The sequence below is a fragment of the Seonamhaeicola sediminis genome, assembly GCF_004358095.2.
GTDB classification, from domain to species: domain Bacteria; phylum Bacteroidota; class Bacteroidia; order Flavobacteriales; family Flavobacteriaceae; genus Seonamhaeicola; species Seonamhaeicola sediminis.
Genome location: NZ_SMZJ02000002.1, coordinates 403,700 through 461,370, shown reverse-complemented (window position 1 = coordinate 461,370; position 57,671 = coordinate 403,700). Strand labels below are relative to the sequence as shown.

Below are 57,671 nucleotides of genomic sequence, written 5' to 3'. Positions count from 1 at the left end.
CCAGTCTTGTAGATGACTATAGGTTGCATGCACGAATTCTGAAACCTACCAACATGAAGCCCAGCAAGAAGTATCCGGTGCTTTTTGGGCCCGTGTATTCGAATACAGCGAGGAATCGCTGGGCAGGTAACTACAGCCTCGTTCAGCAACTGATGGTCAAGAAAGGGTATGTTGTTGTGCAGGTGGATTCACGAGGTAGTAACGGTTATGGACGAGCATTTCGAGAAGAGTTCCTGTTAGGCTTTGCCGACCAGGACATAGAGGATTATGCAAGTGCTGTTGCCTACATGGAGTCACTGGATTATGTTGACCCCAATCGCATCGGTGTCTGGGGTAGCAGTTACGGTGGGACTCTCTCCGTTTATTCGTTGTTGAAGAAGCCCGGCTTATTCCAGGTAGGTGTTGCTGCAGCTGCGGCTGTGGACCCAGTGTTCTTTGGCACAGACGATGTTGCCATTGTTCGTACCCCACAGACACACCCTGAGGTCTTTGAAAGAAAAGCACTCAAGTACGCAGCGAATCTGCAAGATAAACTCCTGTTCATCCACGGCATGCAGGATCATGTGGTCCCATTTAAAACTACGGCCGTATTAGCTGAAGAACTAATTAAACAGGGTAAGAACTTCGACTTTGCTTTTGCACCGGGTGCGACGCATGGATGGAGCCGTGAACGGCATTACGATTGCTACCTCTTTGGCAAACTAATCGAATACTTCGACCGATACCTAGCCGAGCCATCTGAGTAGATATTTGTTAGGTGTCTTGTTACTAGACGATGGGAAAACTAACTAAAGGTTTGTTGAAATACCCCTCTGTAATTTTTACAACAGAATTGTAGGTTTTGATGGTATTTGCACTATACCTTTAACCTCCATTATTTTTACAAAGTTAGGATACTTATAGTCAATGAATTTTCAACTAAATTAGTTTAAAATAATGAAAGATTTGAACAAAAAGTAGTTGAATAAAGAAATAACGAAAGGCTAACAATATATAACCGCAATTAACGCTTCGCTAAGGTTAGCTAATTAACAATCAATAATTAGAGAGTATATGGAAGTCCTTTCCTCTAATTATTAATACAGAATTTATTATCTTTTCATTCTCTAATCATATCTATGTTTAACCCTGAGTTTTAAAGTATTTACATTTAAAGTAAAAAATATGAAAAATTCTATTGTTGTTTTCTGTTTTCTGTTTTTAATATCATATTCTGTAAATGCTCAATGGACTAACAGGTATCCAAAAGTGAAAGGATATGGTCATCATGTCTATTTAGAAGGATATGAATTGCCTGTTTTAAATTCAGGGCCTACAGACCCCGCTCCATCACCAACAAATGATTTTGTTGTTTTTTCAGCTAAAGGGTGGCTGTGGATGTTTAACCCTGAAACTTCTGAGGCCAAAAGGCTAACTTTTTCTTCTGATATGGATTCCAGACCAAATTGGTCACCAGACGGAACTAAAATAGTTTTTGTCAGAGATAACTCCATAGACACACACTTGGTTATTTTAGATTTAAATTCAAAAAAAGAAACCGTACTTGTCAACTCTAACGCCTTAGACTTAGACCCCATTTTTTCAGCAGACGGAAACTTTGTCTATTACTCATCTGCAAAAAATGGGTCGTTTGATCTTTGGAAAACAAATCTCACAACGTTAGAAAGTAGCATATTAACTCAAGAAAATAGCCTTGAGCGTCTTCCGGTTCCAACACTTGATGGTAAGCAAATCATTTATCTCCATAAAAAGGGGTTTTCTTATGACTCCATTGAATTGTTAGATATAGAAAATAATATTAGTACTCCGTTGATAGAAGAGAATTTTGCTTCTCAAGCTGCTTTTTCATTGTCAAATGACAACACCACATTAGTTTATACATGGCCAAATGGAGATGATTATGAACTTCGTTTATTAAATATAACAATTCCTAAAAGTAAAATGCTTCTTACTAAAAGTAAAGGATTACCATTATCACCAAAATTTAGTGCTGACGGTCAATGGGTTTATTTCTCAGAAAACAACAAAATGGAGTCTTCTGAAATTAAAAGAATCCCCATAAATGGAGGTTCACCTGAATTACTATCCATAAGCAAATGGAATTGGGGTACTACCATTGGAAAACTAAAAATTACCTGTCGATTGGATGGAAAAATAACTCCTGCTAGGATGAGCATTATTGACCAAGATGGACACCCTATAGTTCCTAATTCTGGCATAATTCATTCTGAAGGACAAAATGGAATTGTTTTTTTCTACTCCCCGGGAGAAATTGAAATTGAAGCTCCTGTTGGTAATATAACTATTAAAGTAGTACATGGTTTTTCTACAATTGCACACGTTCAAGAATTTAAATTAGAAGAAGGAACTTTGGAAACAGAGATTAATCTAAACCGAATTTGGAATGCGAATAAAGAAGGTTGGTATTCTGCTGATACTCATTTTCATCTTAATTATGGAGGAACTAACCGGTTAGACCCAGAGGATATACTTTTAGACCTTAAAGCAGAAGGCATAAACGTGGCTTTCCCATTAGTTGCTAATCTTGGAAATAGGTTTCTTGAACAGGACTTGTTTTATTGGCAAAACGAAAAACTACCAATTATATCTTTTGGGCAAGAAGTACGTTCACACTTTTTAGGTCATTTAAGCCTTATAGGCACTCAAGAATTATACTGGCCTTGGGTTTGGGGACCATTGTATGATATATATGGTGCAGACGATAGGCTTAATGCAGAGCCACTTCGGTTTGCTCGAGAACAAGGCGGGTTAGGCGGGTATGTTCATCCTGTACCAATAAAAGAGCCCTTTAAAGAAGGGGCAGAATGGTCTATACCTACAGGTTTTATAGCAGATGCCGTTATGGGAGAGGTGGATATTTTAGAATTAGGATGCCTCTGGACTGATGAAATTGGTACGGCCGCCTTATGGCACGAAATTCTTAACTTAGGAATCCCAATAGCTTTATCTGCTGGTAGTGATGTTATGAACGACCTTTACAGAACTATGGCTATAGGTGCAACACGTGTTTATGTAAAACCACAAGGAGAACCTAATTTAGAAAATTATTTAAAAGCACTAAAAGCAGGAAGGAGTTTTGTTAGCAATGGACCTCAGCTTGTATTCTCTGTAGAAGGTTATGAAGTGGGTGAAATTATCAAATCTAATAAAAAGAAAGCCAAGTGGAATTTAAAAGTTTATTCTCCAGTTCCTTATGAAAAAGTAGAACTATTTGTTAATGGCGTTGTAGTTGACATGAAAAAAGGTAAGAATGGAAATAGTGAAACTTATAGCGGTTCTATTGAAATTCCTGAAGGTGGATGGATAACCGCAAGAGTGTCAGGCAGCAATTCTGAATGGCCTATGATGGACAGTTATGCATTCGCAGAGAGTTCACCTATCTGGATTGATACAATTGGTAGCACAATGCCTCATGCTAAAATTGATTCAGCAAAAAAACTACTTAAAATATTAGAATTTTCAGAGAAGGAGATTAGACAAGGTTATGGAGATAATAAAATACCAGACTTACTTAATCACTTCTCTAAGGCAAGAAAGAAACTGCAAAAGATTATACCAGAAAACAAGAATTAAAAAAACACTTTACAATAACGTTTATAATTCAGCGTGGTTTATGTCCAATCTCAAAAAATATGGGTAACCTTCATGAAAACCTCAATTATTTGCCAAATACTATATCTAACCATGGTTTTATTAAGTTCTAAATTCTATGGTCAGGACTTGAGTGATCATAAATGGAAAGATAGAATACTTATTGTGAAGACATTAAATACAGATTCTAAAAAATATAATAATCAACTAACTGAATTTAAAAATTCAATTAAAGAACTAAAGGAAAGAAAACTTGTTCTCTATAAAATAAATAAAAATAAATTTTCATTTGTTAATTATACCGAAAGTGCATTGAATTATTCTGGAAATGTTTCGGATAATTTATCTAAAAATATTCTTGATGAAAATGAAAATTTTGAAATAATTCTCATTGGACTAGATGGGCAAATAAAAATCCAGCAGAACAAAATTCTTTTAAAAGAAGAGGTTTTCAAAATTATTGACTCGATGCCAATGCGAAAAAATGAAATGAGAAATTAACAATATATAACTGTAATTACAGTGGATAACTGACGGTTATAAGAACCGTTTCAAACTATTAAAAACAAATAAAATGAATATAAAACACGTTTTTACATTATTGTTGATTTCTTTAATTGCTTATTCATTTGGGTACTCACAAGAACAAGTATTGTACAAACAAATTGATACCACAAAATTATTGATGAAAATTCATTACCCTGAAATAACTGATAAGGTAAATAAAAACCCTGCAATGATTTTCTTTTTTGGTGGAGGTTGGATTAGTGGCTCAATTAAACAATTTGAACCTCATGCCAAATATTTTTCTAAAAGAGGTATGATTTGCTTTCTTGTTGATTACAGAGTACATAAAATGCATCAAACTACACCATTTGAGTCTGTAAAAGATGCTAAATCAGCTATTAGATTTATTAAAGAAAATGCAGAAAAGTTTCATGTTGATACTTTAAAGATTGTTGCTGCTGGTGGTTCTGCTGGTGGACATCTAGCCGCAGCAACAGCATTAATAAATAATTATAATGAACACACAGATAACATTTCAGTAAATTGTGTCCCCAATGCTTTGGTACTTTTTAATCCGGTTTTTGACAATGGTCCAGGTGGATACGGTTATGATAGAATAAAAGATGATTATAAGAATTTTTCTCCCCTTCATAACATTAAAAAAGGAGCACCTCCAACAATAGTTTTTTTAGGAACTAATGATAAATTAATACCTGTTGAAACTGCTAAGTATTATCAAAAAGTAATGGAGAAAGTTAAAAGCAAATGTGAGCTTCATTTATATGAAGGACAAAATCACGGATTCTTCAATTATAAAAATTTTGAGTACTACAAAAAAACGCTCTATGAAGCTGATGTTTTTTTACAGTCATTAGGATATTTAAAAAAGGAACCTCATATAATGCTAGAATAGAGACAGTTGCCAACTTTTAAAATCAATAATATTGGCGGTAATTAAATAACATCTAGAAATGAAAAATAATATTAAAATACATAAAAATAAAAAATAAGTTGTTGAGTGACTTTTAGGGAAGAGATATGTATTTGGGTGCTCATATATTATTACCTGAAGGATGGGAATTGCACCCCAACACAAAATATCCGCTAGCTATTATGCATGGACATTTCCCTGATGATTTTAGAGGTTTTCGAACAACTATCTTGAGCCTGATTATAATGAGCGATTTGATGTGAAAGGGTATAATCGTATGGTCCAGCAGGAAGTATACGATTTTTATAAAATTTGGACTGGTCCTGATTTTCCTAGAGTCATTGCCATTGAAATCCAACACCCCACGCCGTATTATGATGATTCTTATACCGTCAATAGTGCTGCTCAAGGCCCATATGGCGATGCGATCACCTTCGAGCTCATTCCGTATATTGAAAAACAATTTAGAGGAATAGGAGAAGGTTGGTCACGATTTGTTTACGGAGGAAGTACTGGAGGGTGGGAGTTTCTAGCAGTGCAAGTAAAATATCCTAAAGAGTATGGGATGTGTTTTGCTGCTTGTCCTGATCCAATTGATTTTAGAGCATACTTTTTAGTCAATATCTATGAAGACGAGAATGCGTATTATAAGGAAGGCGTATTCAGAAAAACGTTGGTTGCCGGTCACCGAGACTATTTGGGAAATGTGGATGCTACCTTAAAAGATATGAATTACCGAGAATTAGTGTTGGGTACAAAGGGGCTGTCAGGACAGCAATGGGATATTTGGGAGGCAACATATTCTCCAATAGATAATGAAGGTTACCCAAAAAGAATTTGGAATCGTATCACTGGTGAAATAAATAAAGAAGTAGCAGCTTACTGGAAAGAAAATTACGATCTTGCTTATATATTAAAACGAGACTGGGCAAAACACGGTAAAGATTGGGCTAATAAAATTCATTTGTATTGTGGCGATATGGATAATTATTATCTCAACAATGCCGTTTACCTTGCTGAGGAAATTCTATCAGAGACCACCGCTCCCTATTACAATGGTGAAGTAGATTACGGCGACAGAGCAGAACACTGTTGGAACGGTGATCACAATAATGGGAATCATATTAGTAGGTTAAGATACCACCGCATGTTTATCAAAAAATATGTAGAAAAGGTTCATAAAATTGCTCCTAAAGGTGCCGACTTGAAAAGTTGGAGATATGGTTGTATTCTAAGTTCTCTTAAAACTAAGAGTATAATTAATTACCTTTACTTAAACCTGATAAAAATATAACCATGAGGAACATTTTTTTTTCACTAATAATCTTAACTGTTGCCTGTAAAAATACTCAAACTAAAAATGTAAGTGACCTAGCTATAACTAAACAACTAGATTCTTTAACTGAAGTTCAAGACTATTTTAAATTAAGACAAAACCTTAATTCCAAAAAGAGTCTTCTCTCAAAGGAACACATCCTCTATTACGAAGCCATTGTTTTAAATCTATTTAACGATTTACCTAAATCAAACTCGAAAATAGAAGAACTACTAAGTTTAGAACCTCTAAGTTTAACAAACACCATGCTAAACAAACTTTACAATACTAAACTTTTAAATCATATAAATCTTTATGAATATAAAAAGGCTAAAGAAGTTAGTGAACTTATTTTAAAAAACTACAGTCAATTAAATGATTCTTCAAAAGTTCAACTGTTAGAAAACGAACTCAATATATGGAAGTCTTTAGAAAACATCCCTACTCAAGAAATTGTAAAAAATTCTGATGTTTCCTTTCCAATGACAAAAGATAAAGTGGGGCTTTTTAATATTGATGTATCAATCAATCAACAAACAAAGAATTACATTTTTGATACCGGGGCAAATATTTCTGTGATAAAGAGATCTCTTGTTGAAGCCTTAGGGTTAACATATATAGAATCTGATTTTTATGTTACTGCATTCACAGGAGAAAAAGTAGATAGCGATTTAGCTGTTGCTGATGAGTTGGTAATTGGGGGGCTAACCTTTAAAAATGTTGTGTTTTTAGTTTTAAATGATGAAGACATTTCCTTTCCTCAAATAGATTACTACATAAATGGTATTATTGGTTTTCCTGTAATTGAAGCTATGGATGAAGTGCGTATTTCAAAAAATAATACCATTTTCTCCCCAAAAAACCCAACAGATTACAAACAGCAAAACTTTGCTTTAGATGGTCTTACACCTATAATTGCGATTGAATACAAAAAAGAAACTCTAAGTTTTGGATTTGATACGGGCGCAAGAACAACTACTTTATACGCCCCTTTTTACAGAAAGTATCAAGATACTATTGAAAAGAACTATAGGTCACAAACATTAAAATCTGGAAGCGCTGGTGGTGTTATTGAATTTGAAGGGTTTTTGGTAGATAGTGTAGCGCTAACTGTTGGTAACTCTAGCGCTACTTTAAAAAGTTTACAACTTTATAAAAATGACATTAAAGCAGATGTTAGTAACTTTTACGGAAACTTAGGTCAAGACTTTATAAAACAGTTTGACGAGATGATAATAAGTTTTAAGTATAGTTCTGTAGTTTTTAAATAAAAAGGGTGTCAAAATAATCAACATATAATTGTCTTAAAAATTTGGCTTCAGGTTCTAAAATCATTACAAAAAAATCATCGCAAAATCTATCACCAATTTTATTTTGTAAATTACTAATTCAACCATTAGTGAAAATAAAAAGGGAAACTTGTACATACGCTTTTCTTTCAAAACTTTGGGGAATTACTTTATTAATAGCTTTTACATCGTTAATAGAGTTTAACCTTACAGGAGTTCCATTCAGTTTAGCTATAGTTATAGGCTTGATATCGCACACTGATAGAATTTTAATAACCCTGATTTACCAAAAGGGACTCACGACATACGGAGTGCTTATAACGCCTAATTAATAAGAAAAGGAATTGATTTCAAACGGAATAAAAATCTGAATGGATAAAAAATACTCCGCTATTTGTGAAAAGTATAATTTTTAAATTTGTTTGATTAAAACACAGTTCCCTACAATAGATTAAATAATTCTTTCAAAATTATTATCTCATAATATTCGCAAACAATAAATTGTTTTTAATTTCCTTATTTTTGACAAGAAAAATCCCTTAGGAAAACTTTTACCAAAAAAAGAAAAAGATGAATGAAAATTTCAATTCAAAATATCCAGATATTCCATATTTACGAGAACGTGCCAAAAAAAGAATCCCCAAATTTGCTTTTGAATATTTAGATGGCGGTTGTAATTCTGAAATCAATTTACACAGAAACACTAAAGAAATTAGAGATGTTCAGCTAAAACCATACTATTTAAGAGACTACAAAGGAGCATCATTAGAAACTACATTATTTGATAAAACATACAGTGCTCCGTTTGGAATTGCTCCCATTGGTTTACAAGGTTTAATGTGGCCAAAAGCTTCAGAGATTTTAGCTAAAGCTGCTTTTGAGCATAACATTCCTTTTATTCTAAGTACTGTAGGTACTGCTAGTATTGAAACTATTGCTGATATTACTGAAGGTAATGCTTGGTTTCAACTTTATTATCCTGTAGAAGCTGAACTAAGAAATAATATTATACAGAGAGCAGCAGATGCTAATTATCCCACTTTAGTATTATTATCTGACACACCTACCTTTGGCTACCGCTCTAAAGAAATTATAAATGGTCTTTCTATTCCTCCAAAAATGACGGTTCAAAATATGCTTCAAATTCTTTCTAGACCTACATGGGCGCTCAATACATTAATGGCTGGTCAACCTGAGTTTAAGACATTAAAACCCTACCTGCCAAAAGGCTTAAGTTTAAAACATTTAGGTTTGTTTATGAATAAAACCTTTAATGGGCGGTTAAATCCAGAACGTATTAAACCAATAAGAGATAAATGGAAAGGTAAATTAGTCATTAAAGGTGTAACCAACGATGAGGATGTAGAAAAAGCTATAGCCTTAGGTTTAGACGGAATTATAGTCTCTAATCATGGCGGAAGACAATTAGATAGAGGAGAATCTACCATAAAACCACTCACCCATATTGCCCAAAAATATAAAGATAAAATTACTGTAATGATGGATAGTGGTATTCGCACTGGTCCAGATATTGCAGCAACTATGGCTTCTGGTGCTGATTTCACCTTTTTAGGTCGATCTTTTATGTATGGCGTGGCCGCTTTAGGAAAACAAGGAGGAGACCATACCATTAACATTTTAAAAAGACAACTTGGTCAGGTTATGGAACAAGTAAGTTGCGAGAAGATAAAAAACTTCCCTGATTACAAATTATAAAAATGCTCTAACTAAAGTTAGTGATTATACTTTCTTCGCAATTCTTCCTGAAAATCATCGATGATTTTCATAAGGTTGCTTTTGTTTTTTTGTAAGTTGCTTGCTGTTTAATGCCAATCTTAAAGTGCTTATCGTTAGTACTCATCTAATAAATATAGATATGAAACAAAGAATTTTAGGAAATAATGGATTTCGAACTAGTGAAATAGGCCTTGGTTGCTGGCAATTAGGTGGGGACTGGGGAGATAAAATAAATAAAAGCCTAGCGAAGAAAATTCTTGAAGAAGCCCTTAATAATGGTGTTAATTTTTTTGATACTGCTGATGTTTACGGGAGTGGTAGAAGTGAAAAATTAATTGGTGAATTTATTAAACAATCAAAGGCAGATGTTAAAGTTGCTACAAAGTTTGGCCGTAGTGCTGATGTGTTTCCAACTAATTACAGTGAACAAGCACTAAGAAAATCGGTTGATAATTCTAGAAAACGCCTTAACAAAGACTGTATAGACCTATTGCAATTACATTGCATACCTATAGAAGAGTTAAAAAAAGGCGCTATTTTTGATTGGCTAAGAGCCCTAAAAAGCGAAGGCCAAATAGCTCATTTTGGCGCCAGTGTTGAGAGTGTTGAAGAAGGTTTATTATGCCTGGAACAAGAAGGACTACAATCGTTACAGGTCATTTACAATATTTTTAGACAAAAATTAACTCATGAATTACTCCCATTTGCCTACAAAAAGGGAATAGGAATTATTGTTCGTTTACCTCTAGCAAGCGGGTTACTGTCTGGTAAATTTACAACACAAACTCAGTTTCCTGAAAATGACCATAGAAATTTCAATAAAAATGGAGAAGCTTTTAATGTAGGTGAAACCTTTGCTGGTCTTCCTTTCAAAACTGGGGTAAAACTATCAAATGAATTAAAATCACTTTGTCCAGAAAATTTATCTATTGTTGAAATGTCTCTACGTTGGATATTAGATCATAAAGAAGTAACAACCGTTATTCCAGGAGCAAGTTCAATAAAACAAGTTATAGAAAATTCTAAAATCAGTAATTTACCCTCGCTTTCTACCCAACTCATGAAACAACTAGAAGACTTTTATCATATCAATATTCATAGTCATATTAGAGGTGTTTATTAATAAAAGATATTACTTATCTTTTTACACTTATTTGTCCATTCTAAATACTATATGATGCTTACAATCACTTCCCAGGAAATGAAAGATGTGCTTTATGCACTCTTTAAAAAGTATGAATTTACAGAAAGTAAAGCTAATCTCCTAGCAGATGTTTTTACACAAAATACGTTGTACGGGATAAACTCTCATGGAATTAACCGCGTACCCTATTTCATTGAAACTGTAAAAAAAGGCATCGTAAAAATTGATAAAGAAGCAAAAAAAGTAGAAGCATTTGGGAATATAGAAAGATGGGATGGAAATCAAGGGTCTGGAATTATTAATGCTGTAACATGTACTAATAGAGCTATAGCCTTAGCAAAAAAAGGAGGAATGGGACTTGTTGCGCTTAGAAATACCAATCATTGGATGAGGGGTGGTTATTATGGCTGGCAAGCTGCAAACGAAAACTGTATTGCTATTCTTTTTACAAATACAAAACCTAATATGCCAGCATGGGGAGGAAAGGAAAACCGCATAGGAAATAATCCTTTTGTAGTATCTATTCCAAGAAAAGAAGGGCATATTGTATTAGATATGGCCCTTTCTCAATTTTCTTTTGGTAAAATAAATGACTATAAATTAAAGGGAGAACAACTGCCTTATCTTGGAGGTTGGGACGAAGATCACAACCTATCACGTAACCCCGAAAAAATTCTTAAAACAGAAAAAGGGCTTCCTGTTGGATACTGGAAAGGATCGGCGTTTTCAATAGTTCTAGATATGATAGCCACGTTGTTATCAGCCGGTAATTCTACTTACAAAATTGGGTTAAGTGAGTATGAAACAGCCATTTCACAAATATACCTTTGTATTTATCCTGAGATATTTCCTGACAAAGCATTACAACAGACACTCTTAAATGAAATAATTAATTACACACATGATACTGCACCAAATAAAGATGGTAAAATGACTTATTACCCAGGAGAGCGATCATTAAATGCTATGAAACACAATATAAAAGATGGAATGAATGTCAATGCAGAAATTTGGCAAAAAGTACTTTCTATATTAAAAGAACAATAACTAATTAAAACTACAAAAGCAAAAGAAATGACAGATGCCTGGATAGAAAGATGGAATGATAGATATAAAAAAAAGAAATATGCTTATGGCACAGAGCCAAATATGTTTCTGAAAGAACAGATTCAAAAATTAAAATCTGGCACCATTCTGTTTGGAGCAGAAGGAGAAGGCAGAAATGCTGTTTATGCTGCAAAAAACGGATGGACTGTTAGTGCTTTTGATATAAGTGAAGAAGGTAAAAACAAAGCTATCAAACTTGCAAAAACAAACAATGTTTTAATTGATTATAAGGTTGGCGAATTACCTAAATTGAGTTTTGAAAATAAGCCTTTTGATGCTATTGCTCTCATTTATGCCCATTTTCCTGCTAATATTAAATCTGAATACCATAAATTACTTAATACAAGTTTGAAGAAAGGTGGAATATTAATTTTTGAAGCATTTGGGAAAAATCATATGAAATATAGAAAAGATAATCCAAAAGTTGGTGGCCCTCCAGACATAGATTTATTGTTTTCAATCGAAGAATTAAAATCAGACTTTGAAAACTACAAAATACTTAAACTTGAGGAGATAGAAATTGAATTAAATGAAGGGATTTACCATAATGGAAAAGGCTCAGTTATAAGGTTTATTGGACTAAAAAATTAACGCTATTAACCATGATTTCATACTTATATTTATAACAAACTATCTAAATTTAGATTATAAATAAATATGAAAAATTTTAATTTTATTAATGCTTTGGGTATTAGGTATAAATACACAACCTAAGTATCATATTTCAAAAGTTAATCTAGAAATCAGTTGAGTAAGTCTCAATAAATAAAGTGCTAATTCACAAAAGGTTAAAACAAATACGAGATAGTAACTGAAAAATGAATAAACAAAAAACATATTTTTACTGTGCTCTTGTTTTAACACTGATTGTTATTGTTCTTTTAGTTACTGGGTCACCTTTACTCACCATAGTCATTGATAAAGAAAAATCAATTCCTTTGGGGACTTTCATTACTTGAAGTGGAATGATATCTTTACCATTAACGGTTTACTGGGGTGTGAAAGAATTAAGAAAACCATCACATGGTCTATAAAGGATTCTCTACTTATTTCTGAAAATTATTATCATTTTAGGATTACTTTGGGTTCCTATATCATATATGTTTGCTGGTAACCTTTCTTTCTCGTTCTCAGAAAAAGAAACATTCCAGGGAGGACAAGACGCTATATGTTGGTTTTGGCGGTTAAGTTATGGTATTGCCTTAGGAACTATTTCAACAATATCTGTTTACTGGATATCACTCTTATTTAAAAAAGAAAAAACTATCGATAACAACTAATTAAAAAAACTTTAGAACTTTCTATACCATTTTTCTTTTTTATACATTACCGTTTTAGCCACTCGCTCTCTATTATTAAGCCTTAAATGTGTTTCGTCTGTATGTCTGCTTCGGTAACCTAACAAATGGAAAATGGCTTTGGCATAAAACTTTGTAACTTTTAAGTTTACTTTTAAAGTACCTTCTTTTCTATTTAACCATGAAATTCCGGGTAACAATACAAGCAAGTTATCTACTCTTATTCGTCTTAAAAATGCCGATAACCTTAAAAAAAATGGTTTAATAGTTCTTATGATAAAAAACCCTTCGCTACCTTGTTTTTGATATAATGGCATAAAAATAATTCCATTCCGTTTTGAAAACACATTAGTGCCATTGCTAACCGCTAAAGGAACTCCTTTTTTTATAGTCTGAAAACTTTTAAAACCATTTAACATTTTAAATTGTTCATCCTTTTCTATTTTGTGTAAATGAATAACCTCTAAAAAACTTTGATGATTCATGGATTGGGTTTTTAGTTGGTTAAAACAATTGTTAAAATCATTTACGTCATCCTTACTCAATACACCAGCAATAACCAAGGCCATTTTTAAAAAAGCAACACTATTAGTAACAGCTTGTGACTCGTCATGTTGACCAGATTCAAAACCTAAAGACACATAACCTAATTGATTCACATAACTCAATAAAGGACCCGTTAAATATTCTTCTATACCTAACACAATAGGTACTGGAAAATGCTTTGAAAACTTTCTATTTATCAAGGCATCATTAATGGTAATAAATGGTAGTGTTTTACTAGAAGTTGTATGCAGATCAATAAAATAAAAAGGAGGATTTCCTGTTTCTAAAATGTTGTTTAAAATATCTAACAAAACAACAAGTTCTTCTTCATCAGGGTTTAAATGAGTCTTTTGTTTTATAGATACTATATTTTCAGGTGTCCAAAGGCGATTTAAATCGTTGTAAATAAAACGTTGATTGTTTTTAAGTGCTTTTAAGTTTCCTGAGATGGCGTAAATTGTCCCTTTTACAATTTTTGAACTGATTGTTTTTAAAATAGATTCAGCAGCAAAAACACCCGCAGTTTCGTTTCCATGAATTCCTGCGAAAATCACAAATGTAGGTCCTGGGTTTTCACCTAGGACCTTACCTATAAATCTTTCAACTTGTATAGTTTCATTCAGCGCTTTGCTATAAACCTCTAACATTCCATTAAAAATCATTTAAAGTAATTAAACCTATTAGTTCTCCTTGATTAACAACTGGCAAACTACTTATCCCATGTTGTTCCATTAGATCTTTTGCCTCCTTTGCTGGCGTATATTCTTCAGTAGTAATAATATCTGTTTTCATAACACTACCAACACTACTGTTTAATTTTTTTGGTATATCTAAATAATTTTTAACATCATTCCAACTAATTAAGCCTATTAGTTTTCTATCACCGTCAATAACTGGCATATGATGAATATTCTTCCATTTCATAATATTTAAAACCAATTCTACGCTATCCTTTTTGCCAACTGAAAAAATATCGGCACTCATAATATGTTTAACAACGCGCTGGTCTTTAAATCGAGATTCTGTACTATGGTGTAACATACCCCATGTAGACACTGGATATCCTTTTTGTTGTTTTTCATACATACAAGCCGTTAATACTTGCATAGCTTCATAACGCTTGTGGTTTTTAAGTAAATTCCTATAATTTCTAGTTAACCATTCAGAGCCATTATTATTATGTACTCTATTTTTAATAATTTTTAGATAGTACTCTGCATCTTGAGGAGAAATACCAACTTTATACAAACCTTTATAAGCCATTGGCAATAGTTCATTTACAATTAAATCGAAACTAGAAACATATTTTCCGTCCCAATAAAACTGTGTAGCCATACCATATCGGGCGGCATTAAAGAAATTGGTTTTAACATCTTTAAAATCCCATTGTTCATGGATGTTTTCATATTTTTTAGGTTTTCCAAGCATAACACCAACCCAAAACATAAGATTTGCTATTTCGTCTTTTATAGTTGGTCCAGACGGAATATACCTATTCTCTATTCTCAAGTTTGGCTTGCCATCCATAACACCATAACAAACTCTATTCCATGGGTATACCGTGCTATTATGAATTCCTAAAGCTCTTAATTTAGGTATTTCACCTCTGTTAAGCATTTCAATACTGTCTTTAATAAAACCTGTAGTCATAAAGCTTCTAAATCTTGAAATGTTGTCCTTAAAAATATCTGTTATAGATCCTGTTTGCCAACGGTTACCAAAACTAACTCTAGATTGTTTTTCATTTAATAAAAAAGAATTAGCTCTGGTATCAACACTTTGCGTAAATAAGGCTATTCTTGTTTCGCTCCAAAGTTCCTGGCCAAATAACAATGGTGAATTGGTACAAGCACTTAATATAGGGCCTGAAATGGCTTGAGCCCAATTATAATTGTCTATAAAATTATTTGGCCCCATTTGTAAGTGCATTTGGAAACTGGTGTTACAACCTTCTAGCATAACAGAATCACTTAACAAATTGAGCTCATCTACCCCTTTAATATGAATATCAAAGTTTTGGCGTCGGTGACTCTTTAAGGCATTGTTTAAAACGGCATAACGCTCTACTTCGGTCATGTTTTGCTCATCGGCGTTTTTCACAGTTAATGAAGGTAAAATACCTGTTAAAATTATTCTAATTCCTTTTTTAGATGCTACCTCTCCAGCTTTTTCTAGTAATGACTTCAACTGACTATACATCTTTGAAAAACACGCGCCTTTTAAATCTTGAGCATCTAAGTTAATTTCTAGGTTATAGTTGCCTATTTCGGTAGTAAAATGCTCATCATTAATAGCTTCCAGAAGTTCTAAAGATTTATTCTCTGGTAAAAATTGCTCATTTACCAAACAAAATTCCTGTTCGGCTCCAACCCTAAGAGAACCTTCTTCTATTAAACCTCTTTCAATCATTAAATCCAGTGCCTTAATATCATTTAGTAAATGATAAATATAGTTGGCTCTGTCTTTTTTGTTCTTTAGTTGTATTATATTAAATTCTCCCATGATACTATGTTTTAAGACGCTTTAACCAAGCTAAGTTAGCTCTGAAACACCGCTTAAACTATGATTTATATCATAATTAAATGAGTTATAAGCAATCTTATAATGTAACATTAAAACTTATAAAAACTCTAAAAAATAACTTTATGTCTTAGTGATTTTTTTATTTTTCTACCTTTGAATACTAAAACGAACCCAACTTGAATTTCTCTTTCGGTAAAAAAGAAAAACTAAAAAGCAAAAAGCTCATAGACCAATTGTTTAAAGAGGGGCAATCGGTGTCTGCTTATCCTCTACGAATGGTGTTTTTAGAAACTTCTTTTGAAGATGATCTAATTGCTAAAACCGGTGTTTCGGTCAGCAAACGTTATTTTAAAAATGCTGTAGACAGAAACCGTATAAAACGTTTAATAAGAGAAGCTTATCGATTAAATAAACCTCACTTTTTTAACAAGATTACAACACAATATGCGTTAATGATTTTGTACATTGGTAAAGAAAAACCCTCTTTTAAACAAGTAGAAACTAAAATGAAAGTGTTGTTTGATAAGTTTTCAAACAAAATCTTATAATAAAAATTTACATTCCCAATGAAAAAAATTCTCAAAAATAAACTTGTGTTAATAACAATGGCAGCAACCATTTTTTTTAGCACTACCGCTTTTAAAAATGACTTCTTTGAAATAGCCAAACAAATTGAAATATTTACGACACTTTTCAAAGAGCTCAACATGAATTATGTTGACGAAACCAACCCCGGAGATTTAATGGATACAGCTATTAAAAGCATGTTGGCAGATTTAGACCCCTATACCAACTTTATGAATGAGCAAGACGTAGAAGCTGCCAGAATAAATAATACCGGAGATTATACTGGCATTGGTGCAAAAGTGAAAACTTTTAAAGATAAATTGGTAATAGTTGAGCCCTATAAAGATTATCCTGCAGATAAAGCTGGGCTAAAAGCTGGAGATGAGATAATAAAAGTGGGGAATACAAACATTGAAGATTATAAAGAAAATAGTGGAGATTTACTTAAAGGAACACCAGGCTCTAAGGTAGAAGTAACCTATAAACGTCAAGGTAAGATAGCAACTGCCACCATTGAAAGAGCTGAAGTTGAAATTAAAGCCGTTCCCCATTTTTCTATGGTTAATAATAAAACAGGGTATATTGTTTTAAGCAAATTTAATAATAAAGCATACAAAGAAACTAATTATGCCTTACGCGACTTAAAAGCTCAAGGAGCTGAACATATTATTTTAGATTTACGTGGAAACCCAGGTGGATTACTAAATGAGGCAATTAAAATAGTAAACTTATTTGTACCTAAAGGACAATTGGTGGTAACCACAAAATCTAAAGTTAAAAAGTATAATAAAACATATTATACGCAAGGCGAACCAATAGATACTGAAATTCCTTTGGTTGTTTTAATTGATGGTAATAGTGCCTCGGCTAGTGAAATTGTTTCAGGATCTTTGCAAGACTTAGATAGAGCTGTTATTGTAGGTTCTCGTAGCTTTGGAAAAGGTTTAGTACAGCGCCCAAAACCACTTACTTATGGTACGCAGGTTAAAATTACCATTTCAAGATATTATACCCCATCAGGACGTTGTATTCAGTCTCTAGATTATTGGAACAGAAATAACAAAGGTGAAGCAGTACGTGTGAAACAAGAAAATTATAATGAGTTTAAAACTAAAAACGGACGCAAGGTGTTTGATGGTGGTGGCGTATTTCCAGATGTGGTTTTTAACTCTTCTAAAAATTCAACCATTACCAATGCTATTTTAAACAACAATCTTATTTTTAATTTTGCTACAGAGTATTATTACAATAATAACATTGAAGATATTAATGGTTTAAAGTTAAATGATAACGATTTTTCTACTTTTAAAAATTTTTTAAAAACCAATAATTTTTCATTTGAAACTGAAACTGAAACTGCTCTTTATAAAGCTTTTGAAACTGCTACAAAAGAAGAGTTAAACGATAATATTGAAAACGATTTTAATACCTTAATTAAAAACTTAAATCGTTCTAAAGAAGATGTAATAACAGAAAACAAAACGTTTTTATTAGAACTTTTAACAGAAGAAATTATAAAAAGATACGTGTATAGAGAAGGGTTGTATGAGTATTATAAAATTCATGATCAAAAAATAAAAAAAGCCACAGAGATACTTAATAACCAATCTACATACAATAGCCATTTAAAATAATATAAAGGTAGAACACTTATAAATAGTGTTAATTATTTAAAAATAGTATCTTTATATACTTGTTTTTTTATCCTACTATGACTAAACGATTTGTTTTTGTTTTATTAATTGTTTCATTAACAAATATGTTGGTTTTTTCTCAAAAAAACCTAACTCATGAAGTTTATTTTGATACCGATAAATATGATATCCCACCAACAGAAGAAAGTAGACTTTTACTCTTTATTTCAAGCCTAAATGAAGTTGAAATAAAATCTATTGCCATTTTTGGTTTTTGCGACGATGTTGGAGCACCTTCTTACAACTTAAAATTATCTCAACAACGAGCTAATGCTATAAAAACTACTTTCTCGGAAAATGAAATTAGTGAAGATTTAATAACTCATGTTGATGGTAAAGGAGAGATTTTATTAAAAATTATTGAAGAAAAAAATATAAACAAAATTCGTGGTTTAAATCGTAAAGTTGAAATTATAGTAAATCCTAATCCTCCTATTTTACCTGAAAAAGTAGAAGAAATTCCAAAAGTTGTTGAGCAAAAGAAAGATGTTCCAAAACAAATAAAAGGAAAGTTAAAAGCTGGTGATAAGATAATTTTCGAAAATATTCTTTTTAAAACGGGGTATGCAACCGTTTCTCCAGAATCTAAAAAAAACTTAGAATCTATAGCTAAAGCGTTGGTAGAGCGAGATGATATTTATTTTACTATTCAAGGGCATGTGTGTTGTACACAATTTAGTAGAGATGCGGTTGATAGGAAAACTAAAAAACGTAATCTTTCTGAAGCTAGGGCAAAATATATTTACGAGTATTTTGCAAAAAAAGGTGTTAATAAAAAACGTATGCGTTATATGGGTATGCGGAGAAAATTCCCTTTAGGTGGCGACCCTAAATACGATAGACGTGTTGAAATATTAATAACTTATGTTGCTGATGAAAACTAGTTTTTTATCATAGCTATGTGCGGAATATCATCTTCAAGGTACTCCTCACCTACTTCCTTAAAACCTAAATAATTGTAAAACGTTTTAAGATAAACCTGAGCAGATATTTTAATTGTATTGACATTACAATAAACCTTAATAGCATTTATTGAAGCTTCCATAATCTGATAACCATAACTATTTTGTCGATGTTTTTTAGCTACCAATACCCTACCAATACTAGCTAAATCAAAATAATCTCCGGGCTTAAAAATACGAGTATAAGCAACCAAATCACCTTCTTTAAAACCTAAAACATGAATTGCTATTTTATCTTTACCATCAATATCTTGATAGATACAATCTTGTTCTACTACAAATACTTCACTTCTTAATTGAAGTAATTCATAAAGCTCTTGGGTAGTTAATTCTGAAAATAACTTAGTTTTAATTTCTAACATAAACATTTAAGTGAGATCCTTAAATAAGTTCAGGGTGACAAACTACTTTGTTAATCTTGAACAATTACATCTTTAGCATCTACCTTGCCAAATTCTGGTTGTATATTAACATGGTTAATTTGATATTTTTTAAAAACCAATACCTCTATCTCATTTAAAATCTCATCAAATTTAGATAAGGTAATATCTTTATTAAAATCTATATGTGCTTCAAAATGTATTTCATCTTCATTTAACTGCCAAATATGAACATGGTGTACGTTTTTTATAGAATCAAAATTATTTAATTCATTCACTATTTGTTTTACCGGAATATTATCTGGTGTAAAAAGCATAAGTACTTTTGTAGATTGCTTTAAAAGATCAAAACCCATCCATATTAAGTAAAGCGCTATTAATAAGGTAAGTACACTGTCTACCCAAAACATCTCATAATATTTCATTAATAAACCACCTATTAAAACTGCCACACTTGCCATCATATCAGTAAATAAATGAAGATAAGCACTTTTAATATTCATATTTACTTGAGAGTCCTTTTTTAATAACAGTACACTTAAACCATTACCAAGAATAGCTATAGCAGATAACCAAATAACTAGATTAGATTCTATTTTCTGAGGATTTGCAAAACGTTCTACTGCTTCTACTATCAATAAAATAGCAATAACAATTAAAGAAGCAGCATTTATAAATGCTGCTAAAATTTCAGCACGTTTATATCCAAATGTTTTTTGTAATGAGGCTTTTTTCCTAGCTAATTTATTAGCCCAATAACTTATAATAAGAGAAATTACATCACTAAAATTATGAAGTGCATCACTTAAAAGAGATAAACTACCAGATAATAAACCACCTATTACTTGAGCAGTGGTTATTATAATGTTTAAAAAAATAGATATAAGAAGGTTTCTACCTTTTAAACTGGTATGTGAATGATGATGATTATGGGTATGTGAATGACCCATTTAACAAGATAACGGTATTTTATCTATTCTCTTTTTATGACGCCCTCCTTCAAATTCCGTATTTAAAAAGGTTTCAACCATTTGAATAGCTTGAGGTATAGCAGTAAATCTAGCTGGTATACATAAAACATTAGCATTGTTATGCCCTCTAATCAATTCTACTATTTCTTTATTCCAACATAAACCAGCTCTTATTTTTTGGTGTTTATTAGCAGTCATAGCCACACCATTTGCACTACCACAAATTAAAATTCCATATGTAGAAGTTCCATTTTCAACATCATGAGCAACAGGGTGCACAAAATCTGCATAATCCACACTATTATCATCATTGGTACCATGGTTTATTACCGTAATACCTTTTGATTTTAAAAATTCTACAATAGCAAATTTATAATCTGTTCCGGCATGGTCATTTCCTATAGAAATAGTCATAATTAAATTTATGTTTTAAACTTTTAACAAAGGTAATAATATTAAATATTGTGGATGTTATTATTAATTACTTGTTAATAACTGTTCATTATTTTCTAAAAAATAAAATTGCAAAATTTATTAATTTTTACAAACCAAAATGTTCTCTTAACATCCAAATAAGTTTATGTAAATTTTTAGTTAAGTTATCAGCACTAAAAAGTATAATTATAAGCTATGTTAACTTAAATAGTTATTAAAAAATAACTGTTAAATTAGATTATAAACAATTGTTAATAGTAAAATATAAAGTACTTAAAAATTAATAAATTAACCTTATTAATAGCTGTTAATTAACTATCAATAAACAACCATAAAATATATTTCAAAATAAAAATAAAAAAAGTTATCAGCCTTATTAACACACTATAATAACCATTAATTTATTTTTAAATTTTTTAAAAGAAAAAGTATTATAATATATTATGTTCATAACCTTATTTATTTGAATTTAACTTTATATAAATATGTTTTAATATTAAAAGTGTAGCTTTGTATTAAATAAATAGCGCACCTTCTCCAGAAACAAAGCTATTTTGTAACAGAATTTCCAGTAACTTCGGAAATAGAAATGATTAAAAAAATAAATGAGTAGAAAAAGAAAAGGGAAACCCGGAAAAAAGGGTATTCAAAACTTAACAAATTCAATATTAAGTATATTAAAAAAAGATAGAAACCAAAGCTTTAATTATAAACAAATAGCTGCTAAGTTAGGTGTTAATGATGCTAGTAGTAGAAATCAAATTATAAAAACATTAGCTAAACTTGCTATTAAAGAGGAAATACAGCAAGTAGAGAGAGGTAAGTTTAAAGCTGTTATCAATACAGAATACCATACAGGTGTTTTAGATTTATCTTCAAGAGGATCTGGATATGTTATTTGTGATGCTTTTGATGAAGATGTTTTTATTGCTTCTAATAATATAAACAGAGCTTTACATGGTGATGAAGTTGAATTTTATCTATACAAAAGAAGAAAACGTGGTAAACTAGAAGGAGAGATTGTTAATATTATTAAAAGAGAAAAAAATGAGTATGTTGGTGTGATTCAAATACATGAAAAGTATGCATTTGTAATTCCTGATAGTTCAAAAATGTATAAAGATATTTTTGTTCCTATAAATAAAACTTTTAAAGCAGAAGAAGGTGATAAAGTACTTGTAAGGATTGAAGATTGGCCAGAAAATGCAGATTCTCCTTATGGTAAGGTTATTAAAGTATTAGGGAAACCAGGAGAACATAACACTGAAATACATGCTATACTTTCTGAGTATGGTTTGCCTTACGAATTTCCTTATGAAGTTGAAGAATATGCCAATAAGTTAGATACCTCTATAACAAAACAGGAAATTACTAAACGTAGGGATATGCGTAAGGATTTAACCTTTACCATAGATCCTAAAGACGCTAAAGATTTTGATGATGCCTTATCATTTACTATTTTAGAAAATGGTTTATACGAAATAGGAATTCATATTGCAGATGTATCACATTACGTAAAGGAAGGTACTGTTTTAGATGAAGAAGCTTTTGAGCGTGCAACTTCAGTGTATCTAGTAGATAGAGTTGTACCTATGTTACCGGAGGTATTATCTAATAATGCCTGCTCTCTAAGGCCACATGAAGAAAAATATACCTTTTCTGCTGTTTTTAAGATTAATGATAATGCTGAAGTTAAGGATCAATGGTTTGGTAGAACTGTTACTTATAGCGATGCTCGTTTTGCTTATGAAGAAGCTCAAGCTATTATAGAAAATAATGTTACAATTAAGGCAGAGGAAGTGTTTAATATTGATAAAATTATTACTCAAATTCCTAAAGAAGTATCGTTAACTGGAAAAACTTATAGTACTAATCCAGCAATAGCTCAAGCTATTTTAAAATTAAATACCTTGGCGAAAATTATGAGAAGAAAACGCATGAAAAATGGTGCTATTTCTTTTGATAAAGTAGAGGTTAAATTTAATTTAGACCAAGACAATAATCCGGAAGGTGTTTATTTCAAAACCAGTAAAGAAGCCAACAAACTTATAGAAGAGTTTATGTTGTTAGCTAATAAAAAAGTGGCTGAGTTTATTGGTAAACAAAATCCAAAGAAAACATTTGTATATAGGGTTCATGACGAACCCGATGTTAGTAAGTTAGCGGCACTTCAAAACATTGTAACTAGGTTTGGTTATAAACTAAATTTTAAAGATAGAAAATCAACCTCAGCATCATTAAACAGTTTATTATCTGATGTTGTTGGAAAAAAAGAGCAAAATCTAGTAGATACCTTAACTATTAGAAGCATGAGTAAAGCTGAATATACAACACATAATATTGGTCATTATGGGTTGGCTTTTGATTATTATTCACATTTTACGTCACCTATTCGCCGTTATCCTGATGTGATGGCACATAGATTATTACAGCATTATTTAGACGGCGGTAAATCTGCTAATGAAGAAGTTTATGAAGAAAAATGCAAACATTCTAGTAATATGGAATATTTAGCAACCAAGGCAGAGCGTGATTCTATAAAATATATGCAAATTCGTTTTATGGAAGATCATAAAGACCAAGAGTTTTTAGGTGTAATTTCAGGGGTTACAGATTGGGGTATTTACGTTGAAATCATTTCAAATAAATGCGAAGGGATGGTAAGTATACGTGATATTACGGATGATCATTATGCGTTTGATGAAAGTCAGTTTGCTTTAATAGGAAGGCATTCTAAAAACATGTATCAATTAGGTGATGAAGTGGTTGTAAAAGTTAAAAACACTGATTTAATAAAAAAACATTTAGATTTTCATTTGGTTGGAAAATCTGGAGATTTGGTGTAACATTTTATTTAAGATGCTAACTAATTAAAAAATTAAAAAATTGAAAGTATGATACTAACAACAACAGATTCTATAGAAGGATATAAAATAGAAGCTTATTTAGGTATAGTAACAGGAGTTTCTACAGATATAAAAAAGAAGTATTCCTTTCGCACAGATAAAAATTTAGAAATTACTTCAGATATTATTAATAAAGCTAAAGAAGAAGCTTTTCAAGATTTAAAAACTAATGCTTTAAACTTAAAAGCAAATGCAATTGTAGGTATTAGTTTAGATGTAGAAACATCATCAGGTGTTTACTTTTTTGTTTCAGTTACAGGAACAGCTGTAAGAATAGCTATATAACTATTTTTTTATAAAGTTTATTCATAAAGGAATAATTCTTGATAGTTTTGCGTTCTATCAATAATCTATAATAATTAATCCATGAAACATTTATCTATAATAACAGTATTTCTTTTTACTTCAATAGTATTCTCTCAGAATAAAATTGAAAAGGAGATAGGAGAATTTAGTGAGTTAAAAGTGTATGATTTAATTAATGTTGAATTAATAGAATCAAAACAAAATAAGGTAATAATTACAGGTATTAATACTGAAAACGTACTTATTAATAACAAAAATGGAACCTTAAAAATTAAAATGAATCTAAAGGAAATTTTTGATGGTAATGAAACTCAAGTAAAGTTATATTACTCAAAAGTTGATGTGATAGATGTTAATGAAGGTGCTACAGTAACATCTGAAGATAAGATAAAACAATTTGAAATAGATTTAAAAGCACAAGAAGGCGGAAAAATTGATGTTAAAATTGATGTTACTTACGCTAATATCAAATCGGTTACAGGAGGTGTAATTACATTAACAGGTAAGGCTAAAAGTCAGGATATTTCTTTATTAACAGGCGGAAAATATAAAGGAGCTGAATTAAAAACCGATAAAACGGAAGTAGCTGTTAGAGCTGCAGGAGAAGCTCATGTAAATGCTAAAGATTTGGTGGATATAAAAATACGAGCGGGTGGCGATGTGTTTGTTTATGGCAATCCAAAAACAGTTAATGAAGATCGTGTTTTTGGAGGTAGAGTAAAAAGAATGTAAAAGATATTTTATTCACACTTAACCTATACATATTCATTTTAATCAATTGTAAACACATACACAAACCAATATAAAACAAGCATTTAAAAAAAGTAACAAATTTAGTTAAACAAAAAGGCACTTATTTATAAGTGCCTTTATCAACAAACAACTAAACTAAACAGTTTTACTGCTTAATAAGTTTGATACTACTTGTTCCTGAATCTGTACTAATTTGTGCAAAGTACAATCCCGAAATTAACTGCGAAGCATTAATAGACGCTTCATTTTTATTTGGCTTTAAAGACATGACATTTTTACCTAGTACATCAAATACTTTTATAGATTTGATATTAGCGTTTTGTGTTTTTACGGTCCAACTGTATTGAGTTGGATTAGGAAACACTTTAAACTGCTGTTTTTCAAACTTTTGTGACGATAGCGTTGCAACATGTTGTACATCATCAAAATAAAATGTAGAGGTTGCTGTTCCATCGCCAAGGTTACCAAAATCAAACATAAATGCCAATCTATCAAAAGCAGTTATACCTAACCCAGAGAAATTCCAGCTTAATGTTTCCCATTCTCCTGTTTTAGTGGTAACTCTATCTAGGTCATATGCACTTACTGCAGGAGAGCCTTGTTCTAATTTCATTTTTACAGTGGTTCCAATAGGAGCGTCTGTCCAAATTTTAAGTGTAATATATCCCTTAGTGGAGAAGTTTAAAGGTTCGTTTAAAGTTAATTTAGAACCTGCCCAAACAGCGCCGCCATTTCTAACTATTTTAGCTAGGTTAGCACTAGAGTTTCCAATAGTTCGTGGGCCCGAAACAGCTTCTACAGTTCCTGTGCCACCATCAAAGTCTTCAAAATCAGCAGTAACAGGTGTTGTTTCAAAATCGAATGGTAATCCTGTATTTTCTACGGGGGGTTCACAAACATTTGAGTTGTATGAGAATGTCATCCGGCCTATATTAACCTCACCATTAGAGACTCCTAATCTTAAAACGTGGATTCCTGCTGTTAAGTCTATAGTTGTTGCTTTTGAACTCCAGTTATTCCAATCTCCTGTATATGCAAAAGCAATATCTGAACTAATTTTTATACCATCTACTTCAAAATAAATAGGACCGCCTCCACTCGTGTTTCCTGAAGTATACCTTATACTTAAATTATAACATCCGGTGGTTGCTACATTTACAGTGTATTCCATCCATTCGCCACCAGAAAGCCAGCCTACAGTGTCACCTTCTCCAGCTACGCTTTTAGCATCTACATATTCTGTTGGTCTAAAACCACCTTGGTTGTCTATAGATCCATCAAAATAAGCTATGTTTTGGCCATTTCCGCCTTCATAAACATCATAATGACCAGCTTCAATGGTTCCAGGAATTGTAGAGGCTGTACCAGAATATGGTACTTGGCTTCCTATTTGAATGCTTACAATGTTTGTAACATTAAAGTTCGTTCCAGCATAAACTTTTGCATACACATTATGAATACCAAATGGTAGAGTTCCTGTATTCATATTGTATGGTGTTGTAGTATCTTCTCCTAAAAGGGTATTGCCATTATAAAACTCGACTTTGGTGATATTGCCTCCTGTAGTGGTTACGGTTAGGATAGCACTATCATTTTCATCACCTTCTGAGATGTTTGATGTTATGGTTCCAGAAACATTAACGTCTTTATTAGTAGCCATTGAATTGGCTGGTACATCTAACATAAAACCATCTGAAAACGTTATTATGATAGGAGTATCTGAATAATTGTGCCCCACATAGGTTTTGTCTCCTGCGTCATTAAATACTGCTGCTATAGGATGATTAGCAGTTATAGTAGCATCTAATTGTCCCATGGCATTCATAGCGTGTAACCAATGGTAGGTTTGTGCATCAGAAACACCAAATTTTAAAACCCTATCAGGGTCAGCGTTATAAAGCGATATGGCTTCAGCAGGGTCTAAAAATGATAAATACTTCCAAATGGTATCGTGCCATAAATTTGGATTGGTATCATTTGGATTTAAAATTCCTGTAAACGCCTTTAGTTCGTTCCATATCTTTTGAACATAAGCTGTATTTTGTCCTAGATATAAAGATCCACCATGCATGGGGTATAGCTCTATACCGTAAGAAGCTGCAATATCTGATGTCCAAAAAGTCCCATTATCATAAGAATTTCCCCAAACACGAGACACCAAGCTATATTGAGATGTTGGAAAGATTCTTTCGTTCATATCAAGCCAATACTCTTCTACTGCCGTTTGCTCTGTTGTATATAGGTAAATTCCAAGGTCTCTAATAGTGTCATTTCCAGTAATTGAACCCCAGTGAATTAAAGAGGAGTTAAACTGCATACTTTCTGATGTTGACTCCTGGTCGTTTCCTTGCGGAAATGATGCAAAACCATTAGCCCAGCAATGTCCGGCATAAGGACTAAAATTTCTTAAGAATGGAAATTGAGTGTCACTTCTGTTAGAAGAAGCAGCATCCCTAACTAATAAATTTACCATATCGCCCCATTGATCCGCCCAACCAGGTTCAAACTGTTCCATGAAGGCTGCTGCATGGATAAAGTATCCCCAATGAAAATGGTGATCATTAATATTGTTATCTTGCCCATGTCCTGCCGGATAACCCAACATGGCAGACCAATTGCTATTATAGTAAAACAAAAATGCCACCTCACCAGATTGATAGGTTAACCAGTCTTCCAATCGCTCTTTAATAGTTGCCACCATTTTATCTCTAGCAACCGTATTGCCCATTTGATCAGCAATTCTTGCGGTTTGTATTAAACGATTCATTACCTGGCCTTCGTTATAAGAGTCCGTCCAAGTTGCTAAAGCATCATTTTCAATTTGAGATATTTTCGTCTGTAGGTCTGCTGGACTAAAACTGTCGCTGTAGTTTGCTAAGTAGGGAAGGGTGGGAAGTATCCCTTTAAAAGTATTTTCAACTGTAAACGAGTTTCCTACTAAAGTTTTTAAATCACCTCTTACACTATCATAAGTATATCCATTAGGTACTGGAGAACCAGAAGCCAAATTATCCCATTGATGCGGTAATAAACCTTGAAGTATATTGGTGTTAACTACCGAACCGTCTTTCACATCAACCGCTGTATTAAAGACTGTTGTAACCTTGGATGTACTTTCGTTAAAACTCCAGGCTACTTCTGTATTTGTAGGAAATACATAGGCGTATTTTTTATATTCATTAGCCACAGTGTTAACGTTGGATGCGGTTAATGGAATCATGGCCATAGACCAATAATTGTTTCCATTTAGCGTAGAAGTATAGGTGTTTCCATTTTGCGTCCAGGTACTGCCTACAGGAGCATAAATAGCAAAATCTCCACCATTCCTAGCATCAGTAACCGTAATCATTTCACCCGAAACGTTTACTGTTCCAAGGTTTATGGTAATAGAAGCAACTTCTGTATTTTCCTTTTCAAAATAAATAAATGGCATTCCTATACCCGAGGTAGCTTTGAATTTGCTTGACCAATCCATAGTCACAGTCCAATCAGAATAATCTGAAACGGTAGTTTGGCTGGCATTTAGACCTTGAACTCCAACAATAATTGGTTGTTGATCATCAATAACGCCCCATGGAATATAGGTTACCACCACACCTTGATTAACTGTTTTCATAGTCATGGGATAGTTAAACAGATTATCTGCTGAACCATTTTTTATCAAAGCAGACCACCAATCATTTGTAGGAACAGGTTTTCCTGAAGCCGTTCCAGATATGAAAGGAGTACCTGAAGGAAATCCATTTCTTCCGGCAGAGTCCGTTCCAGGGAATGTTGTTGTATAACTACCATTGCCAACTGCAACTTGTGAATGGGCTGTGATGGCAATAATAAACAATAATACAAACACTAAGCTTGATATTGGCGCTTTCATGGCATTTAGTATAGTTTAATAAAAAAGGTGCCTGAAAAAGCACCTTTTCGAATAATTATTATTACAAACTCTATTGCTTTACTAGCCTTAATGTTTGTTGTCCTTGTTGAGTTAAAATGGTTGCAAAGTAAAGTCCTGTTTTTAATTGTTTCCCGCTTATATTTGCTTCGCTATCATTTGGTGATGTTGTTAATACATTTTTACCTAAAACATCATATACTTTAATGGTATTAATAATCTCATTTTTGGTTTTAATGGTCCAACTATCTTGGGTTGGGTTAGGGAAAGCCTTGAAGGACTCTAATTTTAAATCATCCGTTCCTAAGCTAGCTAAAGCTCCCATTTCTATATTATCGAATTGAAAATCTCCACCTGGAACAGTAGTATTATTCTCTATATCAAAAAACACAACCAGTTTAGTATTATTTGTCGACGTATTACCTGAAACATCATAAACTAATTTCTGCCAATTCCCCACATCTGTGTAAGTTAAATCAAGATCAACCACGGCGCCTCCTTCAAGTTTAAATTTAACAGGTACAGTACTTGAACCTCTTACCATAATTGAAAAACCTCTGTCTCCAGATGATAAATCGAATCCATCTGCAACAGTTTTCTCAATATGAGTATATAAATTAGTATTTATACCTGACAATTGTGCCACATTGGCCGAGGTATTTGGAGCTGTCTGATCTGGATTAGCGATTGAAGTTAATGTTCCTCCATCTCCACCAACACCATAATCACCTAAACCTGATTCAAAATCATCAACGAATGAAGCAACAGGTGGACCTGGTATAACAGGATCCAAAACTTTATCACCACCCCATGTAATATTATCTATATGTAAAATGCTCTCAGTTGCTCTAGTAGCTCCTTGGTCACAAGTCCAATCTGTAAATATAACAAGCTTACTAACATTAGATGCATCAATTGAAAAGTTAAAGGTAATCAGTTGCCACTCGTTAGCAACAGTTACTGGTATTGTAGCGCCATCAGTAAATCCAACAACAAGACCACCTGTAGAATTAATTAATTGCATTCCAATCCTACCAACTGTTGATTTATGTACCATCATACTAAGTGATGTATTACTAGGAACCCCAGAATCTAAATCCCAAGTACCTATAGTGCCGTTATCAGTTTCAAGACCTGCAGCACAACCTCCGCCTGGAGCTGCGAGTGGTGGTGTAACTATTTTTAACACCTTAGTCGTAGCATCTGTGTTAACACCATTGGCTTGAGGATTAGTAACCACCTCTGATGGGGGATTTGAATTAAAAGAAGTCCAAAGAGATGCATCGCTACCTACATTTCCGTCTTCGAAGTCTATAAGGTAGGTTTGTTGTTGAGCGAACCCCAAAGAAATAGTGATAAGGGTTAATAAAAACGTAATTTTTTTCATCATAAATAGTTTTAAATAATTAATAATGTATTATAAGTTGTTGTTTCTCAAAGTTAAATGGTCTATTTAAAGAATCCTTATTTTACACCCATACAAAATACATACACTTTAATATTTATTGCTTTTATTTATTAATATATCATAAAAGCCCTATTTCTATTAGTTTATTACGAGCATGAAATATTCGATTTAATAGGTGTAGTCAAACATTTACAGCCAATGTTGTGGTAATGTTGTGGTGTATTTTATTATTGTATTGCTCTGATTATTAATGTTGTGCTACCTAAGACCTTTAAAAACTTTAAAAAGCAGTTAATTTGATGCTATTAGTCTTATAATCGTATAAAAAGGCCCAATAATTTTAATTCAAGAATCCTATTTAAATAATTGGTCTTTTTCCCTTCTTCAACAAAGAAGGTTGCTTAAAAAATTTATGCTTTTCATTTTTATCCCAAAGTCTCCATTACGCGACTACATCTCGCTCTGAACCAACTTTACAAGACTCAGCAAATGAAATAGAAATAAAAGATATCAATATCATTCTCTTCTGTGTATTGATAAAGTGTTTTATAGAAATACCTTTATGTTTTTAATTGATAATGGACTGTTACTGTAAAACTTTGTTTGTTCATTCTTATCCCATAATCCCCAAAAGGCACCAACATCGCCCTCAGCACCTACTTTCCAAGATTCATCGAATGATGAAAAATAGAATATATCAACATTATCTTCTTTAGACCATTGCTGGGTATTTATAAAATACTTCATAGCATTTTCATACGATGGTATAGCTCCTTGTAAAGGTTTACCATCACTGGGCCATCCAGTTTCTGTGATAATTACTTTTTTACCATTAGCCGCCTTAATAGCTTGGTTATACATATCTTTGATATAGATTAAAGAGTACTCATTACTGCAACCTTCCCAAAATGGGTAACAGTTAGCTAGAATAACATCACAAGCCTGGGTTATTTTTGGTCTGTGACTAAATTCATAATAGGCATCCACATAACCAACAGGAGTATTAGTTAAATCTCGTTTTACATCATAAATAAAGCCTATTAATTCATCCTCAGTCAAATCACCTCTGTACATAACCTCATTACCCACAGCGCCAATATCTACATAACCTTGATTAGCGAGTCTTTTAAGACCTGCTATTTCCTTTTTATTAATTTCATTATCATTACCTAACCATGCGCCCACCAAAGTTTTAATACCATACTCTTTTGCTATTATTGGGATAAGTTCATTACCTTCAGTACAAGAAAAAGAACGTATCCATTTTGTGTATGGTTTAATGATTTTCATTCTCTTTCTAATTTGCTTTTCAGTAATATGATCTCCAGGTTCCTGTCCTTCTAGATAGGGACTAAAACAAAGTCCATGCATACCATTATTAAAGACACGCTTAAAAAGGTTTTGTAATCCCTTTAAGGTTTTATTCTCAAGATGACCTCCTGATAAGGACATTACTTTATCTACTCTGTACGACATTTGCATTAAAATTAGAATTCACTTTTCTTTTATCTAATTCAGCTCTAATCTCATTAGATCGCTCTTCAGTTACATTATAATTACGCATGATATACATGGCAAGCAATGTACCTACCATTGGGAAAAAACAGAAAAAAGCATGAAGACCATCAACGGCTGTTTGTTGTTCTGTGGTAGTTAGATCGGGGTTAAATCCCACAATAGAAATAATAACACCACTTAGAGCTCCGGCAATGGCAAAACCAATTTTAACCATCCACCAATAAATGGCTCCAAAGATACCTTCCCTTCTTAATCCTGAATTTAATTCATCTATATCAATGACATCGGCTGTCATAGACATCATTATTGTAAAAAGACTGCCTATTCCGAAGGAAAAAAATGGAAGTGCAATAATATACATCCAAGGCTTACCAGGAACAAATAAAAACCAAAGCAAAATATATCCAATGATTGAAATACCTTGAGACCACATAAATGCTTTTTTCTTACCCATAATTTTAGACATCCAAGTAACTATTGGAATAACTATAAATGTTGTACCCAAAGCACCCAAACACCCGAACAAAGACACCCAAATACCACTAGCTGCAGCATCCCCATTAAACAGCTTATAAACAATAACAAAAAAGGTAAGGGCTGCAACAGTATTAAATGCATTGAAAATTAAGAAAGTAGCTGCACAGAGTTGTCTAAACTCCTTAATATTGAAAGCTTCGGCAAAACTATTAACAAATATCTTCTTTAAACTGTCACCTATTTTTTTCAAATTTATTGGTTCATAATTTTCATTTAAAGTAGACTTGCTCTTTAAAAAAATGGCTGGAACCATAGCACAAATAGCACAGGGTATGGCTACCCAAATGGCTAGTTGGCGTGCAGCTATTTCTGCAGAAGGAAACCAATTAGGATCATACATGATAATCCAAAATAAAGGAGCTATTACCCAAGCCCATTGTCCTATCCATTGGGCTACAGCCATAATACTGGTGCGTTCATGAAAATCGTCACTCATTTCATAGCCCATAGCTACATAAGGCACGCTAAATAAGGTAAGGCCAAAGTAAAATACAATTGACCATAAGAAGAAATACCAAAAATTATATTGTAATGAATTTTCCTTAAATAGTTGCCACATAAAAATATATGAGACTCCCATTATTAAAGCTCCTATTAAAACATAGGGTCTTCTTCTACCCCATTTGGATTTTGTATTATCAGAGATATAACCCATAATAGGATCTGTTATGGCATCAAAAATTCTTGGGAAGAAATATATAAGAGACCACATCCACCCTGTAAACTCTAAATCTTGAATTAAAACCACCATAAAAATTCCAAGAATAGCAGGAAACATTTGGTTGGCTAGCATGCCAACACCAAACGCCACTTTTTGCCCTAGTGGAACTTTACTTTTTGATGTTGTTTTAATTATTGACATGGTTTTTAGTTATGAATAAGACTTTAAAATTTGAGATTTTCATGTTTATCCCAAAGCCCCCAATAGGCACCAACATCACCTTCATCACCTGTTTTCCAAGATTCATCAAAAGATGAAAAGTAGAAAATGGGAATGTCATTTTCTTTTGTCCATCGAATAGTATCTATAAAGTACCTCATAGCAGATTCTTCGGTTGCAATAGCACCATTTAAACCACCACCTTGACTAGGCCACCCCGTTTCTGTAATAATAATGGGTTTACCTTGAGCAGCATCTACCACAGAGCCATACATGGACTGCATATGACCAAGCGCGTATTCAATAGGACAACCTTCCCAATAGGGATATAGATTTGCTAATATAACATCAGTACTTTCTACTAAAACGGGGTGTCTTGAAAACTCGTAATAGGCATCTACGTAACCCACAGGGATATCAAGTCCAGACAAAGCTTCTTTAACACGGTTTATATATTCAACCAATTCATCAAGGGTTAAATCATTTCTATAAAGAACTTCGTTACCTACAGCAGCTACATCAACATTTCCAGATTTTGCCAATTCAATTAAGCCTGCAATCTCCTTTTCATTATCTTCTTTGTCGTTGCTTAACCATGCGCCTACCAAGGTTTTTAAACCATGTTTTTTTGCTGCTATTGGCACAAATTCATTGCCTTCAATGCATGAAAATGAGCGGATGGCACCTACATAAGTCTTTAGTATCTTTATTCGATCTTCAACTTGTTGCATATTTATATTATCTCCTGGTGATTGTCCATCTTTATACATACTAAAGCAAATACCATGAAAACCATTTTGAATGGTTTTACGCCATAAAGCTTTTAATTCATCTAAAGAATAATCTGAAAGGTTAATACCCGCCGTTGCTATCTGGCTATAATTAGATTTATAATATGATTCTTCTCTGTACGACATCTTAAATTGTAATTAATTAATTCAACGTTTTCGATTCTATTTCTCAACAAAGTGACTTTAAAATATCCCCCTGCAATTTTTTCTGGTATATATTTTAATTCTGTCTACTTCTTTAGTACTGATTGGTATTTCTTCTAGTTTTAAACCAGGATAGTCATTGACTTCTTTCCATTTTAAAATGGTTGAACTAAAGAAATTAGAAGCAATACTGTCTGTTTCATAAACAATTAGGTCATAAGCTTCCCCTAAATCACCACCAAAACGGGTAACTACTTGCCATTCACCATCTCTTTTGTATGATGTATTGGTATGGTCTGATTGTGGATAGTAACGATCATCAGTTGGATGAATTAATACCCAAATATCATTTTTGTTAGCTTTTGGGTATACGCCCATGGTTAAAATTCTGCAATCCACAGAATCTTGATCAATAGGAGAAACCACTTTTGTGTTAATTACCTCTCCCTCTATTTTCAATTTGTTGCCAATTGATACTTGTTCAATTTGTCTATTATATTGTACTAAATCGGATGAATAGCTAGCATATATTAACATTAAAACACCTATAATTCCCGATGGGACCCCGAGTTTTGTACTTATTAACCTGGAGTCTGAGTTTCTTTTTATACTACTTAGGATTGCAATTAAAATAAGAACAACCCCAATGATGATGATTATTTTAGTTGACATGTTGTTTTGGTTTATTGTTTAACCGTTATATAATTATAATACACCTCTTCTTTCTTCCAATTGCGCTTTAATTTCTTTAGCTCTTTCTTCAGATAAGCTATATTTCCACATAACCCATATAGCCAATCCTGCAGTTACCACAGGAATTACTATATCTGCGATTCTTAATTTTGTTAAAGTATCTGCAGTTTGTGTTGCTGCGTTACCGTCAAAACCTATAAGTTTTAAGACTAGACCCCCTAACACTAATGCTAATCCTTGTCCGAGTTTTACAACCCACCAATATAAGGCTCCAAAGGTTCCTTCTTTTCTAGGCATTCCATTACGTAGTTCATCTAAATCACAAACATCAGCGGTCATACTCATCATTAATGTGAATAAACTTCCTAAGCCAAATGACATTAAAGGTATTGGAATAAAAGAAAGCCATATATTATCAGGAGTAAAAGCCCACCATTTCATGATATAACCCACTATAGAAAGCGCTGTAGAAATAATGAAAGCATTTTTTTTGCCCCATTTTCCAGACATTGCGGAAACAATGGGAATTACCAAAAATGCAGAAACCAATGCCCCCATAGAACTAAACCAAGCAGGCCATGTTGCAGTGGCTTCATAGCTTCCATTAAAAATGTAAAAAACGAAAATGAAGAAACTAAAAGATGCTACAATTTGATAACCATTAAACACTAAAAAAGTGGCTCCACATAGCTTCATAAAAGGTCTGTTTTTTACAGCCTCTTTAATACTGATGAACAAATCTTTTAGATTACTAAATACACTGGTTAAGGTTAATTTTTTTCTATTTCCCATGTGAGAAGCATCTATACCTCTACAAAATATTGCCGGTAATAGGCCTAAAAACAAACATACTACTCCCACATAAATTGCCATAGTTCTTACTCCTTCAGCTTGGTTACTGAATATATCAGGGTCTGCAATAATTACCCAAAACCAAGGCACAATTACCCAAGCCAATAAACCAACGGTTTGTGAAAAGGCCATTAAACGAGTACGTTCGTTGTAGTCTGAAGTCATTTCATATCCTAAACCTACAAGAGGTGTAGCAAACATGGTGTTCCCGATGAGAAAAACCATAGACATAATTAAAAAGTACCAAAAATTATAGTTTGAGGAATTATTTTCATCAAGTTGCCATAAAAGAACAAATGTTATGGCGCTTAGAATGCCTCCAACCAAAATATATGGTCTCCTTCTGCCCCATTTAGAACTTGTGTTGTCTGAGATAAACCCCATAATAGGATCGGTTACAGCATCAAAAAAACGAGGTAGCCCACCTAGAAGCCCCGCTAAAAAGGGATCCATACCAAAAGCTGTCAATAAGAAGAACATAAAGAATCCCAAAGCTCCTGGGTATAAGTTCAAGACTAAGTGTCCTGCTCCAAAAGCAGCTTTTTGGCCTATGGGTACTCTATCTTTAGCAGTTATTTTTGTGTTAGACATCATTCATATTTGTTTAGTTAATTACTCTTTTACCGGTTGTGGTATTACAATAGTTTGAATTGCTTGAGCGTCTATAGTTATTTCTAAATTTTTATCGTTCAATACTATATTGACCGATTTTGGTGTTTCAAATTCATTAAATAGAATTACCACATGTGTTCCATCAGGGTTTTGGGCTGCCGTTGCCATTAATTTTTCATCAGAATTTTCTAAACCAATAATTTTGGCTTCTGGCCTAATATATTTACTAAAATGCGCCATGGTATAATAGAGAGGTGTGAAATAAACTTCATCAGACTCAGGATCTACAATTACAGGCGCTATACACCAGTTTTTAAACCAATTAGGACCGCCTTGTTTATCTAGTACCATGTTCCAATCTACCCAACCATCAACCCAGTTATTAAGACAACCAATAATATCACGGGCATAGCGGTTTACAGGTGCATATTTAGGATGCAAATATTTTTCTTCTTCAGAAGCCCAGTCCCAACCCCAATCAGTAGCTTCTTTTTTCCAATACCAAGCGTCATCTTTCCAAACAGGAACCTCAGCATCAATACAACCTTCAGTTTCAATTAAGTACTTATCTGGAGCTTTTTGATGCGCGTATTGTAAAGCCTCAGGAAAGTAGTCATAGGTGCTTTCATACCAATGAATAGCAGTGCCATCGAAGTATTTAGAGGAAGCTTCATCTCTGTACATTTCATCAACCCATTCTTTTAAACCAGCTCTATTTTGGTCATAACCTAAAATGATTTTATCACCAAAACCATCAGTTTCTAATTTAGGACCTAAGTGAAATTGAACGAAGTCAGTCATTTCCTTTGGTGAAAAATGCATGCTTTCCCAGTTATTACCATTTCCATGGGGTTCGTTTTCAACGGTAAACCCCCAGATGTCTATTCCTTCGGATTTGTAAGCATCCAAATATTTTGAAAAAAATAAAGCCCATGTATCATAATATTCAGGTAATAATTTACCACCAACCCAATGGTTGTTATCTTTCATCCATGGTGCCGCTGTCCAAGGCGATGCAAATATTTTAAAGCCATCTTCTGAGATAGCAAGAGCATCTTTTATCATTGGGATTAAATCATCCATATCTTCTTTAATAGAGAAGTGCTCTAAATTTTTATCACCCTCAATTGGAGTATAAGAGTAGTTTGTTAAGGAAAAATCGCAAGAATTCATGTGAGTTCTGGTAAGAGAATACCTTGCACCATCTTTTCCGAAGTAAGCTTTTAAAATAGTATCCCTATTATTTTTACTCAATTTTTTCAATAAATAAGCCGAAGATTCTGTGAAAGCACCTCCAAAGCCGGTAATGGTTTGATAAGTATTTTCTGGAATTAGTTTAATAGTAACTAAACCATCAACTTTTTTAAAATCAGTTATCATGGTAAGTTTATTACCTTTGGCTGAGGTTTCAAAAATTTCAGCTTGCAAGCTGTTTTTATTTGATTCTTGGCAATTCATTATAACTAAAAAAACACCTATAACGGTTAACTTTTTTACTTTCACTTTTGTTAGATTTTAATGTAAAACGCTCATTGCAACAGGAGGTGTTAAGACCTCTTTTATTAGGGCTTTTTTATCACCTTTATAGGTTTTTTTAATAGGGTTTCCGTCTCTTGTTAACCCTTCAAAAACACCCTTATCAACCAAATCCCAAATGGCGTATTTAGCTTCTCCTTTAAGGTTTATTAATCCAAAATGATTTTCAGAACCCATAGGATTAGCCGCATCTTTCCATTGTTCATCAAAAGCCTCGAAATAGAAACAGGAAATATTATTTTTGTTTGTCCACTCTCTTATTAACTCATAGTATCTGCCAGACTTATACTCATCACAGGCTCTGGAACCATTGGCACTATAATGCCCATTTGATACCGTAGCCCATCCTGTTTCTCCTATGTGAATGGGTTTGTTTACTCCTAAACTTTTCATATAATTTGCAACACTGTCATATTGTTTTTTGGCAAATTCTAAGGAGCGTAGCATTGCAGATTCAATTTTTTCATTATCAGATAAGTTTATCTCATCCTCAGGCATTAACCAAAAAGCTGGGTTATAATGTGTATTATGCATTGGATATGTATGCATAGATATATAGTCTACTGACTTTATAAGGTTATTTAAATCTTCGGTATGGTATGCTGGATCACCACCTCCCCAAGACGAAAAATCGTCTGAACTGGTTATCCAAAGGTCTTTAGGTAGATTGCCTTTTATTTTTAAATTCTGTAAATGATTTACCCATTTTAGAATTACATTAGGGCGCACAAAATAACTGGTGGCCCAATGCACCATAGCTTCATTCCCAACAGCAATAATTTTCACAATGTCTGGGTATTGTTGTGCTAGGGCTACGGCTCTTGCAATTTCACTTTCATTGTGCTCGCTTTCCACTTCATGATTGGGCTCTAAACCTGTCCAAGCGTTTTTACAATCAATCCAAGCACCAAGCATAACATACATTTCAAACGAAGGGTCTTCGGTTTTTAATTGTGTAATGGCTTTTAAGATATTTGGAGCTTGTGGCAACTGCACGTTATAAGTTCTTAAAACCTTGATACCCATAGCAGACAGTAATTTCATATCATCTTTTAGCTCGTTGATGGAGGGTTGTAGGTCACGGGATTTTTCACGGTATCCTCCATAAGAAATTGCTAAATAGTTAGGGTTTCCTAAAATTTGGGCTGCCGTAATTTGCTTTGTAGTTTTTGGCGCTTTAATACATCCTAGCATAAATAATAATATTGAAAGTGTTAGATACTGGGTTATTCTCAACATTTTAGTTTTCTATTTTTTTATCGAAACTGTAATTCTATTTACCTCACCTTTTCTTTCAAAAAGGGATTTAGAAGTTTCTAAGTCTAAATGCATTTCCTTAGCACTTATAAATTTGCCGTCATTCAATTCAACCATTAAGCCCTCTTCACTAGACAGTTTATAGATTATCGGAACCTGACAATACAAAAAGCATAGAGCGCCACTATTTACATTAATAGTTTGTTCCTGTTTATTTACATTGGTATAATGGAATACTTTTGACGTGTTTAAAAACTCCTTTTTTTGTAATAAATTGGGTTTAAAAACAATTTTGCCATCTTTTACAAAAACGCCTATTTCTCCAAATCTACTCAGAATATCTTCTTTAACCTGACCTGTCATTCCAGGTTGTTGTGCTCCTTTGGTGGCTGGTGTATGAGAATAAGGGTCTGTTGGAAAGGCACCGTATAATTCAGGTGATTTATGCACTCCAATACCAGCATTGATTTCGTAATAATGGTCTAAAAGTTTACCAATAGTAACGGCATCTGCATTATTATTAATAGCCATTAAACAGTTTTCTTGAACGGCTAATAGTAATTTGGAAACCATATGCCAGTATATGGACCCTAAACCTTCATAACCAAAAAAAGTACCTGAACGCCCTGTGAATGATTTATGGTCAAAAATATCCTCAAATACTTGAAGCAATAAGCCTTCTTCTTTTTTCACTAAGCCTTGATACTTTGAGTCTAATTCTTCAAGCGCTACTTTTAAACTGTTTGCATTATTAAAGTTTGAGTTGAAGTGACAATTTCCTAATATATCCTGTTCAACAACCTGCCTATTGCCGTCAGCAATTAATTGTTTTAATAATGCAGATTCCTGCACTTTTTCAGCGCGTATATTGTTTTTTTTGTCAAATCTTGGTAATTCTTTGTCTGGATATAAAATGTAGCTATACTGGTCTTCTCTAAACAATCTGCTGTTTTTCAATCCGTCCAATAAGCTCAAGGCTTGATTTGGAGAAAGATAACCAGCACTAAGCGCCGCTACTTGACCTTCTAGCATCTCTGATAAGTATGAAATAGATACTTCATTATCATTTTCAACCGTCATCAAGTTATAAGCATGATACATGTTGTCATGACGCTTATTTGCTTTAATACTGTGTTCTAAATATGATTTTGTAACCGCAATAAAATCAGAAACATCATCTAGAGTTAGTGCTTTTTTATTTCCGGAAAAGCCTTCTGCATATATAACTTCCCTGTAGTTGCTACCAGCCATTCCTAATCCATCTAATATCGTTTTACGGTCTCTATCTGAAATTGTTCCAGAGAGAATAGCCGCATTAGCCTTAAGTGTATTTACAATACCAGAATAGAAATCATGTAGCTCGGTCGAAATTTCAACATGTTTTATTTCCGCTTTAGTTAAAAGCTTTTCAAATAGGTTTAAAAACCGGTATAAGTAGTAAAGTGTTACCATAGATACGCCATTACCTACTAAGGCGTTATTGGCATCATTCCATTCAGGTCTTTGAGTGTTTAGCCAAATACCACCTTCTGGAATAAAGTTTGAAATTTTAGACAATACGGTTGCCAGTAACTTTTCAATAAGATTCACTCTGTAGATGTCATCTTTTTGGTCTAGTAATAAGGCTCCGTCTGCCCCTAAGCGTTCTCTTCTTTGGTTTATAAGATTATCCAAGTCATGATCAAAGTCAATGGTGTCCTTAGGATTCTTTAAGGTATCTTGATAACTTTTTATTTTGTAAGGAACATTGGCATAAACAAATACATCTTGATTAAATCGTTTTTCTAAAGTTCTAGGGTAGTGATCTTCAATAAATTCTAAGAATTTTAGAAGATAGATTATTTGATGATCACCCCAATACCCAATGTAAGACCAAGGGTCGTTTTCTTCAATAACTTCCCAATCAAACCCGTCTTTCGTTACTCTATAAGGATTGTAACCTTCAAAAGTACTAGCATTTAAAAACTTATGAATCATTCCCTCTATAAATTCTGGATATGAATAAGCTAAAGCTTCCCAATTTTGAAAAATGTCACGCCAATTACCTTCGTAATCTAAAACTTTTGAGCCATCAACTTCACTCCTCGTATTTATAGAAAACTTATTCCAAGGCCTACTAGGGTCTCCGTGTCTTCTACTAAATTTTAGTGGTAAATATTCATAACAAAGGCGTTGGAAATCTTTATGGTCATCTTGATTTGCTAAGTCTTGAATATCTTTAAGAGCAAATAATTCTTTTAATTTATTTATATGTGCTTGTTTTTCTCTAAAAACGTTGTTATTAGCCTTTTTTAAATACTTAATAAAGTCATCTTTCTCTATGGTGTAACCGTCATCAAAAATACCACCGCGCATAATATTAAAGAGGGTATTTGAAAAATGACGCATATTAATAAGTGGGTCTGCCGAAAGTTGTATACCATCAGATGCTCCTACTAAATCAATGAGGTTTGTAGTGCCTAAATCAATATCTTTTTGTAACAAGCCAACCAAATCATCTTCATTTTTGATCAATTCTGAAATTTCAACCACATCCGATATGGATTGGTTTACGTTAGCAACAAACATCCAGCGTCTATCGGCATTCGGTTTTAAAGTTATTTTGGCATTGATAAAGTAAGCTCCCTTTTCGGCTTTTATATCTGTTTCCTGAGAAACACTATTTCCTTTTCTAAAGTTATCTAACTGTAAAGAGGATATTAGATAGGTTGGGTTTTTCAAACCGGAAGACCAAACAATATTGGCTTTAAGCGCTTCGCTAGGTTCTGCTTTATCTACAATAACAGAACTCAAAGCATAAATACCCAAACCTACGTCTGTTTGCAATTCACTTTTCTTATAGGCATCAACAAGGTTGCTTCTAATATTCTGTAAATCTGCCGTTACACTGGCGGGTAAAATATTTTGAAGACCATCTAATACAGATATATCAACTTCTTCTTCTGTATTGTTTATTAAGGTAGAATTTTTTACAAAACCAAATTGATTACTAGAATTCCATTGGTACCTAAAGGTTAAACCTAAATCAAGATTAGTTTCCTCAAAGATTACTTTGTTTCCATATTGGTTTTTATAGAGATTTGTTTGAGTCTCATAAATACCAGTTTGACGAATAGAGAATGGTTCCCATAAATGCGTTTTATCATTTTCATGAATTCTAAAAATAGTTTTACTCCCTGTAAATTCAGCCATTTCTGTAATCTTGTCATCCGTATAATATGGAAACAACGAATAATCGGCATTTTTACGTCCAGCAGTTAAACCTCCGTTACTTGAAATGAACATCCAGTGATTAGAATCACTTACAATACTCATAAAAAATGGGCGCATTTTATCGCTATTGGATATCTTATAGAACCGTTCGCCGTTAATATTTACTAATTCCCCTTTAACTGTTTTCATCCTGTTGGTTACTTTTGGTTTGTTATCTACTAAAGCTATGATCATAATAACTTGGGTCAAAAAGGCTAGCGGGTTAATAACCAAACTAGCCCTTTCAATAAAAATTCTATCCTTACATTTTCATTAATTCAGCCACTATTTGCTAGTAACAGAAACATTATCAATATTTACGGTTCCACCACAAGTTGCAGCTCCTCCACAAATTAACTCGAATAATAGAGAAACCCCTCCGTCTACATTACCAGCAGTTGTAAACTCATATGTTCGTGTCGTCCAACCTGAAGTAACACTTGCGTCTCCAGCTATTAATACGTGCTGTACTGCAGGATCATTAGACCCATCAGCTGGTTCTGAAAATGTAAATGCTTGGAATACCGCGCCATCTATTAATGGCGAACTTGCTTGAATATCAAAAGTTACTATGTAAGTGGTATTTGGCTGTATTGTGCCTATTCCAAATCTTTCCTGCTTTAACCCTGGGTTTGCGAATGTAGTTGTAGTTATTTGACCTGAATTAGTACCACCCCCATTACTTATGCTAGTAGAAATGATTGTGGTCCCTCCATTGTCAAAAAGACCCCAACAATCAGCATTAGCTTCAAAATCTCCATCTGATATAAAATCTCCAGATGGTGGTGCTGGGCAAGTACCGCCGCCTCCACCACCTGAGCCGCCGTCAACTTTAGTTATATCATCTATATAAAGAGAACCTGTATTTGGCTTAAATCCAGTTTGATCTCCTACATCTGGACGAATCAATATTCTATTCACTCCACTTGGAATGTTTGCCAACGTAAAAGTAAGTTCTACCCACTCGTTGGCAGTAGTAATTTCTTGTACAGCACCAACAGGCTGGTTTGTTCCATCTACCTCTACTTGAAATAACACATTGGTTGGGGCTACAGTAGAATAGAATTTCGCTTTGTAAACGGTAGTTGCTTGATCTAAACCGGCATCAAAAACAAATCCTATACCGCCCCACCAATCATTGGCAGTGGTGTAAGCCGCTTCATATACATTAGGACTCGTATTTATTCCTCCAGAAACTGGGTTAGCAATTAATGCGCCTCCTGTGTTAAATTCTGAAGCGGTTACTCCTGCTAAATTGTTTTCAAAATTTAAAAGAACCGTTTCATCAGAACCGCCTCCACCTCCAGAAGCTTCAGATGTTTGAATAATGTCATCAAAATAGTATATGTCTCCGTCACAACCTGTATTTCTTTCAAAGTAAATAATTACACTTTTATAAGTACCAGTAGTAACATCTGAAAAATCAAAAGTTAGCTCTTGCCACTCTCCAGTAGCAGTAATGGACGCCACTTTCTCAACTGCAGGATCTGTGTCTGGGAACGGTAAACGCTCCAAGCGCAAAGTAACATCTGTTACTTGCGTTTCGGCTAAAACTTTCATTTTAAACACGTTATTAATGCGTGCTGTAAAATCTAATGCAGTTGCCAATTCTGTTCCCATTCCAGACCATGTTTCACAGCCTTCTGTTTTAATAAATTGCTGTACATTACAACTCGTGTTTATGCCTTCTATTAATGGATTATCTACTATGCTTGCAGATGTATTGCCGAATGCTTCAAAAGTATGAGTTATATCATTTGTTAAAAATGTCCATTTAAGATCTCCATTAGCTGGATCTATATTTTCTTCCGTTTCAGCCTCGCATGTAACAGCCGTAACAATAACAGTCCTTTCTACTTCATCTGCTGCATTACCTTGCGAGTCTGATACATTATAGGTAATTACATAAGTACCTTCAGTATTCGTATCTACAGTATCACCACCAACAACAATATTGGCAGTTATATCACCATCTACCTCATCTAATGCTGTAGCTCCGGGGTCTATAAACGTATCTCCTAATGTTACATTTATTGTTGCATCTCCTATTAAAGCAATAAGTGGCGCATCTTTGTCTAAGACCATGATTGTCGACTCAAACGTATCTGACGCTCCAGCAACATTAATTGCGGTTAACTTTACTGAGTAAGACCCAATACCATAGGCAAATATAGGATCAATTAATCTTGAAGTTGTATTTTTTTGATCACCAAAACTCCAAGTATATTTATTAGCATTCTCTGATGTGTTAATAAATGTTGCCACACCTGCATCACTTAACGTGTAAGTAAAGCCCGCAGTAACTGTTGGTAAAACCGCATCACCGTCTTCGCAACCCACAAAGGATAATGCTAATATCAAAATTGATATGTATTTAAAAGTTTTCATTAGTTTTTTCATTGTCATATTTTTTAGTTGTTACTGTTTTTATATACTCGTATATAATCTACAAGCATGGTTTGTGGAAAAACGGTTTCTTCGTTAGGGTTTCCTGGAAGCGCCCCTCCAACCGCTACGTTTAAAATTATATAAAAAGGCCCTCTATTAAACACCCATTCTCCTGGGACGTCTTCTGGGGTAAGTTGGTTATATAACACATCATCTACATACCAATTAATATAATCTGGTCCCCATTCTATTCCAAAAATGTGAAAACGGTTATCAAAACGATCATTATCTAATTTGTATGATTTACTTACAGATTCACCCCCAGCATATCCAGGGCCATGCACGGTACCAAATACAGTGCTAGGCTCATCTCCGACATACTCCATAATGTCTATCTCTCCAATTTGTGGCCAAATCTCAGTGCCATTGGAATCATCACCTAAAAGCCAAAAAGCAGGCCATAAACCTTTCCCGTTAGGTAATCTAATTCGAGCTTCAAAACGACCATAAGTTTGTTCAAACTTTCCTTTAGTTAAAAGTCTAGCAGACGTGTAATCAGAATTCCCGAAAGATTCTTCTTTAGCTGTAATAATTAATACCCCGTTTTGAACCGTTACATTGTCTGAACGGTCTGTATAGTATTGCAATTCTCCATTTCCCCAACCAGCTGGTAAACCATTAGCCGTTCCGTCTCCGATATCATAATTCCAAATTGCAGAGTTAGGTGCCCCATCTGTATCAAACTCGTCTGCCATTACCAATTCTGAAAAGGTAGCTACAGTTTGTGTTTCATTTGTATCACAACTAGAGATAACTAAAACCACTATCAATAGAAAAGACATGAACAGTAAGGATTTTGTGTTTCTTGTATATTTCATTGTTTCATTCATATTTTGAATTTTAATTATCTAACTTATTCTTTATAGAAGTAAATATTATCTAAAATAAAATCTGGTCCTCCAGCTAAAATAATAGCTCCTAGATTGTTCTTTTGAGTTGCAAGGTCTCCATCTAAAGGTATATCTACAGACGTCCAAGCTCCAACCGTTAAACCAGCAGCAGTAAATCTTTTATCCTTATCATCTCCATCTGGGAAACCAGTGAAGATATTTGTTTCTATCTCACCATTCACTCCAATATCTCTAATTTGTATGTTAACATTGGTTCCTGGTTCATTAGTATAAAGGTCTACATGTAAGTGCGTTAAAGTTGACGCATCCACGGTATTATCAAAGATAATTCCTGTGAAGTTATTGTTGGTGTATATTTGAACCAACTCTCCTGGAGCACCAACCTCTGTGGTTTCTGTAGTAGAGCCACCAAACCCTGGATTGAAGTCACTTCCAGTATCTGCCGTATAGGCATCACTATATATAGATTTAACATTGGTGGCAGGTCTCATTGGCACGGGAGCAAGTGGTAATGCGCCGCTAGAACTTACAGCTAAAGAGCCTAATGCCTTAACACCTGCTAACTCAGTTGTGATTTCAGTGGTTCCTTCACCAATAACACTTGCAATACCAAATTGATTTACAATAGCAACATCGGTGTTTGAAGAAACAAAATTGAAATAAGCAGGAGCCCCGCTAACTTCTAAGTTTTCACCATCAACATCGTATTTTATTGTTAGGCCTTGCGCTACAATATTTATTTCGCTTCCTGTGAATGTTTGTATCGCTATATCCTGACCACTGAAGGCAATTGGTCTTGGTTGAGAAACAGTACCTAGTTTTTCAAACTTTAACTCATCAATCCAGAATGTCCAGGCTATTTCATTTCCATTGGGTCCATCTCCCAAAGGATCAAAACCACCTGCAGCAAAGAAGAACATTCCTGTTTCTTGAATTAACTTTGAAGGATCTGGTATTGGCACCACATACTTCTTCCACCCAGAGGTCATTTGTACTACGGTGGAAACCGCAAATGACGGATCGGTTTCTGGCCTATCAAAATCGGTCCCAAAACCAACCTCTACGGTTCCAGATGTAGTCCCTAATCCCCAGAATGTGAGTGCATCATAGCCTGTTAGATTTCTTCCAGCGCCACGGTCTTCGAAAATCCCCCCTATAAAGTTACCATCAGGATCATTCGAAGCAGGCACATCAATTCTAATAGAGGAACTACCCTCATAGAATGTATTACTATCTACACCAAAACCATTCACGTTTGCACCAGCTGCTGGATCAAAAGATCTAAAAAATTGATCTGTAAGCCCAACAGGATCATCTATGTAGATTTCTGCAGTTGTTGGAAATTTAGCAAAAACTGCTTCTTCAGAAAGCTCTCTTTCACAACCTAATAGGGTCATTAGCATACATCCTATAAGGATGTATGTTTTTGTATATGTAAACTTTATATTTTTCATTTTCATCTAGTTTTATTTACCAATATTGATGTGAACATACGTTCTAATCTCCCATTCGTTTCCATTATCAAATCCAACTGGACTTAAAACAGGGACAGGAGGGAATGTATTTGGTTGAACAGCTGTAGGTGCATATCTAGGAGAGAATTCATCTAAGGAACGCCAAATACCTTTAATTCCAATCTTCGTATCTGGTAGAATAAACCAATCTGGCTTTCCTATAGAAGTAGAAATATCAATCATGTTCTGAACTGGGAATGTAAGGTTGAAGTCTCTGTGGTAATCAAAAGGACCCCAATCATTTACCTTGAAACCATATTCCAGTTTCCACTTCTTGTATATCATTTTGATATCACCTCCAAATCGTTCAATGGTTCTATCACTATCACCCATAGCTTGTGCTGTACCACCATATAAATTAGCTATGATGCCTAAATCTGGACTTACTTTAGAAACAATTCTAGAATTAAGTTCCCAGAGGTCTTGAGCAGGTGCAGATTGTGGGAAGGCGAAGAAGGTACGGTTTGCTAAGAAACCAATGTGTGCATCTTGTGCTGTTGGGTGATGCTTGTACACAAACCCTAGATTAAAGGCTAATTTCGCATCTTCAGCACGGTCGTTATCCCATTCGTAAAACCATGTTCCAGGAGTAGGGTCAAAGGTTAATAATAATTCACCTGCAGTGGTTTCTCTATTCCATCTCACTGCAAATGGATCATCAATGAAGTTTCTTAATCTACCTGGTGCATTGACATCATTAGGCATTGGGTCTACTAATGGTTTTTGCCAAAGAAAGTTGGGGGCTATTTGCCAATTTCCCATTAATACTGTAAAACCAGATAGGATATTGGTTTGGTTGCCGCTACCAGAATCTTTAAGCTTCCACCCAGTAAAAGTTCTTGTTGCGTCTGCACCACCATTGGCTACTAGCCCCATATAAGCGGCTTGCGCATACCAATTAAACTTTCCGCCTTGATAGGTTATTTTAGCTTTTCCACCCCAGTTATCATCAGAGTTTATTTTATCTTCATAAACTACATAGTTTCCAGAACTTCCGGTTACATCTTGAAAAACACTACCGTTTAAAGGTCTACCGCCCCAAATACCTCCAAGAGACAATCCAAGCTTTCCAAATTCTTTTTCAAGAACAACCGTAGCGCGTTCAGTTGGCCATGGCGGAATAACACCACTTCGTATTTGATTGGCATCCAGAATACGTCTACCGTTTTCATCAAATTGTAATTCTGTATTTAAATCTCTGTGATAAATACCGGTAATATCCCAATGTTTAAAGTTTGTTCTATATTTAAATAACATGGTTGGGTTAGCACCCCACCATAATTGGGGACCAAACGCAGCTTTAAAACCTTTAAAGGCTCGTTTCCAATCTATTTCTACCCCCAAAATTTCACCATTATATATATCTAAATTTGGACCATAGTTTGCTTCGGGATAAAGGCCAAAAAAGTCACCTTCATACCCCCAATGGTAATGCCCTGTTCTATAGAACCCTCTAACATCAGCATGCTTTGCATTCCATTCAAATTCTGCATTATATACTCTAACACGGTTGTTATCTGTAATGACAATTTCTTCCCCTTGATCATTAATGACGGTTACTGGGCGCCCTACATTTTCATAGAAAATTTCATTTATTGGATTTTGAGCAACATTTCCAAGGATATTAAAATTTACTTCGGCTGTCATGTTAGAGGTTGGTTTACCCTCAATACCCACGTAATAAGATTGCATATGGTCAAACCCTGATTGATTTGGAAAAGACTGCGATGTAGGATCTGGATTGTCAGGAGTTGTAATTAAAGACCCTCCAGTATTAAAAGTTGTAAATTCTGCTCTAAGATTACTAAATTGAATTTTACCTCCGTCTTGTGCATCTAGAGCAGCCTTATCACCTCGGGCTCTCAAAACGGCATCCATTAAGTTAATATTATTGAAGTAATTTTGAAGAAAGCCTTCATTAACACCATCGCCGTAAGGATTTAATTGATGCGCCTCTTTTAAAGCATAGTATGCAGCCCGTGGGTATAAATCGTATAAACCTCTTGGGCTTGTTGGCCCCTTAGCACAGATACCAAACCATTCTTCGTTCATATTATTTTCACCTGGAGCTAAATCTATAGCGTATCCGCCATTGGCCCATGAGGCATTGGTATCGTGCACATCTGCGTTTTCTCTTTTATCAAAACCGTATTTCCACCAACCATCACTAAATTGAAAAGTGAAACCACCAATTGAGTTATCGGTACCATTTAAACCTGCTGCATTGGCATAAATTTCTCGCCAATTTTCAACCATGTAGTAAGCTTGAGCCTTTTGATCTTCTTTATTTTCAATAGCATTGAAAGCGTCGGCTCCGAATTCTGTTAGCATTATTGGTATATCTAGCTTTTCATCAACTACCGTAAACATATCCGTAAATGATGGGCCCCTATATGCATTTACACCATATATATCTACATCTTTACACTCATCGGCAACGATATCAATAAACAGAACGTCCCCATTACAGATAGCCACGGGATGCGAAGCATCTATTTCCTTCATAATTTTAGCTGCAGTATTCATTAATCTATACATAGGTCTTCCTCGACTCTCACCAATAAAATCAATTCTTGCTTGATCGTCTGGGAAATCTTCGGTTTCAGCACCTGCCCAAAACAATCCGTAGTTATTTTCATTACCTAATAAATAAAGAAGAAGTCCTGGCGTGTTTTTATATTCTTGCACCAAATTTTTAACTTCATCTAATAGATATTTTTCTGTGGTTGGTTCATCATATATTGTTACTGGTGTCCAAACACCATCTAAGGTAAGTCCGTAGCGGCCAAAAGAATGGTTTAGCATGGTGTATATACCATACTTTTCATAAATATACTTTATCCATTTTGCAGGAACCCCCGTATATTGTCTGATTGTATTGACGCCCATATTCTTTAGCAAGCTCATTTCTGTATCTAAGCCCGCTTTGATAATATCGTCTGGTTTGTTCCAAAAATCTGCATTCACCGTATTGGTGCCAATAGGGATGTAATCCCAGTTCATACCGTTAATCATAAATTTTTCATCATTAACGGTTAAATACACACCCTGGTTACTGGTTTCTACACTAACTTTACTTGCTTGTGCAAATAATGAAGATGAAAACAAGATTAGAATGAGTTTAAAGAAGTTGTTTCTCATAATATTAATAATTATTTCAATTAGTTTAGTTACTACCTTGTTTAGGTAGTTCAGATAGATTTACTCAAGAATAATGAGAACTCTATGTGTAAATTTAAAAGATTAAAATGCGATTATGATATTTTTTACCTCGACAAAAAACATACAAATCAAAAAAAATAGTTAAAAAATGAGAATACATCAATTATCACTTGGTTTTATTGAGCTTTCAGGAAGCCTTATTTTTTTACTTTTTAATCTATGTTGTGGTTTTGTATAGGTATATTATAACGATGTTGAGGTGGTTGTTTCTTTTTGTTGTGATAGAAACTCATAGTACACATTATTAATTGACCTTTAAATGTCAATAATCAAATTATTATTGATAAACTCTTATATAATCTATTTCCATAGTATCTTGTGTGAATCCTGAATCTATGGTTCCTCCTAAGGTCCCACCCATAGCAATATTTAAAATCAAGAAAAAATCTTTATTAAATGGTAGACTTTCGTTCAATGCTATTTCATAGTATTCAACATTGTCTAAGAATATTTTTATATACGTTTCAGTCCATTCCATCGAGTAAATGTGAAACTCTGTTGAAGCATTAGAAATGCTACTTTCAAGACCATAACTCGCATTGTTACCATTATCTGACCAATGGCAAGTGCCTAGAACTTTGTTTTTATCATCTCCTGTTTGTTCCATAATATCTATTTCGCCACAAACAGGCCAACCAACAGTATCAATATTTGAGCCTAATAACCATATTGCAGGCCAAGTGCCTTTAGATTCAGGTAGCTTTGCTCTTACTTCAACGGTGCCATAGGTAAAGTTGAATTTACCCTTAGTTAGTAAGCGCGCCGAAGTATATTGAGCTCCTTGATAGCTTTCTTTTTTTGCAGTGATTTTTAAAACACCTCCTTCTACTTTAACGTTCTCTGCTCTGTCTGTATAATATTGAGATTCGTTATTTCCCCAACCACATAGATTTGGACATCCATTTCCAGTGTTATAGGTCCATTTAGAAGAATTGGGAGCACCATCAGTGTTAAACTCATCGCTCCAAATTAATTGGGGTCCAGAAGAGTCAGTTACGTATACATCAATGCTTTTAAATGTACTTATGCTTTGACCGGTACTTGAATACGCAAATACTGTTATGAGGTAATTGTTAGTTCCTTTATTAGTAAATATATGTTCTAAACTACCATCTGTATCTTCAATTTCAGCATTATTTCCAAACTTAAATCCATATTTTACAGCATTGGTAGCTGTAGCAGTGCATTGAATTGTACCAGAGCCATCTCCATTTGGGTTAGTGTTATCTAATCCAATAATATCTATAGTTAACACTAAATTAGATGGCACGATTATTTCTGGTTCATTGGGAATAATATCTCCATCCTCTTCACAAGAACACGAGGTCAATAAAAGTAATACAAGAACTATATTGAAAATATATTTTAGTTTCAACATTTCATTAGAACCTATGTCTGGGCTAATTTAATTTAAGTTATTGTGTAAAAAGTATCGAAGCAGAAATCATCTTATGCTTCGATACTTTTTTAGCTATTAATCGTTAGGGTTGTCTGTTTGGTATAAACAATACCAAGCTCTAGGCCCCTCTTCTATTCTAACGTATAATTCATTTGCTGTTATCGTAATAATTTCGAGTTTACTGGAAAGACTTGGTCCAACATACCAGCACATAAAACCATTATCCGAAAAGTTCATGGTTGTACCTCTGTATTCTGGATTAGTACCATCTTTTGTTGCTTTAGAATTTGAAGGAGAGAAACTCACATTTTTTATACCATCTAAACTTGGAGCCACATCGGTGCCGTGGCATGTGTCACCATCTATTCCAATACTTCCAGCATAATCACCAGGTGTGTACGCTATGTCTTTTAATTGTTCAAAAGTCACTTTACCATCAGCAGACTGTGTAAATACAAACTCAGCATCATACATACATAGTTTATCAGAATGCCATGCGTTTGATCTAAACCAAAAATCATAGGTGTGTTCGCCATTAGCTTGTACGTCATTTGGTCCTAAACCAATATTGCCTGGTTTATCGGCAGCCCAATACCATGTTTTGCTAGAGCCAGCTCCACCAGTTAAGAAGTCTTTAGCTTCTTGATCTTCAAAAGAACTAAATACATCTATATTCATAGATTCTGAAGTTGTAATACCTCCAATACCTGAAGCCATAACGGTAACAGAATAAGTGTTTAGGCCTGTAAGGCTAAATTGATGTGTTACCGTACCTGAAGGTGCTACTACCACATCGGTATCATCTCCAAAATCATATCTATACGTTATAGCACCATCAGCAGAAGCTGTAAAATTCACTAATCCTGTTCCGTCGCCATTAGGGTTATTGGCGTCTACGCCAACAATTTCATAGGACATGCTAACGTTACTTGGAGCAATTATATCTCCTACAACACCCTCATCATCTTGACAGCTTGTTATTAGCAGCAAGCTTATTATTGGCATTAATATATATTTTATGTTTTTCATGATTTCTTATTTTTTAATTATGAAAATAGATATTATCGATAAATACTGTTGCGCTACCTCCTGAGGTATCCCAAATTAACTGCGTGATATTTGAAAAATCTAAGTTATAATCTGTTAACGGAATTGTTACACTTATCCAAGTACCAGTTAGCACTTCTGGTAGGAATACAATGTCCTCCATTACGGGGTCTAAAGCGGTATTAACTATTTTAAATCCTAAGGTTGTAGCATCTGGAGTGTAATAATCAAAATGCAAGTATTTTACACCTGTTAAATCAGTTGGGTTACCATAATCTGTAACGATTCCTGAATAATTTAAAGATTCATACAACCAAATATTATTTCCATCTACACTAAAGTCTGATAATGTTGTGGTTTGCCCCCAATTTGGATTTACCTCATTAAGTGTAACACCAGAATAAGCATCACTATAAATTGAAATAACATCATTTTGTGCAATTGTTGGCACTGGTGCGATTACCTCTGGTTGTGTAGAACTATCGGAATAGAAATAAAGATTATCTATGTACACCTTAGCGCTACCTCCTTCGGTATCAAATAACATTTGAGTGATTTGTGAAGCATCAACATTGAATTTACTCATTGGTACAGTTACACTAACCCAGGTACCTCTTACAATTCTGTCGACAAAAATTACATCTTCTTGACCAACTACTGTATTAACAATTTTTAAACCAAGCTTTTCTGCGTCTGGTGTAAAATAATCAAAGTGAACATAATCCATTCCTGATAAATTGGTTGGGTTGCCGTAGTCTGTTACAATACCTGTGTAATTTAATGCTTCGTATAACCAAATATTATTACCATTTATATCTACTGTGGTTAATGTTGTGGTTTGTCCCCAATTAGGATTTAATTCACTTATGCCAACACTCGTATAACTATCGCTAAAAATGGATACTACATTTGCAGCTTTTTGAGTTGGCGAAGGGGCATTATATTCAGGAACTTCTGCCACAGTAGATGGCTTATAGAAATAAATATTATCTATAAATACTGTTCCTGCTGCCCAAGGGTCACCAACAAATTTTAATTGGAAGATTTCTGTCACAGTAAGACCTTGATCTGTATAATCTGAAATAGGAATGTCTAAGCTCGTCCATTCTCCAGAGGTTAAATCACTCCATACGGGTTTTTCGGTAACATCTCCTGATGCATTATTGATTAAAGACGTTTCTATCTTTAGACCTTCACTAGCTGTCCAAACATCTAAGTGGAGATATTTCATTCCAGAGACATCTATAGAAGTCCCATCGGCTAATGCGATACCTTGATAGCTTAAGTTGATATATTGCAACATCATATCGCCGTTAAGGTCGAATTCAGCCCAAGCACTACCCTGTCCACCTTGTCCCCAATCAGGAAAGAAGTTAGTCCCAGGCACATCATCATATTTTGAGCTATATAACGAAATAACATCGGTTTCCTCTCTATTTGGAGGTGCTGGTGCGGGTTCTACTGGCTGAAGAATTTCAGTCACTTCAAATTCTTCTATATATTCTGTTGTTTCAATTGCCGCACCCATAATCACTATACGAATGGTATAAGTTCCAGGCTCTTGGTATACATAGGACACTGTATCTCCTATGTTACCAGCTACCGGGGTATCATTTCCTTCTTCACCAAAGTAGACTTCATAAGATATAGCAAAGTCAGCAGTAGCTGTAACATTCACTTGCTTAGAGATAGCCTCGTCGTTTGCAATTGTAATAATTTCATTTTCTGGTGCTTTAAATGATACCTCCAGATTTTGTGCAGCCTCTGTTGTTAGTCCCGTTATCCCAACAGCTTCTATATTTACAATATATGCCCCTTCTTTATAGGTATGAGAAACACCTTCACCTTGTATAACATTAACAGGTTCTGGAGTTTCATCACCAAAGGTGATGTTGAAATTTGATGCCCCAACGGCATTGGGCGTAATGGTCACTACACCCGTATTATCCTGAGTTACTTTAAAAAGGGCAGACACTTCCGAAGGCGCTACAACTTCATCAATGAAACTCAAATCATTGTCATCTTCAGCACAGTTAGAGAAAAGCGCTAAAGCAATTAATAAGCTGAATATAAATTTTAAATTTTTCATCTTTAATATTTTTATTTTTTAATACCCTGGGTTTTGTGCCCATCTTCCTCCAGATAAATTGATTTCTTCAATTGGAATAGGGAATAGTTCATGTTTTCCAGAAACAAATCCGTCGATAGCTTGAGCAGCTCTGCCGGTTCTTACCAAATCGAAGAATCGATGACCTTCTCCAAAAAGCTCTACTCTACGTTCTTTGTAAATATCATTCGTTAAGTTTGTTCCTGTTGTAGAAACACTTGGGAGCATGGCTCTATTTCTAACTTGATTCAAGTAATTTTGCGCCCTAGTATCACTTATGCCGCCTCTGTTTAGTGCCTCTGCGGCCATTAAAAGCACATCAGCATAACGTATAGCCCTGTAATTGTCGGGGTTTGTCAAAGCAGCATCGGCAATATCTAAATCGCCTTTTCTAGCGATGTACTTTCTGTTGAAATAACCTGTTTGCTCATAACCAGCATTTGCATCGTAGGATGATCCAGGATTGTCAGCTATATATTGTTCAATATCCAAAATGGTGGTTTCAAAGCGTAAATCTCCAGGTTCAAAAGCATCTACAGCCTCTTGTGTTGGTATGTTAAAGCTATAACCGGCGTCAAATTTACCGGTAGAGTCTATAAAATCTCTTGGGCCATTAAAGAATGTGGTATAGTTTCCTTCTAAACATTGGAAACAATCGTAGCTACCACCATCAACATCGGAATATTGAATTTCGAAAACAGATTCAATATTGTTTTCCCAATCACGTTCAAACATATTTGGATATTCATCAGAGGTTAATAATCTGTGAGGTCCGTTGTTTATTAAATCTTCTAAAACATCAGCAGCCTCAGCAAATTTATCTTGATAAAGATAAACTCTACCTAAAAGCCCTTGAGCAGCTCCTTTAGTTACTCTACCAGTTTCGTTTTGAATATAAGGAAGGTTAGCAGCTGCGAAGATTAAATCTTCTTCTATGAGTGCATACACTTCTCCTTTGGGTGTTCTATCTATGGTAAATTGATCTCCAAATTGAATGCGTTTATCTACTAGCATAGGCACATCACCCCACCATTTTACTAAAATAAAATTATAATATGCTCTTAGAAATCTTGTTTGAGCAATCACACTGGTTTTATTTGGAAAATCAGTTTTGTCCTGAAACTCCATGATGTAGTTGCAACGATTTACGGCTTCGTACATCCATTGCCACATGGTTCTTAAACCTCCATCGCTTTGCCCAACAGGAGAATGAATCATATCATCAATTTCTTGAATATAAGGAGAATCTGTGGCGCTCTCTCCACCACACAAAGTATTATCTGAAGCTATTTCAGCATATTGATAAAACTTTGCTGTAGTTTGCAAATAGTCATAAGCAGCAACTAGTGCTAATTGATAGTCGTTTTCTGAATTAAAGAATTCTTCAGAGTTTTCGTCTTCTGAAGCAACATCTACAAAATCGTCACTACAGGAAAATACTATTAGAAATAGTAATGTAAAGTATATATATTTTAAATTTTTCATGTCTCTTTTTTTAGAATTTTACATTAATGCCTAATAAGAATGTACTAGCACTAGGATATATACCCTGATCTATACCTCCTCCAATAGGAGCTCCTGTTCCAGCAGTTGGGTCATAACCACGGTATTCAGTTAATGTAAACAGGTTGTTTGCTGATACATATAGTCTGAATTGATCGAAAAAAGAGCCTTCATTATCATTAGAAAAGGTATATCCTAACTGTACGTTCTGTAATCGAATGAATGAACCATCTTCTACGTAAAAGTCAGAAAATAATGTATTTGGACTGGTACCAATAGTTTGTCTTGGCGCAGCGTTGGTGGAACTGGGTCCTGTCCATCTATCTAAATACCAAATAGGTTTATTTACCAATTGTTGGTTACGCTCATAATTACGTACAATGTCATTTCCTACAGAGGCAAAAGCATAAGCAGAAAAATCAAACTTTTTGTAGTCAAAAGAAATATTAAGCCCCATAGTAGCATCTGGAAGAGGGTTTCCAAGATTAACACGGTCATCTAAATCAATGACTCCGTCACCGTTTTGGTCAACAAATTTAAGGTCACCAGGTTGTGTTGCCACGTTTGTTACTGCAGCGTTGTTTACTTCATCTTGAGTTTGGAAAACGCCATCGGTTTGGTAACCAACAAAATACCCTAGAGGAAAACCTGCTTCCATTCTGGATATTTCTGGTTGCGATATACCAAAGCCACCGCCTTCAAGGAACTCTCCCTCTCCACTAACAGAAACAACTTCATTTTTAATTCCTGTAATGTTATAGTTTATATTAAATTTGAATTCCTCTCCTATGGTGTCTGAATAACCAATAGCAAATTCAAAACCTTTGTTTTCTACAATTCCAGCATTTACAACTGGGGCAGCTCCTGTACCTAACAACCCAGAAACTTGAGGAGAAACCAACAAATCTTCAGTTCTTCTATTAAAGTAGTCTGCCGTAATATTTACCTTGTTGTTTAATATACGCATGTCAACCCCAATATCGATTGTCTTTTGCTTTTCCCATTTAATTTGAGGATTAGCGATACCTCCTGTAGCTTTTCCAAAGACTTCATCTTCGGCATCATTTCCTCCAAAGAAATAGGTGCCTTCTCCAGTTAGAAGCGATACAAAGCGGTAATCACCAATTCTATCGTTACCCAAAATACCATAAGAGGCTCTTAGTTTTAATAAGTCAAAGAAGTTATTATTTCCCATAAACTCTTCATCTGAAATAACCCAACCTAA

At 34.0% G+C, this 57,671-nt stretch carries 40 protein-coding genes (2 of these 40 running past the window's edge); 16 read left to right on the top strand and 24 right to left on the bottom strand.

The features are described 5' to 3' along the window. The 10 genes from E1J38_RS04615 to E1J38_RS04565 form a co-directional block, all read left to right on the top strand. Positions 1 to 746, top strand: partial view of a prolyl oligopeptidase family serine peptidase gene (locus E1J38_RS04615; RefSeq protein WP_133355617.1) — the final stretch only. It extends 1,414 nt beyond the left edge of the window; only the last 746 of its 2,160 coding nucleotides appear in the window; its start codon lies beyond the left edge, outside the window; its stop codon occupies positions 744 to 746. Positions 747 to 1,164: 418 nt separating this feature from the next. After that, positions 1,165 to 3,594 (top strand): CehA/McbA family metallohydrolase, encoded by a 2,430-nt coding sequence (locus E1J38_RS04610; protein WP_133355618.1) that lies wholly within the window; start codon positions 1,165 to 1,167, stop codon positions 3,592 to 3,594. A gap of 72 nt (positions 3,595 to 3,666) precedes the next feature. Next, positions 3,667 to 4,113 (top strand): DUF4174 domain-containing protein, encoded by a 447-nt coding sequence (locus tag E1J38_RS04605; RefSeq protein ID WP_133355619.1) that lies wholly within the window; start codon positions 3,667 to 3,669, stop codon positions 4,111 to 4,113. Between the two features lie 73 nt (positions 4,114 to 4,186). Then, positions 4,187 to 5,032 (top strand): alpha/beta hydrolase, encoded by an 846-nt coding sequence (locus tag E1J38_RS04600; RefSeq protein WP_255449784.1) that lies wholly within the window; start codon positions 4,187 to 4,189, stop codon positions 5,030 to 5,032. Positions 5,033 to 5,327: 295 nt separating this feature from the next. Further along, positions 5,328 to 6,344, top strand: coding sequence for an alpha/beta hydrolase (locus tag E1J38_RS04595; RefSeq protein WP_222428233.1), 1,017 nt, complete (start codon positions 5,328 to 5,330; stop codon positions 6,342 to 6,344). A gap of 2 nt (positions 6,345 to 6,346) precedes the next feature. Next, a complete protein-coding gene (locus tag E1J38_RS04590; RefSeq protein WP_133355620.1) occupies positions 6,347 to 7,636 on the top strand; it encodes a retropepsin-like aspartic protease in 1,290 nt (429 codons plus the stop codon). Between the two features lie 588 nt (positions 7,637 to 8,224). Continuing rightward, positions 8,225 to 9,370, top strand: a complete 1,146-nt coding sequence (locus E1J38_RS04580) for an alpha-hydroxy acid oxidase (RefSeq protein ID WP_133355621.1) — start codon at positions 8,225 to 8,227, stop codon at positions 9,368 to 9,370. 160 nt (positions 9,371 to 9,530) lie between these two features. Next, positions 9,531 to 10,514 carry an aldo/keto reductase gene (locus tag E1J38_RS04575; protein WP_133355622.1) on the top strand — a complete coding sequence of 328 codons (984 nt, stop codon included), beginning with the start codon at positions 9,531 to 9,533 and terminating at the stop codon, positions 10,512 to 10,514. Positions 10,515 to 10,565: 51 nt separating this feature from the next. After that, on the top strand, positions 10,566 to 11,582 hold the full coding sequence (gene yiaK, locus E1J38_RS04570; RefSeq protein ID WP_222428232.1) for a 3-dehydro-L-gulonate 2-dehydrogenase: 1,017 nt from the start codon (positions 10,566 to 10,568) through the stop codon (positions 11,580 to 11,582). Positions 11,583 to 11,609: 27 nt separating this feature from the next. Next, positions 11,610 to 12,233, top strand: a complete 624-nt coding sequence (locus E1J38_RS04565; RefSeq protein WP_133355623.1) for a class I SAM-dependent methyltransferase — start codon at positions 11,610 to 11,612, stop codon at positions 12,231 to 12,233. A 700-nt stretch (positions 12,234 to 12,933) separates the two neighbouring features. Here E1J38_RS04565 and E1J38_RS04560 read toward each other — a convergent pair. Both E1J38_RS04560 and E1J38_RS04555 read right to left on the bottom strand, forming a co-directional pair. Further along, positions 12,934 to 14,148 carry a succinylglutamate desuccinylase/aspartoacylase domain-containing protein gene (locus E1J38_RS04560; protein WP_133355624.1) on the bottom strand — a complete coding sequence of 405 codons (1,215 nt, stop codon included), beginning with the start codon at positions 14,146 to 14,148 and terminating at the stop codon, positions 12,934 to 12,936. Then, positions 14,138 to 15,988, bottom strand: coding sequence for a CBS domain-containing protein (locus E1J38_RS04555; protein ID WP_133355625.1), 1,851 nt, complete (start codon positions 15,986 to 15,988; stop codon positions 14,138 to 14,140). Before E1J38_RS04555 ends, E1J38_RS04560 begins: the two co-directional genes overlap by 11 nt. Positions 15,989 to 16,185: 197 nt before the next feature. Between E1J38_RS04555 and rnpA the strand changes: the two genes are divergently transcribed. The 3 genes from rnpA (at position 16,186) to E1J38_RS04540 (ending at position 19,154) form a co-directional block, all read left to right on the top strand. Continuing rightward, positions 16,186 to 16,557 (top strand): ribonuclease P protein component, encoded by a 372-nt coding sequence (rnpA, locus tag E1J38_RS04550; RefSeq protein WP_133355626.1) that lies wholly within the window; start codon positions 16,186 to 16,188, stop codon positions 16,555 to 16,557. A gap of 18 nt (positions 16,558 to 16,575) precedes the next feature. Beyond that, positions 16,576 to 18,210: a S41 family peptidase gene (locus tag E1J38_RS04545; protein WP_133355627.1), complete on the top strand. Its 1,635-nt coding sequence runs from the start codon at positions 16,576 to 16,578 to the stop codon at positions 18,208 to 18,210. 77 nt (positions 18,211 to 18,287) lie between these two features. Beyond that, complete coding sequence (locus E1J38_RS04540) at positions 18,288 to 19,154, top strand: OmpA family protein (protein ID WP_133355628.1); 867 nt, start codon at positions 18,288 to 18,290, stop codon at positions 19,152 to 19,154. Here the strand turns inward: E1J38_RS04540 and E1J38_RS04535 are convergent. Genes E1J38_RS04535 through rpiB form a run of 3 tightly spaced genes read right to left on the bottom strand, consistent with a single transcriptional unit; the run spans position 19,151 to position 20,997 of the window. After that, a complete protein-coding gene (locus tag E1J38_RS04535) occupies positions 19,151 to 19,594 on the bottom strand; it encodes a GNAT family N-acetyltransferase (protein WP_133355629.1) in 444 nt (147 codons plus the stop codon). The genes E1J38_RS04540 and E1J38_RS04535 overlap by 4 nt on opposite strands. A 50-nt stretch (positions 19,595 to 19,644) precedes the next feature. Then, positions 19,645 to 20,562 carry a cation diffusion facilitator family transporter gene (locus tag E1J38_RS04530; protein WP_133355630.1) on the bottom strand — a complete coding sequence of 306 codons (918 nt, stop codon included), beginning with the start codon at positions 20,560 to 20,562 and terminating at the stop codon, positions 19,645 to 19,647. Continuing rightward, a complete protein-coding gene (rpiB, locus tag E1J38_RS04525; RefSeq protein WP_133355631.1) occupies positions 20,563 to 20,997 on the bottom strand; it encodes a ribose 5-phosphate isomerase B in 435 nt (144 codons plus the stop codon). 626 nt (positions 20,998 to 21,623) lie between these two features. On the opposite strand from rpiB, the gene E1J38_RS04520 reads away from it, so the two are divergent. The 3 genes from E1J38_RS04520 (at position 21,624) to E1J38_RS04510 (ending at position 24,962) form a co-directional block, all read left to right on the top strand. Beyond that, entirely contained in the window at positions 21,624 to 23,864 is a 2,241-nt protein-coding gene (locus E1J38_RS04520; protein WP_133355632.1) for a ribonuclease R family protein, read from the top strand. Between the two features lie 48 nt (positions 23,865 to 23,912). Continuing rightward, on the top strand, positions 23,913 to 24,209 hold the full coding sequence (locus E1J38_RS04515; protein WP_133355633.1) for a heavy metal-binding domain-containing protein: 297 nt from the start codon (positions 23,913 to 23,915) through the stop codon (positions 24,207 to 24,209). An 81-nt stretch (positions 24,210 to 24,290) separates the two neighbouring features. Continuing rightward, on the top strand, positions 24,291 to 24,962 hold the full coding sequence (locus E1J38_RS04510; RefSeq protein WP_133355634.1) for a head GIN domain-containing protein: 672 nt from the start codon (positions 24,291 to 24,293) through the stop codon (positions 24,960 to 24,962). Positions 24,963 to 25,128: 166 nt separating this feature from the next. On the opposite strand, the gene E1J38_RS04505 is transcribed toward E1J38_RS04510, so the two are convergent. The 19 genes from E1J38_RS04505 to E1J38_RS04415 all read right to left on the bottom strand — a co-directional run. Beyond that, complete coding sequence (locus E1J38_RS04505) at positions 25,129 to 28,857, bottom strand: glycosyl hydrolase (protein WP_133355635.1); 3,729 nt, start codon at positions 28,855 to 28,857, stop codon at positions 25,129 to 25,131. 70 nt (positions 28,858 to 28,927) lie between these two features. Then, complete coding sequence (locus E1J38_RS04500) at positions 28,928 to 30,265, bottom strand: T9SS type A sorting domain-containing protein (RefSeq protein ID WP_133355636.1); 1,338 nt, start codon at positions 30,263 to 30,265, stop codon at positions 28,928 to 28,930. A gap of 564 nt (positions 30,266 to 30,829) precedes the next feature. Next, positions 30,830 to 31,759, bottom strand: a complete 930-nt coding sequence (locus E1J38_RS04495) for a glycoside hydrolase family 17 protein (RefSeq protein ID WP_133355637.1) — start codon at positions 31,757 to 31,759, stop codon at positions 30,830 to 30,832. Beyond that, positions 31,740 to 33,200 carry an MFS transporter gene (locus E1J38_RS04490; RefSeq protein WP_133355638.1) on the bottom strand — a complete coding sequence of 487 codons (1,461 nt, stop codon included), beginning with the start codon at positions 33,198 to 33,200 and terminating at the stop codon, positions 31,740 to 31,742. Before E1J38_RS04490 ends, E1J38_RS04495 begins: the two co-directional genes overlap by 20 nt. Before the next feature lie 23 nt (positions 33,201 to 33,223). Continuing rightward, complete coding sequence (locus E1J38_RS04485; protein WP_133355639.1) at positions 33,224 to 34,135, bottom strand: glycoside hydrolase family 17 protein; 912 nt, start codon at positions 34,133 to 34,135, stop codon at positions 33,224 to 33,226. 57 nt (positions 34,136 to 34,192) lie between these two features. Next, positions 34,193 to 34,825 (bottom strand): hypothetical protein, encoded by a 633-nt coding sequence (locus E1J38_RS04480; protein ID WP_133355640.1) that lies wholly within the window; start codon positions 34,823 to 34,825, stop codon positions 34,193 to 34,195. Between the two features lie 33 nt (positions 34,826 to 34,858). After that, complete coding sequence (locus tag E1J38_RS04475; protein WP_255449783.1) at positions 34,859 to 36,292, bottom strand: MFS transporter; 1,434 nt, start codon at positions 36,290 to 36,292, stop codon at positions 34,859 to 34,861. Between the two features lie 18 nt (positions 36,293 to 36,310). After that, complete coding sequence (locus E1J38_RS04470; protein WP_133355990.1) at positions 36,311 to 37,768, bottom strand: glycoside hydrolase family 30 protein; 1,458 nt, start codon at positions 37,766 to 37,768, stop codon at positions 36,311 to 36,313. A gap of 57 nt (positions 37,769 to 37,825) precedes the next feature. After that, positions 37,826 to 39,085: a glycoside hydrolase family 17 protein gene (locus tag E1J38_RS04465; protein ID WP_133355641.1), complete on the bottom strand. Its 1,260-nt coding sequence runs from the start codon at positions 39,083 to 39,085 to the stop codon at positions 37,826 to 37,828. Positions 39,086 to 39,094: 9 nt separating this feature from the next. After that, positions 39,095 to 42,550, bottom strand: coding sequence for a 1,3-beta-D-glucan phosphorylase, GH149 family (locus E1J38_RS04460; protein WP_500801820.1), 3,456 nt, complete (start codon positions 42,548 to 42,550; stop codon positions 39,095 to 39,097). A gap of 90 nt (positions 42,551 to 42,640) precedes the next feature. Then, on the bottom strand, positions 42,641 to 44,755 hold the full coding sequence (locus E1J38_RS04455) for an immunoglobulin-like domain-containing protein (RefSeq protein WP_222428231.1): 2,115 nt from the start codon (positions 44,753 to 44,755) through the stop codon (positions 42,641 to 42,643). Between the two features lie 11 nt (positions 44,756 to 44,766). After that, on the bottom strand, positions 44,767 to 45,621 hold the full coding sequence (locus tag E1J38_RS04450; RefSeq protein WP_255449782.1) for a glycoside hydrolase family 16 protein: 855 nt from the start codon (positions 45,619 to 45,621) through the stop codon (positions 44,767 to 44,769). A gap of 35 nt (positions 45,622 to 45,656) precedes the next feature. Then, positions 45,657 to 47,108, bottom strand: coding sequence for a glycosyl hydrolase family 16 (locus E1J38_RS04445; protein ID WP_133355644.1), 1,452 nt, complete (start codon positions 47,106 to 47,108; stop codon positions 45,657 to 45,659). Positions 47,109 to 47,120: 12 nt separating this feature from the next. Further along, entirely contained in the window at positions 47,121 to 50,309 is a 3,189-nt protein-coding gene (locus E1J38_RS04440) for a glycoside hydrolase family 2 TIM barrel-domain containing protein (protein WP_133355645.1), read from the bottom strand. A 358-nt stretch (positions 50,310 to 50,667) separates the two neighbouring features. Next, complete coding sequence (locus E1J38_RS04435; protein ID WP_133355646.1) at positions 50,668 to 51,768, bottom strand: glycoside hydrolase family 16 protein; 1,101 nt, start codon at positions 51,766 to 51,768, stop codon at positions 50,668 to 50,670. A gap of 96 nt (positions 51,769 to 51,864) precedes the next feature. Further along, positions 51,865 to 52,818, bottom strand: a complete 954-nt coding sequence (locus tag E1J38_RS04430) for a PKD domain-containing protein (protein ID WP_133355647.1) — start codon at positions 52,816 to 52,818, stop codon at positions 51,865 to 51,867. A gap of 13 nt (positions 52,819 to 52,831) precedes the next feature. Beyond that, a complete protein-coding gene (locus tag E1J38_RS04425) occupies positions 52,832 to 54,925 on the bottom strand; it encodes a hypothetical protein (protein ID WP_133355648.1) in 2,094 nt (697 codons plus the stop codon). An 18-nt stretch (positions 54,926 to 54,943) separates the two neighbouring features. After that, a complete protein-coding gene (locus E1J38_RS04420; protein WP_133355649.1) occupies positions 54,944 to 56,428 on the bottom strand; it encodes a RagB/SusD family nutrient uptake outer membrane protein in 1,485 nt (494 codons plus the stop codon). Positions 56,429 to 56,438: 10 nt separating this feature from the next. After that, positions 56,439 to 57,671 carry the end of a SusC/RagA family TonB-linked outer membrane protein gene (locus E1J38_RS04415; protein WP_186525814.1) on the bottom strand. It continues 1,794 nt past the right edge of the window, so the window shows 1,233 of its 3,027 coding nt (coding positions 1,795-3,027); its start codon lies off the right edge, out of view; the stop codon is at positions 56,439 to 56,441.

Coding starts and splice junctions, on each gene's coding strand:
- E1J38_RS04510 (WP_133355634.1), top strand. CDS start 24,291: ATGAAACATTTATCTATAATAACAGTATTTCTTTTTACTTCAATAGTA.
- E1J38_RS04465 (WP_133355641.1), bottom strand. CDS start 39,085: ATGTTGAGAATAACCCAGTATCTAACACTTTCAATATTATTATTTATG.
- E1J38_RS04575 (WP_133355622.1), top strand. CDS start 9,531: ATGAAACAAAGAATTTTAGGAAATAATGGATTTCGAACTAGTGAAATA.
- E1J38_RS04470 (WP_133355990.1), bottom strand. CDS start 37,768: ATGAATTGCCAAGAATCAAATAAAAACAGCTTGCAAGCTGAAATTTTT.
- E1J38_RS04500 (WP_133355636.1), bottom strand. CDS start 30,265: ATGATGAAAAAAATTACGTTTTTATTAACCCTTATCACTATTTCTTTG.
- E1J38_RS04590 (WP_133355620.1), top strand. CDS start 6,347: ATGAGGAACATTTTTTTTTCACTAATAATCTTAACTGTTGCCTGTAAA.
- E1J38_RS04560 (WP_133355624.1), bottom strand. CDS start 14,148: ATGATTTTTAATGGAATGTTAGAGGTTTATAGCAAAGCGCTGAATGAA.
- E1J38_RS04520 (WP_133355632.1), top strand. CDS start 21,624: ATGAGTAGAAAAAGAAAAGGGAAACCCGGAAAAAAGGGTATTCAAAAC.
- E1J38_RS04445 (WP_133355644.1), bottom strand. CDS start 47,108: ATGAAAAATATAAAGTTTACATATACAAAAACATACATCCTTATAGGA.
- E1J38_RS04545 (WP_133355627.1), top strand. CDS start 16,576: ATGAAAAAAATTCTCAAAAATAAACTTGTGTTAATAACAATGGCAGCA.
- E1J38_RS04440 (WP_133355645.1), bottom strand. CDS start 50,309: ATGAGAAACAACTTCTTTAAACTCATTCTAATCTTGTTTTCATCTTCA.
- E1J38_RS04480 (WP_133355640.1), bottom strand. CDS start 34,825: ATGTCAACTAAAATAATCATCATCATTGGGGTTGTTCTTATTTTAATT.
- E1J38_RS04535 (WP_133355629.1), bottom strand. CDS start 19,594: ATGTTAGAAATTAAAACTAAGTTATTTTCAGAATTAACTACCCAAGAG.
- E1J38_RS04605 (WP_133355619.1), top strand. CDS start 3,667: ATGAAAACCTCAATTATTTGCCAAATACTATATCTAACCATGGTTTTA.
- E1J38_RS04475 (WP_255449783.1), bottom strand. CDS start 36,292: ATGATGTCTAACACAAAAATAACTGCTAAAGATAGAGTACCCATAGGC.
- E1J38_RS04455 (WP_222428231.1), bottom strand. CDS start 44,755: ATGAAAAAACTAATGAAAACTTTTAAATACATATCAATTTTGATATTA.
- E1J38_RS04460 (WP_500801820.1), bottom strand. CDS start 42,550: ATGATCATAGCTTTAGTAGATAACAAACCAAAAGTAACCAACAGGATG.
- E1J38_RS04530 (WP_133355630.1), bottom strand. CDS start 20,562: ATGGGTCATTCACATACCCATAATCATCATCATTCACATACCAGTTTA.
- yiaK (WP_222428232.1), top strand. CDS start 10,566: ATGATGCTTACAATCACTTCCCAGGAAATGAAAGATGTGCTTTATGCA.
- E1J38_RS04430 (WP_133355647.1), bottom strand. CDS start 52,818: ATGAAAAACATAAAATATATATTAATGCCAATAATAAGCTTGCTGCTA.
- E1J38_RS04595 (WP_222428233.1), top strand. CDS start 5,328: ATGGTCCAGCAGGAAGTATACGATTTTTATAAAATTTGGACTGGTCCT.
- E1J38_RS04485 (WP_133355639.1), bottom strand. CDS start 34,135: ATGTCGTACAGAGAAGAATCATATTATAAATCTAATTATAGCCAGATA.
- E1J38_RS04580 (WP_133355621.1), top strand. CDS start 8,225: ATGAATGAAAATTTCAATTCAAAATATCCAGATATTCCATATTTACGA.
- E1J38_RS04610 (WP_133355618.1), top strand. CDS start 1,165: ATGAAAAATTCTATTGTTGTTTTCTGTTTTCTGTTTTTAATATCATAT.
- E1J38_RS04435 (WP_133355646.1), bottom strand. CDS start 51,768: ATGTTGAAACTAAAATATATTTTCAATATAGTTCTTGTATTACTTTTA.
- E1J38_RS04565 (WP_133355623.1), top strand. CDS start 11,610: ATGACAGATGCCTGGATAGAAAGATGGAATGATAGATATAAAAAAAAG.
- E1J38_RS04450 (WP_255449782.1), bottom strand. CDS start 45,621: ATGAAATATACAAGAAACACAAAATCCTTACTGTTCATGTCTTTTCTA.
- E1J38_RS04515 (WP_133355633.1), top strand. CDS start 23,913: ATGATACTAACAACAACAGATTCTATAGAAGGATATAAAATAGAAGCT.
- E1J38_RS04495 (WP_133355637.1), bottom strand. CDS start 31,759: ATGTCGTACAGAGTAGATAAAGTAATGTCCTTATCAGGAGGTCATCTT.
- E1J38_RS04600 (WP_255449784.1), top strand. CDS start 4,187: ATGAATATAAAACACGTTTTTACATTATTGTTGATTTCTTTAATTGCT.
- E1J38_RS04505 (WP_133355635.1), bottom strand. CDS start 28,857: ATGAAAGCGCCAATATCAAGCTTAGTGTTTGTATTATTGTTTATTATT.
- E1J38_RS04420 (WP_133355649.1), bottom strand. CDS start 56,428: ATGAAAAATTTAAAATATATATACTTTACATTACTATTTCTAATAGTA.
- E1J38_RS04425 (WP_133355648.1), bottom strand. CDS start 54,925: ATGAAAAATTTAAAATTTATATTCAGCTTATTAATTGCTTTAGCGCTT.
- E1J38_RS04540 (WP_133355628.1), top strand. CDS start 18,288: ATGACTAAACGATTTGTTTTTGTTTTATTAATTGTTTCATTAACAAAT.
- E1J38_RS04490 (WP_133355638.1), bottom strand. CDS start 33,200: ATGTCAATAATTAAAACAACATCAAAAAGTAAAGTTCCACTAGGGCAA.
- rpiB (WP_133355631.1), bottom strand. CDS start 20,997: ATGACTATTTCTATAGGAAATGACCATGCCGGAACAGATTATAAATTT.
- E1J38_RS04555 (WP_133355625.1), bottom strand. CDS start 15,988: ATGGGAGAATTTAATATAATACAACTAAAGAACAAAAAAGACAGAGCC.